Source organism: Microbacterium ureisolvens (assembly GCF_015278315.1).
GTDB lineage: Bacteria > Actinomycetota > Actinomycetes > Actinomycetales > Microbacteriaceae > Microbacterium > Microbacterium ureisolvens.
In genome coordinates, this window is sequence record NZ_JADIJE010000009.1 from 169,600 (window position 1) to 217,337 (window position 47,738).

Annotated in this window: 39 protein-coding genes and 1 pseudogene (1 of these 40 running past the window's edge); 31 read left to right on the forward strand and 9 right to left on the reverse strand. The window is 69.3% G+C overall.

What is annotated here, in order from left to right; genetic code table 11:
• From smc to IM767_RS14700, 3 genes are all read left to right on the forward strand, one after another.
• Window positions 1–1,896, forward strand: partial view of a chromosome segregation protein SMC gene (gene smc / locus IM767_RS14690; RefSeq protein WP_109210624.1) — the 3' portion only. 1,653 nt of this gene lie to the left of the window's left edge; the window shows 1,896 of its 3,549 coding nt (coding positions 1,654–3,549); its start codon lies beyond the left edge, outside the window; its stop codon occupies window positions 1,894–1,896.
• Window positions 1,897–1,905: 9 nt separating this feature from the next.
• Window positions 1,906–2,778, forward strand: a complete 873-nt coding sequence (gene ftsY, locus IM767_RS14695) for a signal recognition particle-docking protein FtsY (RefSeq protein ID WP_109210623.1) — start codon at window positions 1,906–1,908, stop codon at window positions 2,776–2,778.
• Window positions 2,779–2,859: 81 nt separating this feature from the next.
• Complete coding sequence (locus tag IM767_RS14700; protein ID WP_109210622.1) at window positions 2,860–3,360, forward strand: DUF2004 domain-containing protein; 501 nt, start codon at window positions 2,860–2,862, stop codon at window positions 3,358–3,360.
• 33 nt (window positions 3,361–3,393) lie between these two features.
• Here IM767_RS14700 and lipA read toward each other — a convergent pair whose 3' ends face one another.
• Both lipA and lipB read right to left on the reverse strand, forming a co-directional pair.
• A complete protein-coding gene (gene lipA, locus IM767_RS14705) occupies window positions 3,394–4,443 on the reverse strand; it encodes a lipoyl synthase (protein ID WP_109210621.1) in 1,050 nt (349 codons plus the stop codon).
• Entirely contained in the window at window positions 4,440–5,078 is a 639-nt protein-coding gene (gene lipB, locus IM767_RS14710; protein ID WP_239453306.1) for a lipoyl(octanoyl) transferase LipB, read from the reverse strand. The genes lipA and lipB overlap by 4 nt, the downstream gene beginning before the upstream one ends.
• 131 nt (window positions 5,079–5,209) lie before the next feature.
• Between lipB and IM767_RS14715 the strand changes: the two genes are divergently transcribed.
• The 3 genes from IM767_RS14715 (at window position 5,210) to ffh (ending at window position 10,051) form a co-directional block, all read left to right on the forward strand.
• The gene (locus tag IM767_RS14715; protein ID WP_109210766.1) at window positions 5,210–6,205 is read left to right on the forward strand and encodes a TetR family transcriptional regulator; all 996 of its coding nucleotides are present in this window, start codon (window positions 5,210–5,212) and stop codon (window positions 6,203–6,205) included.
• A gap of 86 nt (window positions 6,206–6,291) precedes the next feature.
• Window positions 6,292–8,424 carry an elongation factor G gene (locus IM767_RS14720; RefSeq protein ID WP_339327400.1) on the forward strand — a complete coding sequence of 711 codons (2,133 nt, stop codon included), beginning with the start codon at window positions 6,292–6,294 and terminating at the stop codon, window positions 8,422–8,424.
• 58 nt (window positions 8,425–8,482) lie between these two features.
• The gene (ffh, locus tag IM767_RS14725; protein ID WP_109210619.1) at window positions 8,483–10,051 is read left to right on the forward strand and encodes a signal recognition particle protein; all 1,569 of its coding nucleotides are present in this window, start codon (window positions 8,483–8,485) and stop codon (window positions 10,049–10,051) included.
• A gap of 780 nt (window positions 10,052–10,831) precedes the next feature.
• Here the strand turns inward: ffh and IM767_RS14730 are convergent.
• Window positions 10,832–11,995, reverse strand: coding sequence for a glutamate--cysteine ligase (locus IM767_RS14730; RefSeq protein WP_109210764.1), 1,164 nt, complete (start codon window positions 11,993–11,995; stop codon window positions 10,832–10,834).
• 231 nt (window positions 11,996–12,226) lie between these two features.
• Between IM767_RS14730 and rpsP the strand changes: the two genes are divergently transcribed.
• The 4 genes from rpsP (at window position 12,227) to IM767_RS14750 (ending at window position 17,696) form a co-directional block, all read left to right on the forward strand.
• The gene (gene rpsP, locus IM767_RS14735; RefSeq protein ID WP_109210618.1) at window positions 12,227–12,658 is read left to right on the forward strand and encodes a 30S ribosomal protein S16; all 432 of its coding nucleotides are present in this window, start codon (window positions 12,227–12,229) and stop codon (window positions 12,656–12,658) included.
• Window positions 12,659–12,662: 4 nt separating this feature from the next.
• On the forward strand, window positions 12,663–12,893 hold the full coding sequence (locus IM767_RS14740) for an RNA-binding protein (protein WP_109210617.1): 231 nt from the start codon (window positions 12,663–12,665) through the stop codon (window positions 12,891–12,893).
• Entirely contained in the window at window positions 12,886–13,551 is a 666-nt protein-coding gene (gene rimM / locus IM767_RS14745) for a ribosome maturation factor RimM (RefSeq protein ID WP_109210616.1), read from the forward strand. Before IM767_RS14740 ends, rimM begins: the two co-directional genes overlap by 8 nt.
• A gap of 101 nt (window positions 13,552–13,652) precedes the next feature.
• Window positions 13,653–17,696 (forward strand): bifunctional nitrate reductase/sulfite reductase flavoprotein subunit alpha, encoded by a 4,044-nt coding sequence (locus IM767_RS14750; protein WP_109210615.1) that lies wholly within the window; start codon window positions 13,653–13,655, stop codon window positions 17,694–17,696.
• Between the two features lie 300 nt (window positions 17,697–17,996).
• Here the strand turns inward: IM767_RS14750 and IM767_RS14755 are convergent, their stop codons facing one another.
• Window positions 17,997–19,430, reverse strand: a complete 1,434-nt coding sequence (locus tag IM767_RS14755) for an MFS transporter (RefSeq protein WP_109210614.1) — start codon at window positions 19,428–19,430, stop codon at window positions 17,997–17,999.
• Between the two features lie 197 nt (window positions 19,431–19,627).
• Between IM767_RS14755 and trmD the strand changes: the two genes are divergently transcribed.
• Window positions 19,628–20,341, forward strand: a complete 714-nt coding sequence (gene trmD, locus IM767_RS14760; protein WP_109210613.1) for a tRNA (guanosine(37)-N1)-methyltransferase TrmD — start codon at window positions 19,628–19,630, stop codon at window positions 20,339–20,341.
• 12 nt (window positions 20,342–20,353) lie between these two features.
• Here trmD and IM767_RS14765 read toward each other — a convergent pair whose 3' ends face one another.
• The 4 genes from IM767_RS14765 to nirB are packed head-to-tail and all read right to left on the reverse strand — an operon-like array spanning window position 20,354 to window position 25,231.
• A complete protein-coding gene (locus tag IM767_RS14765) occupies window positions 20,354–21,490 on the reverse strand; it encodes a uroporphyrinogen-III synthase (protein WP_109210612.1) in 1,137 nt (378 codons plus the stop codon).
• Window positions 21,487–22,248 (reverse strand): uroporphyrinogen-III C-methyltransferase, encoded by a 762-nt coding sequence (gene cobA, locus IM767_RS14770; protein WP_109210611.1) that lies wholly within the window; start codon window positions 22,246–22,248, stop codon window positions 21,487–21,489. The genes IM767_RS14765 and cobA overlap by 4 nt, the downstream gene beginning before the upstream one ends.
• A gap of 8 nt (window positions 22,249–22,256) precedes the next feature.
• Window positions 22,257–22,655, reverse strand: a complete 399-nt coding sequence (gene nirD / locus IM767_RS14775) for a nitrite reductase small subunit NirD (RefSeq protein ID WP_109210610.1) — start codon at window positions 22,653–22,655, stop codon at window positions 22,257–22,259.
• Window positions 22,652–25,231, reverse strand: coding sequence for a nitrite reductase large subunit NirB (gene nirB, locus IM767_RS14780; RefSeq protein WP_194398896.1), 2,580 nt, complete (start codon window positions 25,229–25,231; stop codon window positions 22,652–22,654). The genes nirD and nirB overlap by 4 nt, the downstream gene beginning before the upstream one ends.
• Before the next feature lie 310 nt (window positions 25,232–25,541).
• Here nirB and glgX point away from each other — a divergent pair, with 310 nt between their 5' ends.
• From glgX to treZ, 3 genes are read left to right on the forward strand one after another with little or no spacing between them, the layout of a single operon-like run.
• Window positions 25,542–27,755, forward strand: coding sequence for a glycogen debranching protein GlgX (glgX, locus tag IM767_RS14785; RefSeq protein ID WP_109210608.1), 2,214 nt, complete (start codon window positions 25,542–25,544; stop codon window positions 27,753–27,755).
• Window positions 27,756–27,766: 11 nt separating this feature from the next.
• The gene (treY, locus tag IM767_RS14790; RefSeq protein ID WP_109210607.1) at window positions 27,767–30,106 is read left to right on the forward strand and encodes a malto-oligosyltrehalose synthase; all 2,340 of its coding nucleotides are present in this window, start codon (window positions 27,767–27,769) and stop codon (window positions 30,104–30,106) included.
• Window positions 30,103–31,830, forward strand: coding sequence for a malto-oligosyltrehalose trehalohydrolase (gene treZ / locus IM767_RS14795; protein WP_109210606.1), 1,728 nt, complete (start codon window positions 30,103–30,105; stop codon window positions 31,828–31,830). The genes treY and treZ overlap by 4 nt, the downstream gene beginning before the upstream one ends.
• 2 nt (window positions 31,831–31,832) lie before the next feature.
• On the opposite strand, the gene map is transcribed toward treZ, so the two are convergent.
• The gene (gene map / locus IM767_RS14800; protein WP_109210605.1) at window positions 31,833–32,615 is read right to left on the reverse strand and encodes a type I methionyl aminopeptidase; all 783 of its coding nucleotides are present in this window, start codon (window positions 32,613–32,615) and stop codon (window positions 31,833–31,835) included.
• Window positions 32,616–32,733: 118 nt separating this feature from the next.
• Between map and IM767_RS14805 the strand changes: the two genes are divergently transcribed.
• The 17 genes and pseudogenes from IM767_RS14805 to IM767_RS14885 all read left to right on the forward strand — a co-directional run bounded on the left by IM767_RS14805 (window position 32,734) and on the right by IM767_RS14885 (window position 47,576).
• Window positions 32,734–33,231: an MFS transporter permease gene (locus IM767_RS14805; RefSeq protein ID WP_109210604.1), complete on the forward strand. Its 498-nt coding sequence runs from the start codon at window positions 32,734–32,736 to the stop codon at window positions 33,229–33,231.
• A 168-nt stretch (window positions 33,232–33,399) separates the two neighbouring features.
• Window positions 33,400–33,747, forward strand: coding sequence for a 50S ribosomal protein L19 (rplS, locus tag IM767_RS14810; RefSeq protein ID WP_109210763.1), 348 nt, complete (start codon window positions 33,400–33,402; stop codon window positions 33,745–33,747).
• A 134-nt stretch (window positions 33,748–33,881) separates the two neighbouring features.
• A complete protein-coding gene (gene lepB, locus IM767_RS14815) occupies window positions 33,882–34,658 on the forward strand; it encodes a signal peptidase I (protein WP_109210603.1) in 777 nt (258 codons plus the stop codon).
• Window positions 34,655–35,314 carry a ribonuclease HII gene (locus IM767_RS14820; protein WP_109210602.1) on the forward strand — a complete coding sequence of 220 codons (660 nt, stop codon included), beginning with the start codon at window positions 34,655–34,657 and terminating at the stop codon, window positions 35,312–35,314. Before lepB ends, IM767_RS14820 begins: the two co-directional genes overlap by 4 nt.
• Window positions 35,315–35,376: 62 nt before the next feature.
• On the forward strand, window positions 35,377–35,700 hold the full coding sequence (locus IM767_RS14825; RefSeq protein WP_109210601.1) for a DUF2469 family protein: 324 nt from the start codon (window positions 35,377–35,379) through the stop codon (window positions 35,698–35,700).
• Between the two features lie 233 nt (window positions 35,701–35,933).
• Window positions 35,934–36,984 (forward strand): annotated as a pseudogene (locus tag IM767_RS21240) (IS110 family RNA-guided transposase).
• 126 nt (window positions 36,985–37,110) lie between these two features.
• A complete protein-coding gene (locus IM767_RS14835; protein WP_109210600.1) occupies window positions 37,111–37,479 on the forward strand; it encodes a YraN family protein in 369 nt (122 codons plus the stop codon).
• On the forward strand, window positions 37,476–38,477 hold the full coding sequence (locus IM767_RS14840) for a YifB family Mg chelatase-like AAA ATPase (protein ID WP_239453305.1): 1,002 nt from the start codon (window positions 37,476–37,478) through the stop codon (window positions 38,475–38,477). Before IM767_RS14835 ends, IM767_RS14840 begins: the two co-directional genes overlap by 4 nt.
• A 104-nt stretch (window positions 38,478–38,581) precedes the next feature.
• Window positions 38,582–39,742 carry a hypothetical protein gene (locus IM767_RS14845; RefSeq protein ID WP_109210599.1) on the forward strand — a complete coding sequence of 387 codons (1,161 nt, stop codon included), beginning with the start codon at window positions 38,582–38,584 and terminating at the stop codon, window positions 39,740–39,742.
• A gap of 216 nt (window positions 39,743–39,958) precedes the next feature.
• Window positions 39,959–40,507: a hypothetical protein gene (locus tag IM767_RS14850; RefSeq protein WP_109210598.1), complete on the forward strand. Its 549-nt coding sequence runs from the start codon at window positions 39,959–39,961 to the stop codon at window positions 40,505–40,507.
• Between the two features lie 6 nt (window positions 40,508–40,513).
• Entirely contained in the window at window positions 40,514–42,547 is a 2,034-nt protein-coding gene (locus IM767_RS14855; RefSeq protein WP_109210597.1) for a phage tail protein, read from the forward strand.
• A gap of 5 nt (window positions 42,548–42,552) precedes the next feature.
• Window positions 42,553–43,155, forward strand: coding sequence for a hypothetical protein (locus IM767_RS14860; RefSeq protein ID WP_162564294.1), 603 nt, complete (start codon window positions 42,553–42,555; stop codon window positions 43,153–43,155).
• 619 nt (window positions 43,156–43,774) lie between these two features.
• On the forward strand, window positions 43,775–44,107 hold the full coding sequence (locus tag IM767_RS14865; RefSeq protein ID WP_162564293.1) for a helix-turn-helix domain-containing protein: 333 nt from the start codon (window positions 43,775–43,777) through the stop codon (window positions 44,105–44,107).
• Window positions 44,108–44,391: 284 nt separating this feature from the next.
• Window positions 44,392–45,228, forward strand: coding sequence for a bifunctional DNA primase/polymerase (locus IM767_RS14870; RefSeq protein ID WP_109210594.1), 837 nt, complete (start codon window positions 44,392–44,394; stop codon window positions 45,226–45,228).
• A 116-nt stretch (window positions 45,229–45,344) separates the two neighbouring features.
• Window positions 45,345–46,448, forward strand: a complete 1,104-nt coding sequence (locus IM767_RS14875; RefSeq protein WP_162564292.1) for an AAA family ATPase — start codon at window positions 45,345–45,347, stop codon at window positions 46,446–46,448.
• A 175-nt stretch (window positions 46,449–46,623) separates the two neighbouring features.
• Entirely contained in the window at window positions 46,624–47,055 is a 432-nt protein-coding gene (locus IM767_RS14880) for a hypothetical protein (protein WP_109210592.1), read from the forward strand.
• A gap of 269 nt (window positions 47,056–47,324) precedes the next feature.
• Entirely contained in the window at window positions 47,325–47,576 is a 252-nt protein-coding gene (locus tag IM767_RS14885; RefSeq protein WP_109210591.1) for a hypothetical protein, read from the forward strand.
• The last annotated feature ends 162 nt before the right edge of the window (window positions 47,577–47,738 follow it).

A 47,738-nucleotide genomic window follows, 5' to 3' on the forward strand; every position in this document is an offset into this window, starting at 1 on the left:
GCGCGCGAGGCCGAAGCCGGGCTCGTCGACATCGTCATCGCCGACGCCGGCATGATGCGTCCCTCCTTCGCCGAGATGCCGGGCGTCGTGCCGGCCCGCGCGGTCGTGACCGCGCCCGCGGGGGTGCTCGGCCTGCTGTCGTACGTCGTCGTCGCCGACGACCTCGAGACGGCGCGCGCGGCGGGGCCCGCACTCGCGGCCGCCGAGCTCGGCGGTCCGATCACCGTCGTCACGCGGGCGGGCGAGGTCTACACCGAGTATTCGCTGCGTGCGGGCGCCGGCGCGTCCCGCTCGCGGCTGGAGCTCGCCGCCGAACGCGACGCCGCAGCCGTCCGCCGCGACGAGATCGCGGTGGTCGCCGACTCGCTGCGGGAGGCGCTCGGTGACGCGACCCGCGAGCTCGAGTCGGCCAGGCAGCGGACGAAGACCGCGCTCGCCACTCTTCGCGAGCATGACGCCGCGCTGGCAGCGCACGCCGAGCAGGTCAACCGGGCGACCGTGCGGCACGAGGCCGCGGTGGCGGAGTGCGACCGCCTCGCCGCCGGGCTCGCGCAGGCCGCCGCAGCCGTCGAAGAAGCCGAGGCGTCGGCCCGGTCGGCGCAGGACCAGCTCACCGCGGCGCTCGAAGCGCCGCGCCCCATCCTCGACGCCTCGGCCCGCGAGGGCATGCTCGCGGCGCTCGAAGAGGCACGCGACGCCGAGATGCGCTCACGTCTCGAGGTCGAGACGCTGCGCGAACGCATCCGCGCCGGCGAGGCGCGCGTCGTGGCCCTGGAGCGCCAGCGCGAGCGGGAGCGCGAGGCGGCCGCGGAAGCGGCGCGACGGGCCGTCATCCGGCGGGCCCAGCGCGAGATCGCCGCCGGCGTCGCCGGCCAGCTGCCGGCGGTCATCGACTCCGTGGACCGCTCCCTGGCGCAGGCGCGCGCGGGGCTCGCGGCGGCGGAGTCGGAGCGCACGGCGGTGACCGCCGAACTCGGTCAGCTGCGCACTCAGGAGTCGTCGGTGAGGGAACGGCTGGCAGGCCTCACCGAGAGCGTCCACAGCCTGGAGCTGCAGATCCACGAGAAGCGTCTGCATGTGACGGGACTCCTCGAGCGCGTCCAGTCCGAACTGGGGCTCGACGAAGACATTCTCGTTTCGGAATATGGTCCTGATCAGCCGGTCCCGCTCGGACCCCGGTCCGAACCCGCCGACACGGAAGCCGACGGCGAGGATGCGGCATCCGTCCCGTACGACCGCGCGGAGCAGCGCCGACGGCTGCAGGAGGCTGAGCGGAAGCTCTCGCAGCTCGGCCGCGTGAACCCGCTCGCGCTCGAAGAGTTCGAAGCCCTCGAGCAGCGGCACAAGTTCATGACCGAGCAGCTGGCCGACCTCGCCCAGACGCGCAAGGACCTGCTGACGATCATCGAGGAGCTCGACGAGCGGATGCAGTCGATCTTCCTCGCCGCGTTCGAAGACACGAAGGTCGCGTTCGGCGAGGTGTTCCCGATCCTGTTCCCCGGTGGCACGGGCTCGATCGCCCTCACCGATCCCGAGTCGCCCCTGACCACCGGCATCGAGGTCGCGGTGCGGCCCGTCGGGAAGAAGATCGAGCGCCTGTCGCTCCTGTCGGGCGGGGAGCGTTCGCTCGCCGCCGTCGCGCTCCTCACCGCGATCTTCAAGGCGCGGCCGAGCCCGTTCTACATCCTCGACGAGGTGGAGGCTGCGCTCGACGACGCCAACCTCGGCAGGCTGCTCGGCGTCTTCGAACAGCTGCGGGCGTCGAGTCAGCTGATCGTCATCACGCACCAGAAGCGCACGATGGAGATCGCCGACGCCCTGTACGGCGTGTCCATGCGTCAGGACGGCGTCTCGGCCGTCGTGGGTCAGCGCATCGCCGAGCGCGTCGGCGCCTAGGCTGGGGGGATGGCAGAGAGCTCCTGGTCGCTCGGTCGCGCGCTGCGCGGCATGTTCGTCAAACCCACGATCGATGAGAACACCTGGGACGACCTCGAGACGGCGCTGCTGACCGCGGACTTCGGTCCCGACATCACCGAGCGGATCGTCGACGAGCTCCGTGAGAAGGTCGAGCGCTACCGCACCACCGACCCGCGCGATCTCCAGCGCATGCTGAAGGAGACGCTCGAAGAGCACTTCGCCAAGTTCGACACCACGCTGCGACTGACCGAGCGACCGGCGGTGGTGCTGGTCGTGGGCGTGAACGGCGTCGGCAAGACCACGACGATCGGCAAGTTCGCGAAGTTCCTCCAGCGCTACGGGCGCTCCGTCGTCGTCGGCGCGGCCGACACCTTCCGCGCGGCCGCCGTCGACCAGCTCGCGACGTGGGCCGAGCGAGGCGGGGCGACGATCGTTCGGCCTCAGCAGGAGGGCCAGGATCCGGCATCCGTCGCCTTCCAGACGATCGAGTACGCCAAGCAGACGGGCACCGAGATCGTGCTCGTCGATACCGCCGGACGCCTTCATACCAAGGGCGGGCTGATGGACGAGCTGAGCAAGATCCGCCGGGTCGTCGAGAAGCAGGCGCCGATCAGCGAGGTGCTGCTCGTGCTCGATGCCACCACCGGCCAGAACGGCGTGATGCAGGCGCAGGCGTTCCTCGAGCACGCCGGCGTGACCGGCCTCGTGATCACGAAACTCGACGGCTCGGCCAAGGGCGGGTTCGTCCTCGCGGTGCAGGAGCGCACCGGCATCCCGGTGAAGCTGCTGGGCCAGGGCGAGGGCATCGGAGACCTCACGGGCTTCACTCCGCACGTGTTCGCGGCATCGCTCGTCGACTGATCCGGCCCTCGGATCGGACCGAATCCGCGCCATGCCGCGTTCGGGCTATCGCCGACGCGCTCGTTGCGCTTTCATGGGGTCATGGCGATCGAGCACGACTACTTCGGACTCCTCGAATCGGGGCCTGACGGATCGATCTTCTGGTCGGAGAACGTGGAATTGGGTGACCAGTCCGTCACGGTGGACCTCACGGCGCCCGACCAGGACGACGTCTCGGAGGCGGCCCTCGACGTGGCCGCCGCGCTCATCTCCTCGATCGAGGACATCGACCGCAGCGCGCGCAACGCCATGGTGAACGAGTTGAGCGACCGCACCAGCGAGGTGACGGAGTACATCCTGCAGCAGCAGGAGGCGCTCGGCGAGGCGCTCGAGGACGTGCTCGTCGACATCTCGGGCGACGTCCACATCGATGTCATCCGCTCGCTGCAGCTTATGAGCATGACGATCCTCGCCGACGAGCACGGCGGGGCCGACCCGTTCGCCGTGCTCGAGTACGCGCTCGACCCCGACGCCACCGACGACGTGCTGCTGGTCAACCTCGACTCGGACGGCGGCGTGCTGTCCGTGACGAGCGCGGACTGAACCCGCGCCCGGATCGGGGCGGGATCGGCCGGATCAGACCGCCTGCGCGAACCCGCGCTCGACGTGGACGTCCTCGGCGATGTGCGCGAGGTGGGCCGGGATGGTGCGGCCCTTCGAGAGCATCGACTGCGCCCACAGGCGACCGGCGCGGTAGGAGGAGCGCACGAGCGGGCCGGCCAGCACGCCGAGGAATCCGATGCGCTCCGCCTCCTCCTTGAACTCCACGAACTCCTGCGGCTTGACCCAGCGCGCGACCGGGAGGTGGCGCGGCGTTGGCCGCAGGTACTGCGTGATCGTGATGATGTCGGTGCCCGCGGCGTGCAGGTCTTCGAGCGCCTGCACGACCTCTTCGGGCTCCTCGCCCATGCCGAGGATGAGGTTCGATTTGGTGATGAGGCCCGCATCGCGCGCCTGCGTCAGGACGTCCAGCGACCGCTCGTACCGGAAGGCGGGCCGGATGCGCTTGAAGATGCGCGGCACCGTCTCGACGTTGTGGGCGAACACCTCGGGCCGGCTGTCGAAGACCTCGCCGAGCAGCGCCGGGTCGCCGTTGAAGTCCGTCGCCAGGATCTCGACCCCGGTGTTCGGGTTCATCGCGTGGATCTGCCGCACCGTCTCGGCGTGCAGCCACGCCCCGCCGTCGGCGAGGTCGTCACGGGCGACGCCCGTCACGGTCGCGTACCGCAGGTTCATGCGCACGACGCTCTCCGCCACGCGGCGCGGCTCGTCGGTGTCGTAGTCCGCGGGCTTGCCGGTGTCGATCTGGCAGAAGTCGCACCGCCTGGTGCACTGCGAGCCGCCGATGAGGAACGTCGCCTCGCGGTCCTCCCAGCACTCGTAGATGTTGGGGCAGCCGGCCTCCTGGCAGACGGTGTGCAGCTCTTCGGTCTTCACGAGCGAGTGCAGCGCCTGATACTCCGGCCCCATCTTCGCCCGGGTCTTGATCCACTCGGGCTTGCGTTCGATGGGCGTCTGCGCATTGCGGACCTCCAGGCGCAGCAGCTTGCGACCGTCGGGGGCGGCAGAGGGGGCGGATGCCGCAGCCGCGGTACCCGTCGACGCGCCGGTGCCGCACGCGCTCATGCCGGCACCCCCGCGAAGTCGGCCGCGAACACGCGGCTCACGGTGTCGACCACGTCAGCGGGGGCGATGTCGGCGCCGGCGATCTCGCTGAGGGTCGTGACCCCGGCGTCCGTGATCCCGCACGGGATGATGCCGCGGAAGCCTGCGAGGGAGTTGTCGCAGTTGAGGGCGAAGCCGTGCATCGTGACGCCGCGCTGCACGCGCACCCCGATGGCGGCCACCTTGTCCTCGCCGAGTGGGCGGCGCACCCAGACGCCGCTGCGGCCCTCGACGCGGTATCCGTCCACGTCGAACTCGCCGAGCGCCTCGATCAGCAGCTGTTCCAGCCGGCGCACATGCGCGACGACGTCGACCGGCTCGGCCAGCCGGACGATCGGGTAGCCGACGAGCTGTCCGGGCCCGTGCCAGGTGATCTTGCCGCCGCGGTCCACGTCGACGACGGGCGTGCCGTCGGTCGGGCGCTCATGGCGGGCCGTGCGCGCACCCGCCGTGTAAACCGGCTCGTGCTCCAGCAGGAGGAGCGTGTCCGGACGCGTTCCCGCGACCACCTCCGCGTGCACCTCGCGCTGGAGACCCCAGCCGTCGAGGTACGGGACGTAGTCGGGGGAGAGGCCGACGGTCTGGATGTCGAGCATCGTGCTCCTTCGCTTGTGGCGATTGCTGGATCGCGTCCAACAATACATCCGCAGGCGGGCTGTCAAGCCGTGCGGGGTCCGCCGTCAGGGAATCCGCGCGTCGCCGCGCGGCGACCCCTAGGGTGGGCTTCATGTCCACGGAGTCGCGCGCGGGAAGGCCGAAGGCGTCCTCCCGCGAGACGATCGCCGAGGCGGCGTGCGAGCTGTTCCTCGAGCAGGGCTACGAACAGACCTCCATCGTCGACATCTCGCGGCGCGCGGGCGTCAGCCGCTCCAGCTTCTTCAACTACTTCTCCTCGAAGTCCGACGTGCTCTGGGCCGGCCTCGACGAGCGGCTCGGCGTCCTGGAGGCGCGCCTCGCCGAGGATGAGGGGACGGATGCCGCAGCCGCCGTCCGCAGCGCGACGCTGGCGATCGCCGACTCGTTCGTCCCCGACAGCCTCGCCCTCGGGATCGTCAACGTGATCGCGATGGGCCTCGAGGCGGAGTACGAGCGCGACGCCGCGCTGCGCCGTGCCCGCGTCGCCCGAGCCGTGTCGACGCGTCTGGTCCGCGCCGGCGCCGACCGTGTGCGCGCCGATGTCGCCGGCGCGGCGTGGGGCGGTGCGGTCCTCGCCGCCATCGAGGCCTGGGCTCACGATGGCGCGGGGCGCACGTCGCTCGTCCGCTTCCTCTCGCTCGCCGCCGACGCGGCTGCGCCGGTGTCGTCGCCGGTGCCGGTGGGAGAGGTCGCCCAGCTTCGCGTGGTCGTGCAGGCCGCGGCGTTCGAGCAGACGCTCGCGTTCTACCGCGACGTGGTCGGGATGCCGCAGGCCGAGGCCTACGAGGCCGAAGGCGGCGCGCGCGTGGCCATCCTGGCCGCGGGGCGTGCGACGCTCGAGATCGCCAACCCTGCCCAGGTCGAGTTCATCGACCGGGTCGAGACCGACGGCGACGCCCCGAGCGACCGCATCCGTCTGGCGCTCGAGGTGGCCGACACCGACGCCGCCGTCACCCGGCTGGATCACGGCGGCGCCGAGGTCGAGGCATCCGCCCGCGTCACGCCGTGGAACTCGCGGAACGCGCGCCTGCGCGGCCCCGCCGGTCTGCAGCTCACGCTCTTCCAGGAGCTCCGCACCGCGGAGTGAGCCCGAACGGGCGGAGTCGGCGCGGCCTCGTGCGCACACCGTGACACGTCGTTCCGCCCGGTCCTCTGGCAGCCGCCTCCGAGACGGTGCACGATGGTCCCCAGACCACATCGTCGTGGGAGGTCACCGTGGAAGCGGCATCCGAGCTCGCCAGACATTGCTCCGTCGCTCTCATCGGCGCGACGGGATCGGGCAAGACGATGCTGGCGGAGGCGCTGCTGCACCGCGCAGGTGCGGTTTCCCGGCGAGGCTCGATCGAGCAGGGCACGACCGTGTGCGATCACGAACCCGAGGAGATCGCGCGCCACGCGACGCTCGGCCTGACGCCGGCCTGGCTCCCGTGGCGCCTGGACGACGCGGACTACGGCATCACGCTGATGGACACGCCTGGGCACCCTGACTTCGTGGGCGCCCTGGACGCGGCTCTCGCGGTGGCCGATGTGGCGGTGCTCGTCGTGAGCGCCATCGACGGCGTGACGGCCGGCGCCCGCGCCGCGTGGTCCGCTGCCGAGTCCGCCGGCGTCCCGCGGGTCGTCGTCGTGACACAGGAGGATCGTGCGCGTGCCTCGTTCCGGGCTGTGCTCGATCAGCTGCGCGGCGAGTTCGGCGACCGCGTCTGGGCGCTCGAACTGCCGCTCGGAGAGGCGCAGTCCTTCCAGGGAGTCGCCGACGTGCTGACCGAGCGGGCCGTTCTCTACGACGCCGACGGAAGTCACCATGAGGCGCCGCTGCCCGCCGACCTCGTGGAGGAGGAGCACCACCTGCACCAGGAGGTCACTGAGGAGATCGTTTCGCGGGACGACGAGCAGCTCGAGGCGTACCTGGAGGGACACGAGCCGCCGGCAGCCGAACTGGGGCGCACACTGGCCCGCACCGTCGCCGCGGGCGACGGCATCCCCGTCGTCGTGTGCTCTTCCACGACCGGCACCGGCATCGACCGGGTCCTCGATCTCGTGTGCGAGCTCGCGCCCGCCGTGGCCGGCCGTGACAGCCGGATCGTGCTGGGAGTGGACGAGCAAGGCGCAGGAGGCAGCGAGCACGAGGTGGCCACCGATCCGTCGGGCGACAAGCTCGTCCACGTGTTCCGCACCGTGGCCGACCCGTTCGTGGGCCAGATCGCGATGCTGAAGATCCTCTCCGGGGTCCTGCGTCCCGGCGATCGCCTGCGCAACGCGACCACCGGTGTCGAAGAGCGGATGCCGGCACTGTTCCGGCTGCGTGGAGCCGAGCATCTGCCGGTGGACGCCCTGCGTGCGGGCGAGATCGGCGCGGTCGCCAAGCTCGCCGGCACTCCTTCGGGCTCGCTCCTGTGGAGTCGGGCGCAGACGAACGCTCGTCCCGCGCGGCTCCCGTCCCGACCACCCGTCTTCGCCATGAGCCTGCGGCCGGTGTCGCAGTCCGACGACACGAAGCTGACCACCGCGCTCGGCCGCCTCCTCGCAGAGGACCCGACGCTCGTCCTGGATCGCTCGGGCCCGGACACGATTCTGCGCGGCCTCGGCGACACGCACATCGCGGTCGCCGTCGAGAGGCTCGCTCGGGTGCTCGGCGTGCACGTCACGACGGGGCCCGCGCCGGTCGCATACCGCGAGACCATCGCGCACGGCGCGGCGGCCGAGGGGAAGCTCAAGAAGCAGTCGGGCGGACACGGGCAGTTCGCCGTCGTCATGCTGCGGGTCGCTCCGCTTCCGCCCGGCGGCGGCTTCGAGTTCGTCGACTCCGTCGTCGGCGGCGCCGTACCCCGCTCGTACATCCCGGCCGTCGAGAAGGGCGTGCGCGACGCCCTCGCCGCCGGGGGCACGCTCGGGCATCCCGTCGTCGACGTCCGCGTCGAGCTCTTCGACGGCAAGTCGCACTCCGTCGACTCGTCGGAGATGGCGTTCCGCACCGCAGCGGCGATGGGGGTCAAGACGGCGCTCGCGCAGGCCGGCGCGGTGCTGCTCGAACCGGTCTCCACCGCCGTGGTGACCGTGCCGGCTGCAGGGCAGGGGCTGGTGCTCACGGACCTGTCCGGAAGGCGCGGCCGGGTGGTCGGTACGGAGACGGACGCCGACGGACGCACCCGCGTCATCGCGACCGTGCCTGACGCGGAGCTGGCCCGGTACGTGCTCGATCTGCGCGCGCTCACCGGCGGTCAGGCGGAGCTGACGCTCACGCCCGCCGGCTACGAGCGGGCGCCCGAGGGGCACGAGCGCACGTCCGAGGGCTCCCGGGGGTGACATCGAGGCGACGGTGCACGGCGAAGCACGCGGCTCGCTCCCGTAGAATCGGGGCATCATGGCGACTTTCGGCACCCTCTCCGACCGGCTCACCGAGACCTTCCGCAACCTCCGCACCAAGGGCAAGCTCACGCCCGCGGACGTCGACGGCACGGTCCGCGAGATCCGGCGCGCGCTGCTCGACGCCGACGTGGCGCTGCCCGTCGTCAAGGAGTTCACCGCCAAGGTGCGCGAGCGCGCGCTCGGCGACGAGGTCAACCGAGCGCTGAACCCGGCGCAGCAGGTGGTGCAGATCGTCAACGAGGAACTCGTCGCGATCCTCGGCGGCGAGCAGCGCCGCCTGCAGTTCGCGAAGAACCCCCCGACGGTGATCATGCTCGCCGGTCTCCAGGGCTCGGGCAAGACGACGTTCGCCGGCAAGCTCGCCCGTCAGCTCGAGAAGGACGGGCACACGCCCCTCCTCATCGCGGCCGACCTCCAGCGCCCGAACGCCGTCAACCAGCTGCAGGTCGTCGCGCAGCGTGCCGGCGCCGCGATCTACGCGCCAGAGCCCGGCAACGGCGTCGGCGACCCGGTCAAGGTCGCCAAGGACGGCGTCGAGGTCGCCCGCCGCCAGCAGCACGATGTCGTCATCATCGACACGGCCGGCCGTCTCGGCGTCGATGCCGAGCTGATGAAGCAGGCCGCCGACATCCGCAAGGCGACCGATCCCGACGAGGTGCTGTTCGTCATCGACGCGATGATCGGACAGGACGCCGTCAACACGGCGAAGGCTTTCCAGGACGGTGTCGACTTCACCGGCGTCGTGCTCTCCAAGCTCGACGGCGACGCCCGCGGTGGCGCCGCACTCTCGGTGGCGTCGGTGACCGGACGCCCCATCATCTTCGCGTCGACCGGTGAAGGCCTCGAAGACCTCGAGGCGTTCCACCCCGACCGCATGGCGTCGCGCATCCTCGACCTCGGCGACATCCTCACCCTCATCGAGCAGGCCCAGCAGGCCTTCGACGAGGCCGAGGCGCTCAAGGTCGCCGAGAAGCTGGCGACCGAGCAGTTCACGCTCGAGGACTTCCTCGAGCAGATGCAGCAGATGCGCAAGATGGGCTCGATGAAGAAGATGCTCGGGATGCTCCCGGGCATGGGCTCGATGAAACAGCAGCTCGAGGACTTCGACGAGCGTGAGATCGACCGCACCGAGGCCATCATCCGTTCGATGACGCCTGCCGAGCGCCGCAACACCAAGCTGCTCAACGGCTCCCGTCGCCTGCGCATCGCCCGAGGCTCGGGCATGACGGTCACCGACGTCAACCAGCTCGTGCAGCGCTTCGATCAGGCCGCCAAGATGATGAAGACCGTCGCCCGTGGCGGCGTGCCGAACATCCCCGGCATGGGCCCGGTTCCCGGCGCCGGGCGCCCGGGTGCCTCGTCGAAGCGCGGCAAGCAGCAGAAGGCGAAGGGCTCTCGTTCGGGCAACCCCGCCAAGCGCGCAGCCGAGAACGCCGGCATCGCCGCACAGGCCGCCGAGGCTCCGACCGGATCGGGCTTCGGTCTGGGCGCCGGCGCCGGAGCAAAGGGCATGCCCAGCGAGGCCGACCTCGCCGAGCTGCAGAAGATGCTCGGACGCGGCTGACGCCGGGCCGCACCCCGGTCGGCTGACCGGGGCGGGGCCGTTCGCCCAGTGCAGCCGTACCCCTGCCACGCGGTTGCGGGACCCCGTGGACTGAACTGCGACGTGCACCTCGCTGTGGTTGGGCGTCCACAGTCCGAGCAGTCCTGCCGCGCTGAGGCACGTCACGCGGCCGCCGGCCAGCGCGGCCGCTGCACGGCGTGGATCCGCATCCGGACGGACCAGCCACGACCGGCGGACCCGTCGGACTGCGGACCGCGCGACGGCGTCCGCGATCTGCCGCTGCGTGAAGCCCGCCGCCAGGATCAGAGAGCTGTGAGCGACGCCCTGGCGTGCATCGAGCCACGCATCGAGGCGTGGAAGAGAAGAGCGCAGAATGATCTGTTCGTGTCTCACACGCCCCACCTTCACGGGCGCCGCGAGGCTGAATCCTGTCGGGTCGCGAGAGAGGGGACAGCTCGCCTTCGACAGTCATTGGGGAGGAGCCGGCACCGCTTCAGGTGAGATCGCGCCGGTAGGAGAATCGGCGCGATGACGTCCTGCGCCGGTGACATCACCTGATCCCGTGACGGGGCCCGCACGACCCGCAGGCGAATGGGCGGGCCGCGCATGCGTGGGGACGAATCCGTCGAGCGTGAACGGATGCCGCGGCCCGCGGCATCCGCTCTCCTCGACCTGGACGGTATGCAACTGCGTCGTGTTCAGGTGATCCCACCGGGGTAGGAGGATCGGCGCGGAATCGTCCTGCGCTCGTGAGATCACCTGAGGCGGTGGCGCCGGCGGTCAGTGGCCGAGTGCGGCGAGGTGCTCGCGCAGCGTGGGGCCGGAGCGGAACTCGCCGACCAGGTGACGCACGACCTCGCGCAGGTCGCCGTCCGCGGCGTCGGCGATCGCGAGCTGCCGCGCATAGCTCGCGCCGTCCGTGAGGATGGTCTCGATCCCCGACAGCTCGCGCGCGCACTTCAGCTCGACGGCGATGTCGGTGACCTCGGCCAGGGTCTCACGCAGGTGATCGGTGACCGGGCGCTGGGTTCCCTCGTGGTCGACGATCACACGCGCGTCGAGGCCGTAGCGGGCCGCCCGCCACTTGTTCTCGCGGATGAACCACGGCTGGATCGTCTCCAGCGGCAGTCCCTCGTCGAGCCGGCGCGAGAAGTGCTCCACGAGCACCTGCACCAGCGCGGCCACCGCGGCGAGCTCGGGCAGGGTCGACATGCCGTCGCAGGCGCGCACCTCGATGGTGCCCCAGCGCGGTGCCGGGCGGATGTCCCATCGCACCTCGGTGGCATCCTCCATGACGCCGGTGCGCACCATGTCGTCGAGGTACCGCTCGAACTGCCGCCAGTCCTGCAGCGGCCAGGGGAGGCCCGCCGTCGGCAGCTGCTGGAACACCAGGGCGCGGTTGGACGCATACCCGGTGCGCTCTCCGGCCCAGAACGGGCTCGACGCCGAGAGCGCCTGCAGGTGCGGCAGGTAGACGGCGAGGGCGTTGATGATCGGGAAGACCTTGTTCACGTCGTCGACCCCGACGTGGATGTGGATGCCCCAGATCATCATGTTGCGTCCCCACCACTGGGTGCGCTCGATGAGCTTGTGATAGCGGGTCTTGTCGGTGACGCTCTGGTCGTACCACTGCGCGAAGGGGTGGCTGCCCGCGCACAGCAGGTCGATGCCGTGCCGGTCGGTGTACGTGCGGACTGCGGCGATCGCATCGGCGATGTCGTCGACGGCGGCTTCCACCATGTCGCCGATGCCGCTGGTCACCTCGACGGTGTTCGTGAGCAGCTCTCCGGTGACGGTGTAGCGCTCGAGGCTGGAGTCATCCTCGAGGGCGGCCAGCAGGCCCGGAGCGCGGGGGATGAGGTCGCCGGTCGCGGTGTCGGCGAGCATCAGCTCCCATTCGAGACCGACGGAGGAGCGGGAGGATGTCGCGAAGGGCACCGTCATGGGGCACAGTCTGACACGGTGGCTCGCCGAGCCCACCTGGTTGACGGCACGGTGCGTCATGTGGTGGGCGGGGTGTTCGCGGGAGCTCCTGCGGTATGAAATAATTGTGGGCTGGATCACCCGCTCGACCCTCTATCCAGCGCGGAGATCCTCCCTTCAGAGCTTCCGCCGGGTGTGCACCCCACGCTCCAGGCGATCGGTTCAATCACTTTCCACACATTCAGGAGAATCGTGGCTGTCAAGATCCGTCTCAAGCGCCTCGGCAAGATCCGTGCGCCCTACTACCGCATCGTCGTGGCCGACTCGCGCACCAAGCGCGACGGCCGTGTCATCGAGGAGATCGGCAAGTACCACCCCACCGAGGAGCCCTCGTTCATCGAGGTCGACTCGGAGCGCGCGCAGTACTGGCTGTCCGTCGGTGCGCAGCCGACCGAGCAGGTGCTCGCCATCCTCAAGCTGACCGGCGACTGGGGCCAGTTCAAGGGTGACAAGAACGCGGTCTCGACCGTGAAGACCCGCGAGGACAAGGCCGCCTTCGAGGTGGACTCCTCGAAGAAGTCGGTCATCAAGCCGAAGGCTGAGAAGAAGGCCGAGGAGCCCGCCGAGGCTCCCGCCGACGAGGCGACCGACGCGGCCGACGGGGCCGCCGAGTCCGCCGAGTAATCCGTTGCTCGCCGCCGCGCTCGAACACGTCGTCAAGGGGATCGTCGATCACCCCGACGACGTCCGCATCGACTCGTCCACGTCGCCTCGAGGCGACGTGCTCGAGGTGCACGTCCACCCCGAAGACCGGGGTCGCGTGATCGGGCGCGGCGGCCGCACGGCCAAAGCCCTGCGCACTCTCATCACCGCCCTCGCCGACGGACGCCGTGTGCGCGTCGACGTGGCGGATGACTGAGGTGTCAGGCGAGGACACCGCGGGATCGGGCGCTGACGCCCGCAAGCCCGTGAATGCCGTACCCCCCACCGGAAAGACCCAGCTCCGCGTCGGCCGCCTCGTGAAGGCGCATGGCCTCAAGGGCGCGATCAAGCTCGAGCTGTACACCGACGATCCCGAGGGCCGCTTCGTGCCCGGCGCGACGTTCACCCTGCAGGTGCCCGAGTCCTCGCCCTGGCACGGCAAACCCCTCACCGTGCGCGAGTTCAAGTTCATGAACAGCCACCCCGTCGCCTTCTTCGAAGGGGTCGACGACCGGTCCGCAGCCGAAGAGCTCATCCGCGCGATCCTCTGGGTCGATGAGGACGCGCAGCCCTCGCCGACGGAGGAGGACGCCTGGTTCGACCACCAGCTGGTCGGACTCGACGTCGTCCGCGACGGCCAGGTCGTCGGCAAGGTCGCGCGCGTCGACCACCTCCCCGCGCAGGACCTGCTCATCGTGAAGGTCCGTGACGAAGAGGTGCTCGTGCCGTTCGTCAAGGCGATCGTGCCAGAGGTCGACATCGCGGCCGGACGCCTCATCGTGACGCCCCCCGCCGGGCTCTTCGAGGAGCTCCCCGACGACGGCGACGACACACCCGCCGAGCCGATCGAGGACGACACCGAGCCCTCGGCCTGAGCGACTCTCACGACGCCTCTCGGGGAACCGTGCGGCAGATGTGATCTGCGGGAAACACGGCGGGAAACGCCCCGGAACCTCCGTCCGGGACCATCGGAGGCATGGGCGAAGTACGCACCGTGTGCTCCTACTGCGGCGTCGGCTGCGGTATCTCGGTGACGACCTCGGACGCCGGGGCGGGGCATCCGCTCGCCATCGCGAAGGTCTCCGGTGACCGCGCCCACCCGACGAACGCCGGACGCCTCTGCACCAAGGGCGCGACCCATGGGGAGCTGATGCAGGCTCCCGGTCGCATGACCTCGGCGCACGTTCGGCCCGGCCGTGGCGAGCCGGCGGTTCCCGTCGCGCTGGAGGATGCGGTGACGGATGCCGCAGCGCGCCTCCGTGCGATCCTCGATGAGCACGGGCCCGATGCCATCGCGCTCTACGTCTCGGGGCAGATGAGCATGGAGGCGCAGTACCTCTCCAACAAGCTGGTGAAGGGGTATCTGCGGGGGATCCACATCGAGTCGAACTCGCGACTGTGCATGGCATCGGCCGGAACCGGCTACAAGCAGTCACTCGGCGCCGACGGGCCGCCCGGATCGTACGAGGACTTCGACAAGGCCGACCTGTTCTTCGTGATCGGGTCGAACACCGCCGACTGCCACCCGATCCTCTTCCTGCGCATGGCCGACCGGCTCAAGCAGGGCGCGAGGCTCATCGTCGTCGACCCCCGCCGCACCACGACCGCCGACCGCGCCGACCTCTTCCTGCAGATCCGGCCCGGAACCGATCTCGCGCTTCTCAACGGACTCCTGCACCTGCTCGTGGAAGCCGGCGACATCGACGAGGACTTCATCGCCGCGTACACCGAGGGCTGGGAGCACATGGCCGAGCTCCTCGCCGAGTACCCGCCCGCGCGAGTCGCCGAGGTGACGGGCCTCGCCGAGGACGACATCCGCACCGCCGCGCGCTGGATCGGCGAGGCCGGCGAGTGGATGACGCTGTGGACGATGGGACTCAACCAGTCCACGCACGGCACGTGGTCGACGAACGCGATCTGCAACCTGCACCTGGCGACCGGTGCGATCTGCCGGCCCGGCAGCGGCCCGTTCTCCCTCACCGGTCAGCCGAACGCCATGGGCGGGCGGGAGATGGGCTACATGGGCCCGGGCCTGCCCGGTCAGCGCGCCGTGTTCAGCGCCCCCGACCGCGCCTTCGTCGAGGACGTCTGGGACCTCGCACCCGGCACGATCCGCGCTGAATCCGGGTCCGGCACGATCGACATGTTCCGCCGCGCGGCGGACGGCGAGATCAAGGCCGTGTGGATCATCTGCAGCAACCCCGTCGCCTCGGTCGCGAACCGCAAGACCGTGATCGAGGCGCTCGAGACCGCCGAGCTGGTCATCGCCCAGGACGTCTACACCGAGACCGCCACGACCGCGTACGCCGACATCCTGCTGCCGGCGACGCTGTGGGTCGAAGCGGACGGCGTCACCGTGAACAGCGATCGCACGCTCACCCTCGTCCGCGACGTCGTCCCGGCGCCGGGGGAGGCGCAGCCGGACTGGCTCACCATCTGCCAGGTCGCCCGTGCGATGGGCTTCGAGGGGTTCGATTTCGCCTCGAGCGCCGAGGTGTTCGACGAGATCCGTCGCTTCTGGAACCCGCAGACCGGCTGGGATCTGCGCGGGGTGAGCTACGAGCGCCTGCGCGAGACGCCTGTGCAGTGGCCGGCGCCCCCGGACGACTCCGCAACGCGGCATCCGATCCGCTATCTCAACGACGGCGTGAGCCAGTCGCTCCACGTCGAGGAGGACGGCACGGTCCCTCGACTGGCCTTCGCGACCCCCTCGCGACGGGCGCAGTTCCTGGCGCGGCCGCACCTCGCGCCGGCCGAACTGCCCGACGACGACTATCCGTGGGTGCTCAACACGGGGCGCCTGCCGCACCACTGGCACACCCTCACGAAGACCGGTCGCGTCGCGAAGCTCGCCAAGCTCCACCCCGGGCCCTTCGTCGAAGTGCACCCCGACGACGCGGCGAGCCATGGCATCGCCGAGGGGGACCAGGTCGAGGTCGCCTCGCGCCGGGGCCGGTTCGTGGTCCCGGCCGTCGTGACCGACCGCGTGCAGCGCGGCGGCCTCTTCGCGCCGTTCCACTGGAACGACGAGCACGGCGAGTACGTCACCGTCAACGCGGTGACCAGCGACGCCGTCGACCCGCTGTCGTCGCAGCCCGAGTTCAAGTTCGCGGCGGTCTCGCTGCGGCGGGTCGGCCCCGGCCCCGGAGCCCCGGAGATGCCGTCGGCTTCGGCGGACGCGGCCCTCGCGGCGGCGGGCGTAGACCTCGCCCCGCCCGCGCTCAGCGACCTGGAGGGCGCCTACCTCGCCGGGTTCCTCTCGACGGTCCGCTCGGTCTCCCTCGCACCGGGCGAGGTGCCGGTGCTGCCGGCGGAGGCGCCGCTCGGCGCCCTCGCCCGCGCATGGTTCGATGGCGTGCTCGCGGGTGCGTTCTCGCGCGCTGCGGCGGCTGACCCGACCACGGGCACCGCCGACGAGGTCGTGGTGCTGTGGGGCTCGCAGACCGGCAACGCCGAGGAGTTCGCCACGGCCGCGACGGCGGCCCTCGCGGCGCGCGGCATCCCCGCGCGGGCGCGGAGCATGGCGGAGCTGCGGGCCACCGACCTCACCGACGTGCGGCGGCTGCTCGTGGTCACCTCCACGTTCGGCGACGGCGGCCCGCCCGACAACGCCGCGGCGCTGTGGCACGAGCTGAACGCCGACGGCGCGCCCGAGCTGTCCGGGCTGCACTACGCCGTCCTCGCTCTGGGCGACTCCAACTACGACGACTTCTGCGGGCACGGGCGGCGCCTCGACGCGCGGCTCGGGGAACTGGGCGCGACCGCGCTGCTGGAGCGCGTCGACCTCGAGCCCGACGCGGACCAGCCCCGCGAAGCCTGGCTCGCCCAGATCCTCGACACGCTCGCGGCCGAGGGACCGGCGGTGGCGGCATCCGTCTCCGCGCCGGCGGCGCCCGCCCGGCGACTCTTCACCCGCGGCAATCCCGTGCACGCCCCGCTCGTGCGCAACGAGCTGCTGAGCGGACCGGGGTCGCAGAAGGAGGTGCGGCGGTTCGCGTTCGACCTGTCGGCGTCGGGCGCGACGTACGAAGCCGGCGACTCCCTCGGAGTGGTGTGCGCCAACTCACCCGCCGTCGTCGCGGAGTGGCTCGAGGCCACCGGCATCGCGCCGCATGCGATCGTCGAGCTCGACGGCGAGGAGCGCACGTTCGCCGACGCCCTGCGCACGCGCCTGGACATCACGAAGACGCCCGTCGACCTGGTGCGCTTCATCGCCGAGCGCAGCGGCGACAGCATGCTCGGCGCGCTGCTGCGGCGCGAGAACAAGGGGCGCCTGGAGCAGTTCCTGTGGAGCCAGCAGGCCGTCGACCTCGTCCGCGACTTCCCGGTGCAGGCGACGGCGGCCGACTGGGCCGGCGTCCTCAAGCGCCTGCAGCCGCGCCAGTACTCGATCTCGTCGAGCCCGAAGACCGACCCCGGCGCTGTCGAGCTGACGGTCTCGGTCGTGCGCTTCGAGACCGAATCCGGTCGGGCGCGCGGGGGCGTGTGCTCGACGTTCCTCGCCGACAACGAGGCGCTCGTGGCGCCGGTGTATCTGCAGCGGTCGCCCGCGTTCCGCCCGCCCGCGGCCGGTGACACCCCGATGATCATGATCGGTCCCGGCACCGGCGTCGCGCCGTTCCGGGGGTTCCTGCACGACCGTCGCGCCGACGGCCACGCCGGCCGCAACTGGCTGTTCTTCGGCGAGCAGCACGCGGCCAGCGACTTCTATTACCGCGACGAGCTCGCCGAGATGCACGAGGACGGCTTCCTCACGCGGCTCGACGTCGCCTTCTCCCGCGACCAGCGGCAGAAGATCTACGTGCAGGACCGCATGGTCGAGCACGGCGCGCAGCTGTGGCGGTGGCTGGAGGACGGAGCCCACGTCTACGTGTGCGGTGACGCCCTGCGCATGGCGAAGGACGTCGATGCGACGCTGGTCGCGATCGCGCAGCAGCACGGCAAGCTCTCGGAAGAGGCTGCCGCGGAGTACGTGCGCGACCTGGCGGCCGACGAGCGCTACGCCCGCGACGTCTACTGAGCTCCGGGATCCGGTGCTCTAGCGCCCTCAGTTGAGGAGTTCGACTCACGATGCGCCCCAGGTGAGGCGTCCGAGACTTGGTCCTCAGCTGAGGAGCATCGCCGAGATGAGGACCCTGCCTGGCGCGACAATCCGCATTCAGGGAACAGTCCTCAGCTGAGGAGCAGGCCGGCGGCGCAATGCGGACGGGCGGGTTGCGAGGCGCGCCGGACCGGTGGGCTGGCGGCGCCCGCCTCGTGGGCAGATGAGAAGAGCGGATGCCTCGGGGCGAGGCATCCGCTCATCTCGACCGACTGCGGGTCAGATGCGCTGCTTCGCGAGCGACGCGCGCGGGATGACGTAGACGAACACGGTGAGCAGCAGGAGTGCGACGTACGCGGCGACGAAGCCGTAGAACGCCGCCGCATAGCCGCCGGTGGCGAGCTGCGAGGCGTTGAGCACCTGCGGCACGAGGAACCCGCCGTAGGCGCCGATCGCGGAGATGAGTCCGAGAGCGGCCGCAGACTTGCGGAGCATCTTCGTCGCCTCGGGCGTGCCCGGCTCGTAGCCCTTCGCCGCCGAGCGCGCCGCGAAGATGTTCGGGATCATGCGGTAGGTCGAGCCGTTGCCCATGCCCGTGGCCGCGAACAGCACGAGGAAGCACCCGAGGAAGACGAAGAAGTTGCGAAGCGGCAGCGTCCAGACGAGCGCCAGCGCGCCGAGCGCCATGACGGAGAACGCGCCGACGGTCACCCGGGCACCGCCGAAGCGGTCGGCGAGGCGGCCGCCGTACGGGCGGGCGAGCGAGCCGACGAGGGCGCCGAGGAACGCGAGGGTGATTGCCGCCTGGCCCACCTGGATCGTCGAGAACTCGGGGAACTGATCGGCGATGAGCTTGGGGAACACGCTGGCGAAACCGATGAACGAGCCGAACGTGCCGATGTAGAGCACCGCCATGATCCACAGGTGCGGCTCGCGCAGGGCCGCCGCGGAGCCCGCGAAGTCCGCCTTGGCGGAGGACAGGTTGTCCATGTACCGCCACGCGCCGAACATGGCCAGCAGGATGAGCGGGATCCACATCCAGCCTGCGAGAGCGATGTTGAGCGTCGCACCGGCGCCGATGGTCACGGCGATCGGAACGGCGAACTGCGCCACCGAGGTGCCGAGGTTGCCGCCCGCCGCGTTGAGACCGAGCGCCCAGCCCTTCTCCTTCTGCGGGAAGAAGTAGGTGATGTTGGCCATCGAGCTTGCGAAGTTGCCGCCGCCGACTCCGCCGAGCGCGGCCACCAGCAGCAGCACGCCGAACGGCGTCTCGGGGTTGGACACCACGATGCCCAAGAGCACGGCGGGGATGAGGAGAAGCCCGGCGGACACGATCGTCCAGTTGCGGCCGCCGAAGATCGCCACCATGAAGGTGTACGGGAAGCGCAGGGTCGCGCCGACGAGGCTCGGCAGCGAGATGAGCCAGAACGATTCGGAGCTCGTGAGCTGGAAGCCGGCGGCCGGCAGCATCACGACGACGATGCTCCACAGCTGCCAGATGATAAAGCCGAGGAATTCGGCGAAGATCGACCAGCCGAGGTTGCGGCGGGCGATCGCCCGGCCCTGGGCCTGCCAGAAGGTCGGGTTCTCCGCGTTCCAGCCGTCGATCCAGCGGCCGGGACGATGGGTGAGGGTGACCGGCGCGTCGACCGGCGAGATGGTGCGGGGCGGAGCAGCGGTATCCGTCATCGACGGCGTATCGGTCGTTGTCATGGCGCCTCCCTGATATGCAGACACTGGGGGTGAGTGTGTCTCCCACGCTAGGAACGGGGTGTTTCGGCCCCTCTGCCCGCGCGGTTACTTCTCCGTCACTTCCGCATCACCGCCGGGGCGCGCGGGAGGTGGGCGGCCCGTCACACGTCGGAAACACGCGGCTCGGGCGCAGAACCCGGGACGGTAATCTCGAAGGCATGCGCGTCGACATCGTCACGATCTTCCCGACGTTCTTCGACGTGCTCGGGGTCTCACTGATCGGCAAGGCGCGGGATCGGGGCATCCTCGACATGCACGTCCACGATCTGCGGGACTGGACCCACGATCGCCACCGCACCGTCGACGACACCCCTTACGGCGGCGGCGCCGGAATGGTGATGAAGCCGGAGCCGTGGGGCGAAGCGCTCGACGCGATGCTGACCGAGGAATCGGTGCTCCTCGTGCCGTCGCCTGCGGGCGAGCTGTTCTCGCAGCCGATGGCGCGCGAACTGGCCGAGGAGAAGCACCTCGTCTTCGCCTGCGGGCGCTACGAGGGGATCGACCAGCGCGTCGTCGACCATTACGCCGAGCGCGGCCGCGTGCGGCTCGTGAGCCTCGGCGATTACGTGCTCAACGGCGGAGAGGTCGCCGCGATGGCCGTGATCGAGGCGGTGTCGCGCCTCATCCCCGGCGTCGTCGGCAACCCCGAGAGCCTCGTCGAGGAGTCGCACGAGCTCGGACTGCTCGAATACCCCAGCTACACCAAGCCGGCGCAGTGGCGCGGCCTCGAGGTGCCGGCGGTGCTCCTCAGCGGCAACCACGGTGCGATCGCGGCATGGCGGCACGAGCAGAGCCTGGAACGCACGCGTGCGCACCGGCCCGATCTGCTGCCGCAGGCGGACCCGGTCTCACGGGCAGACCCGGCGCCATGACCAGGACGGGCGTCAGGCGGGTTCGATGACGTTCAGGCGGTAGCCGCGCTTGACGACGGTCTTGACGAGGTCGGGCACGCCGAGCGACTCGCGCAGTCGCGCGACGGCCATCTCGACGGCATGCGTGTTCTCACCCGAGCGGGGGAGCGCCGCCTGAAGGCGCGGGCGGGAGACGACCCCGCCGTGCGCGTCGAAGAGCGCAGCGACGATGTCGGTGGCGCTGCGTGAGAGGGCGATGTGCCGGCCGTCCAGCACGATCCCGTTGCTGCGCAGCTCGAGACGGCCGGCCGAGGTCGGCAGGGAGGCGGCGCCGCCGCCGCCGAAGTGCGTCACGACGGCCCTCACGAGCGACCCGAGACGGCCGCGCTCCGCGATGAGCGGCTGGAGGCCCGCGTCTTGCAGGGGTCCTGCGGTGATCGGTCCGACCGCCGCCATGAGCAGCCGGCCCTCCGACGCGCGATCGACGATCGCCTCGAGCACGGCCTCGCCGCGGGCGGCCGCGATCCACTCTGCCGCTCCGGGCGCCGACGTGAACAGCACCGCGTCCACCTCGCCCTGCGCCGCGGCGACGACCGAGCGCGAGACGGCGGCCGGGTCGGGCGGCGGACCCCAGCGGTACACCGTGAGGCTCACGACGTCGGCGCCGGCCTGCTCGAACAGCTCGTCGAGGCCGTCCGCACCGGAGCCGTGGTGCTGGACCGCGACGCGGCGACCGGAGACGCCTTCGGCCAGCAGGTACTCGCCGAGCTCGGCCGAGGTCTCCGACTCGGCGACCCAGTCGGCGGTGAGCCCGGCCTGCTGAATCGCGCCGCGCGCCTTCGGGCCGCGCGCGACGATCTGCGCGCGGCTGAGCGCGGCGTGGAGGTCGTCGAGCAACCCCGCTTCGTCGGCGGCCTCCATCCATCCGCGGAAACCGACCCCCGTCGTGGCGACCACCACATCCGGAGCCTGCGCGATGAGCTCGCGCGTGGCGGCGATGAGCGCGTCGTCGTCGATGTGAGGGACGATCGTGAGCGCCGGGGCGTGACGCACCTGGGCGCCGTGCCGCTCCAGCGCGGCGGCCAGCTCCGACGAGCGACGGTCGACGGCGATGACGATCGTGCAGCCGTCGAGGGCGGCCGAGAGGGTGGGACGGGTGGTGGAGCTCAACGGACGATGTCACCTGCCAGCTGGTGTTCGGGGAGCAGCAGCCCGGCGCGGGCGACCTCGCCGACCACGATGACCGCGGGGTTGCGCACGCCGGCGACGCCGGCATCCAGCACCACCGTACCCAGTGTGGTGTGCGTCGTGCGCTGGTCGCGATGGTGGCCGCGCTCGACGATCGCCACCGGGCGCTCGGCGGGAACGCCGGCCTGCAGCGCGTCGGCGACGATGCGCGGCAGCGCCCCGACGCCCATCAGGATGACCGTCGTGACGCTGTCGTCGCGGAGGGCCGCCAACGTCGCCTCGGTCATCTCGGAGGGGCCGTTCACGATGTGGACGGACCCCGCGACCCCGCGGTGGGTGATGGGGATGCCGGCGGCCTGCGGGACGGCGACCGCGCTGGAGATCCCCGGCACCACGTCGACCGGGATGCCGGCCGCCAGGCACGCGGCGACCTCTTCGCCCCCGCGACCGAACACGAACGGGTCGCCGCCCTTGAGGCGCACGACGCGCTTGCCACGGCGTGCGCGGTCGACGAGCAGCCCATTGATCTCCTCCTGCGGCACCGGGTGATGCCCGGGGTGCTTGCCGACGTCGATGATCTCGACCTCCGGACCGAGGTGGTCGCGGATGTCGGTGGGACCCAGGCGGTCCATGACCACCACCTCGGCGCGCATCAGCAGCCGCCACGCGCGCAGCGTGAGCAGGTCGATCGGCCCCGGGCCGCCGCCGACGAGGTCGACGCGCCCGGCCGTGTCCGGCATCCGCCCGTTCATCGGTCGCCGTCCCAGCGGACCAGCACGTGTCCGTCGTCCACGGCCACCGGCCAGACGTGCAGGCTCTTGGGCTCCTTGCCCTGTGTGTCCAGGCATACGCCGGTGCGGAGGTCGAACACCTGCTTGTACATCGGCGAGGCCACTGTGGGAACGTCCTGCCGGGTGCCCACGATGCCGCGCGAGATGACGTGCGCGTGGCTGTAGGGATCCAGGTTCGACACGGCGTGCACGCGGCCCGCCGTGCCGTCCGGCCCGTGCAGCAGGAAGAGGGCGATCTGGGTTCCGCCCAGGAGGGCGGCCCGGCCGCGCTCGACCTCGAGGTCGTCGAGGGCGCACACGCGCACCCAGCCGTCGGGGGCGGTGTACTCGGCCGTCTGCGGGTCGACGAGGGTCATCGGTGCACCTCCAGGGTCGTGCCGGCGATGAGCACGCGCGAGTCGGCGCGCTCGTCGTCGGTGGCGGGTCGGGGCTGTCCGCGCTCGGCGGTGTAGGCGAGGGAGGGGTCGGGCGTCGTCGGCGCGTTGACGAACGAGGCGAAGCGGCGGAGCTTCTCGGGGTCTTCGAGGGTCGCCTTCCACTCGTCCTCGTAGGAGTCGAGGTGTGCCGCCATCGCAGCGTCCAGGTCGTCGCAGATGCCGAGGCTGTCCTCGAAGATCACCTCCCGCAGACCTTCGATCCCGCCGTCCAGGTCTTCGAACCACGGCGCCGTGCGCTGCAGGCGGTCGGCCGTGAAGATGTAGTACATCAGGAAGCGGTCGATCGCGGTGAGCAGTTCGTCGTCGCTCAGCCCCTCGGCCAGCAGCACCGCGTGACGCGGCGTGAAGCCGCCGTTGCCGCCGACGTACATGTTCCAGCCGGCCTCGGTCGCGATCACGCCGACATCCTTGCCGCGGGCCTCCGCGCACTCCCGCGCGCAGCCCGAGACGCCGAGCTTGATCTTGTGCGGCGAGCGCAGCCCGCGGTAGCGCAGCTCGAGCTGCACCGCCATGCCGACCGAGTCCTGCACGCCGTAGCGGCACCAGGTCGAGCCGACGCAGGACTTCACCGTGCGCAGCGACTTGCCGTAGGCGTGGCCGGACTCGAACCCGGCGTCCACCAGGCGCTTCCAGATGTCGGGGAGCTGCTCGAGCCGCGCGCCGAACATGTCGATGCGCTGTCCGCCGGTGATCTTCGTGTAGAGGCCGAAATCCTTGGCGACCTGGCCGATGACGAGGAGCCCTTCCGGGGTCACCTCGCCGCCGGGGATGCGGGGGACCACCGAGTAACTGCCGTCCTTCTGGAGGTTCGCCATCACGTGGTCGTTGGTGTCCTGCAGCGTCGCGTTCTCGCCCTCCAGGACGTGGCCGCGCACGAGGGTCGACAGGATGCTGGCCAGCGCGGGCTTGCAGATGTCGCAGCCGCGGCCCGATCCGAAGCGCTCGATGACGGCGCTGAACGTCGTGAGACCCGATACCCGCACGGCGTCGAACAGCTGGCGGCGGGACATGTCGAAGTGCTCGCAGATGGCGTTGCTGAGCGCGGCGCCCGACCCCGCCAGCTCGGTCCCGATGATCTTCTTGACCATCATCACGCACGAGCCGCAGGCTGCCCCGGCCTTCGTGCACGACTTGATGGCCGCGACATCGGTGCAGCCGTCCTCGTGCACGGCGTGGCGGATCGCGCCCGCCGTGACGCTGTTGCACGAGCACACCAGCGCCTCGTCGGGAAGATCGCCCGTCGGTGCGGCCACGCCGCCCTCGGGCATGAGGTACGCGGCGGGGTCGCCGCCGAGCGCGCCGCCGACGAGCGGACGCAGCGACCCGTATGCCGACGCGTCGCCGACGAGGATGCCGCCCAGGAGCGTCTTGGCGTCATCCGAGAGCACGAGCTTCTTGTACACGCCCGCGACGGGATCCGCGTAGGTCACGTCGAGCGCCCCCGGCGTCTCGGCGAACGCGTCGCCGAAGCTCGCGACGTCCACGCCCGAGAGCTTGAGCTTGGTCGACAGGTCGTATCCGGGGAAGGATGCCTCGCCGCCCAGCAGTCGCGTCGCAGCGACCTCGGCCATCGCGTAGCCGGGGGCCACGAGCCCCACGCACATGCCGTCGTAGTTGACGACCTCGCCGATCGCGAGCACCCGCGGGTCCGAGGTCTGGCAGCCGGCGTCGATCAGCACGCCGCCGCGCTCGTGGACCTCGAGCCCCGCGCCGCGCGCGAGCTCGTCACGCGGCCGCACGCCGACGGTGAAGACGACCACGTCGGTGCGGGCGTACGTTCCGTCACGGAACTCCAGCCCGGTCACCTGACCCGAGCGGTCGGGGTCGAGGCGAGTGGTGACCGCCTCGGTCTTGACGGCGATGCCGCGAGACTCGATGAGGCGGCGCAGCGCGTTGCCGGCCGGCAGGTCGAGCTGAGCCGACATGAGGCGGTCGGACGACTGCACCACCGTGCAGTCCACGTCGAGCCCCTGCAGCGCTCCGGCGGCCTCGAGGCCGAGGAGGCCCCCGCCGATCACCGTGCCGACGAGCGGGCGACCGAGCTCGGCCGAGCGCCGCTGCACGAAGGCCTCCAGCTTCTCGACGTCGTCGAGCGTGCGGTAGACGAAGCACCCCTCCAGCCCGAAGCCGTCGACCGCGAGGCGTGCGGCGTACGAACCCGTCGCCAGGACTAGCCGGTCGTAGGCGACGCTGGTGCCGCTGCGGGTCGTGACGCGCCGCGCCGCTCGATCGATGCGCGTGACGGCGTCGCCGCGGAGGAAGCGCACACGGTCGTCCTCGAGCACGGCGCGCTCGAGCTCCAGGTCGTCCGCGGAGGCCCCGGCGAAGAAGCCGGTCAGTCCGACGCGGTCGTAGGGGTGTCGCTGCTCCTCGCCGATGAGCGTGATCCGCCATTCCTCGCCTGCGCGGCTGAGCAGGCTCTCGACGAAGCGGTGGGCGACCATCCCCGCGCCCACGACCACCACATGGGTGCCGAGGGCAGGGCTGGTGCTCATGCCGTCACCGTACGCGGGTGATGTTGCAGAGGCGTCAGCGTCATGTTTCCGGCTGTTGACACGGTCGCGGTGGGCCATGGCTTCTCCTCGTGGCGAAGGTCTCGGTGATCACAGACGCTACGAGCGCGGTGTTTCACCGCCCGGTCGGCGGGGGTTACCCCGAGCGAACGTTTCTCTCACACGGCACCCCGTGAGGATGTGAGAACCGATGCCTCGCCCGGCGCCTACCGTGTCGACGGCGTTCGCGCCAGTCCGAGGCTCCGGTCCGGCAGGGCCGCTATGGTGAAGGCCCCGCCGAATTGGAGGTTGCATGCAGATCTGGCCCGGTTCCCCGTATCCCTTGGGCGCCACTTTCGACGGGAGCGGCACCAACTTCGCGCTCTACAGCGAAGGCGCCGAGCGCATCGAGCTGTGTCTGTTCGATGACGACGGTGCGGAGACGCGCGTCGAGCTGCAGGACGTGGACGCGTTCGTCCACCACGGCTACCTCCCGTCGGTGCAGCCCGGCCAGCGCTACGGATACCGCGTCCACGGCGAGTACGACCCGGCCAGCGGCAAGCGGTTCAACCCCAACAAGCTGGTGCTGGACCCGTACGCGAAGGCCGTCGAGGGCCAGGTGCAGTGGGGTCAGGCGGTCTTCGGCTACGAGTTCGGCGATCCCGACTCGCGCAACGACGAGGATTCGGCCGCCCATCAGATGATGGGCGTGGTGGTCAATCCGTACTTCGACTGGAGCGGCGACCGCCTCCCGAAGACCCCGTACGCCGAGTCGTTCATCTACGAGGCGCACGTGCGCGGCCTCACGCAGCTGCACCCGGGGATCCCCGAGGAGATCCGCGGCACCTACAGCGCGATCGCCCACCCGGCGATCATCGAGCACCTGCAGAAGCTCGGGGTGACGGCCATCGAGCTGATGCCGGTGCATCAGTTCGTCAACGACTCCGTGCTGGAGGAGAAGGGCCTCTCGAACTACTGGGGCTACAACACCATCGCCTTCCTCGCGCCGCAGAACACCTACTCCTCCAGCGGCCAGCGCGGCCAGCAGGTGCAGGAGTTCAAGGCGATGGTGAAGGCGCTGCACGCAGCCGGCATCGAGGTCATCCTCGATGTCGTCTACAACCACACCGCGGAGGGCAATCACCTGGGCCCCACGTTGTCGATGCGCGGCATCGACAACGAGGCCTACTACCGGCTCGAAGAAGACGACAAGCGCTACTACACCGACTACACGGGCACCGGCAACAGCCTCAACGTCGGCAATCCGCACACGCTGCAGCTGATCATGGACTCGCTGCGCTACTGGGTGCTGGAGATGCACGTCGACGGCTTCCGCTTCGATCTCGCCTCGACGCTCGCGCGCGAGTTCTACGAGGTGGACCGTCTGGCGGCGTTCTTCGAGCTCGTGCAGCAGGATCCGGTGGTGTCGCAGGTGAAGCTCATCGCCGAGCCGTGGGACGTCGGTCCCGGGGGCTACCAGGTGGGCAACTTCCCGCCGCAGTGGACGGAGTGGAACGGGAAGTACCGCGACACGGTGCGGGATTTCTGGCGCGGCGAACCCGCGACCCTCGGCGAGTTCGCCTCGCGGCTCACCGGCTCGGCAGACCTGTACGAGCACTCCGGACGCCGGCCCGTGGCATCCATCAATTTCGTCACCGCTCACGACGGCTTCACGCTGCGCGACCTCGTCTCGTACAACGACAAGCACAACGAGGCCAACGGCGAGGACGGCCGTGACGGCGCCGACGACAACCGCTCCTGGAACGGCGGCGTCGAGGGCCCCACGGACGACCCCGAGATCCTCGCACTCCGCGCGCGTCAGCAGCGCAACTTCATCGCGACGCTGCTGCTGTCGCAGGGGGTGCCGATGCTGCTGCACGGCGACGAGCTCGGTCGCACGCAGCGCGGCAACAACAACGGCTACGCGCAGGACAACGAGCTGACGTGGGTCGACTGGTCGTCGCCGGACCAGCCGCTGGTGGAGTTCACGGCGGCCCTCGCGCGGCTGCGCCGCGAGCACCCGACCTTCCGCCGCCGCCGGTTCTTCGACGGCCGGCCGGTGCGGCGCGAGGAGGGGGCGCCTCTTCCCGACATCGTGTGGGCGCGCCCGGACGGCTCGCAGATGCAGCCGGAGGACTGGGGCTCCGGTTTCGGCCGCGCCGTCGCGGTGTTCCTCAACGGCGACGGCATCCGGGAGCGTGATCGCCGGGGCGAGCCGATCTCGGACGACCACTTCGTCGTTCTCTTCAACGCCGGAGACGAGCATGTCGACTTCCTGATCCCCGAGGTCGACTTCAGTCCCGAATGGGATGTGATCGTCGACACCGCGGGCGTATACGCCGACACGGAGCCGGTGGTGCCCGGCTCGACCCTGTCGGTGGAGGGGCGCTCACTCATGGTGCTCCGCGAGCACGAGCTGCCCGAGCCCGAGGTCGACCATTCGGTGGCCGCATCCCTCGCTGTCACCACGGTGGCCGGTGCCGATGAGGTGCCGGGCGCCGCACCGCGCCCCGAACTCAGCCGCTGAGAGGAGCCGCCGTGCCCACGCGCCGCCCGGCCTCGACGTACCGCCTCCAGATCCGGCCGTCGTTCACGCTCGACGACGCCGCTGCGCTCGAGGGCTACCTGAGCGACCTCGGGGTCGACTGGGTGTACTTCTCGCCGCTGCTCACCGCGTCGGAGGGCTCCGATCACGGCTACGACGTCGTCGACCCCTCCCGCGTCGACCCGGCGCGGGGCGGGGCGGCGGCGCTCGAGCGCGCATCGCGCGTCTTCCACGAGGCCGGCCGCGGAGTGCTCGTCGACATCGTGCCGAACCACGTCGGCGTCGCCCGTCCCGCCGAGAACCCGTGGTGGTGGGACGTGCTCGCGCACGGCCGCTCGTCGCGATACGCGACCGCCTTCGACATCGACTGGGAGTTCGGGGGCGGGAAGGTGCGGCTGCCGGTGCTCGGAGAGGAGCTCTCCGCGGCGGCCGGGTCGGGAGCTCTCCGCGTCGAGGCGGGGGAGTTGCGGTACTACGAGCACCGCTTCCCGCTCGCCCCCGGCACCGCGTCGGAAGACGACGTGCTCACCGTGCACGCCCGGCAGCATTACGAGCTCATGCCGTGGCGGCGTGAGGCGGACGACCTGAACTACCGCCGGTTCTTCGGCGTCTCGAGCCTCGCCGCGGTCCGCGTCGAGGACCCGGAGGTGTTCGACGAGACCCACGCCGAGATCCGCCGGTGGTTCGAGGAGGATCTCGTCGACGGTCTGCGCGTCGATCACCCCGACGGGCTGCGCGCGCCGGTCGAGTATCTCGAGCGCCTCGATGCGCTGACCGGCGGGGCGTACCTCCTCGTCGAGAAGATCCTCGAGCACGGCGAAGTCCTGCCCCAGTTCTTCGCCGCGGACGGCACGACGGGGTACGACGCGCTCGCCGACATCGACCGCGTGCTCGTCGATCCGCGCGGCGAAGCGGCCCTCGACGCACTGGACGCACGGTTGCGCGAGCGATCGGGCCTGCCCGCCGCGCAGCCCTGGGCGGACGTCATCGCGGGGACCAAGCGCGCGATCGGCGAGGGCATCCTGCGCTCCGAGGTCCGCAGGCTCGCGCGCGACCTGGATGCCGCGGACGACGCCGGCACCGAGGACGCGCTCGCGGAGCTCTTGGCACGATTCCCCGTCTACCGCTCCTACCTCCCCGCCGGCGCCGAGCACCTCGAGCAGGCGGCCACGCAGGCGCGCGCGCACCGGCCCGACCTCTCCGGTGCGATCGACGCCGTCCTGCCGCTCCTCCTCGAGCCGGGGCATCCCGCCGCCCTCCGCTTCCAGCAGACGAGCGGCATGGTGATGGCCAAGGGCGTGGAAGACACCGCCTTCTACCGCGCGACCCGTCTGGGCACGCTCACCGAGGTGGGCGCCGACCCGTCGGTCTTCGCACTCTCGGTGACCGGGTTCCACTCGGCGCAGGCGGCGCGCCACGCGGCGTGGCCCCACTCGATGACCACGCTCTCGACTCACGACACCAAGCGGGGCGAGGATGTGCGCGCTCGTCTCGCGGTGCTCTCCGAGATCCCCGAGCGCTGGGCGGAGGTGCTGGAAGAGCTGACGGATGCCGCGACCACCGGCCACGGTCCCTTCGACGTTCTGCTGTGGCAGGCGATCGTGGGTGCGTGGCCGGCCTCGCGCGAGCGGCTCCACGCGTACGCCGAGAAGGCGGCACGCGAGGCCGGGGAGGCGACGACGTGGCTCGCACCGGTCGCGGCGTTCGAGGAGCGGATGCACGCCCTGGTGGACGCCGCCTTCGACGACCCGGAGGTTTCCGCCCGTGTCGAGTCCTTCGTGTCGGAGATCGAGGGGGCCGGCTGGTCGAACTCGCTCTCGGCCAAGCTCCTCCAGCTCACCGGTCCAGGTGTGCCGGATGTGTATCAGGGCAGCGAGCTGTGGGAGCAGAGCCTCGTCGACCCCGACAACCGGCGCGCCGTCGACTTCGACGAGAGGCGGCGCCTGCTCGCGCGGATCGATGCGGGCGAGCAGCCTGTGGTGGACCGAACCGGGGCCGCGAAGCTCCTCGTCACCTCGCGTGCGCTCCGGCTGCGGCGCGCGCGGCCGGACCTGTTCACGCGCTACACGCCCATGACCGTGGTGGGTGCGGCGGCGGATCACGCGATCGCCGTCGACCGCGGCGGCGCGGTCGCCGTCGCCACGCGGCTGCCTGTCGCCCTCGCCGCCCGCGGGTCGGCCGGAGGCTCACCCTGGGAGGACACCATGCTGCTGCGTCACAGCGGCCCCACGACCGACCTGCTCACCGGACGCACCTTCGACGGCGGCATCCGTCTTGCAGAGCTCCTCGACCTCTATCCGGTCGCCCTGCTGGTGGCGGGAGACGCCTCGTGATCCCCGAGGTCTGGGCGCCGCGGGCCGCCTCGGTGGCGTTGCGCGCCCCGAGCCGCGGCGACGACGTGCCCATGGTGCGTCGCGACGGCGACTGGTGGCGTGCCGACCTCGAGCTCGAACCGGGGGAGGAGTACGGCTTCGTGATCGACGGTGCAGACGCCGCGCGACCCGATCCCCTCTCGCGCAGGCAGCCTCGCGGGGTCCACGACCTCAGCGCGGTCTTCGACGCCGGTGCCCATGAGTGGCGGGACGCCGCCTGGAAGGGCCGGCAGCTCGCCGGCGGACTCGTCTACGAGCTGCATATCGGCACGTTCACCCCGGAAGGCACGCTGGACGCCGCGGCTGAGCGGCTCGACCACCTCGTCGATCTCGGCGTGGACTTCGTGGAGCTGCTGCCGGTGAACGGCTTCAACGGCGTTCACAACTGGGGCTACGACGGAGTGCTCTGGTACACCGTCCACGAGGCCTACGGCGGACCCGCCGCGTATCAGCGCTTCGTCGACGCCTGCCACGCGGCCGGGCTCGGCGTCATCCAGGACGTGGTCTACAACCACCTGGGGCCGAGCGGCAACTACCTGCCCGAATTCGGCCCGTACCTCCGCGACGCGGAGGCGAATACATGGGGCTCGTCGATCGACCTCGACGAGCCCGAGGTCCGCCGCTACATCGTCGACAACGCGCTGATGTGGCTGCGGGACCACCACGTCGACGGGCTGCGTCTGGACGCCGTGCACGCCCTCAAAGACAACCAGCCTCTGCACATCCTCCAGGAGCTGGCGGAGTCGGCGGACGCCCTGAGCGCGCATCTCGGCCGGCCCCTCACCCTGATCGCCGAGTCCGACATGAACGACGCGCGGCTCATCGCGGCGAGGGAGGCCGACGGGTACGGCCTCACGGCGCAGTGGAGCGACGACTACCACCACGCGCTGCACGTCGCCCTCACCGGCGAGACGACCGGCTACTACGCGGACTTCACCCCGTTGGGCGCTCTCGTGAAGGCATCGACCCGCGGCTTCTTCCACGACGGGACGTGGTCTACGTTCCGCGGCCGAAACCACGGGCATCCGATCGATCCGCGCATTCCCGCCTGGCGACTGGTGACCTTCTCGCAGGACCACGATCAGATCGGCAACCGCGCGGCCGGCGACCGCCTCTCGCAGTCGCTCGACGAAGGTGGCCTCGCGATAGCCGCGGTGCTCACCGTGCTCTCACCGTTCACGCCGATGCTCTTCATGGGCGAGGAGTGGGCCGCATCCACCCCGTGGCAGTTCTTCACCTCGCATCCCGAGCCCGAGCTCGGCGAGGCGACCGCGCGCGGACGCAAGGCCGAATTCGCACGGATGGGGTGGGACGAGTCGATCGTGCCCGACCCGCAGGATCCCGAGACGTTCCAGCGTTCCAAGCTGCGCTGGGAAGAGAAGGATGCCGGGGTCCACGGCCGCATCCTCGCGCTCTACCGCGAGCTCATCGCACTGCGCCAAGCACGCCCGGAGTTCGCCGACCCGGATCTCCGCAGACTCGAGGCGACAGCCGACGAGGACCAGCGGTGGTTCCGGCTGCGAAGGGGAAGGTCAGAGGTCGTGGTCAACTTCGCGGCCGAGGGCGTGCGCCTTCCCGCCCTCGGAGGGGCCCAGGTGCTGCTGGCGACCGACGCCCACGCGATGCTTCAGGACGACGCGCTCTCGCTGCCGCCGCGGTCGGCGGCCGTCGTCACCCGGGGCTGAGCTCAGCGGACACCGAGCCACGAGCGATCGGTGAGGACGACCGGACCGTCCTCGGTGATCGCCACGGTGTGCTCGGAGTGGGCGCCGCGGGAGCCGTCGACGGAGCGGAGAGTCCATCCGTCGGGGTCGGTCACCAGCTGGTCGGTCGTCTGCAGGAACCAGGGCTCGAGGGCGAGCACCAGGCCCGCGCGCAGCGGGTAGCCGCGGCCTGCCTTGCCGTCGTTGGCGACATGCGGGTCGCCGTGCATCTCGCGGCCGACGCCGTGCCCGCCGAAGTCGGTGTTGATCGAATACCCGTCGCCGTGCGCCACCGCCGCGATCGCCGCGGAGATGTCGCCGATGCGGTTGCCGACGGTCGCTGCGGCGATCGCGGCCTCGAGCGCCCGCTCGGTGGTGTCGATGATGGCCAGATCCTCGTCGCGCGGCGTCCCCACCACGAACGAGACGGCCGAGTCGGCGACCCATCCGTCGATCGAGACCGCGAAGTCCAGCGACACCAGGTCGCCGTCGCGGAGCGTGTAGTCGAACGGGAGTCCGTGGAGCACCGCGTCGTTGACCGACGTGCAGATGACCTTGCCGAACGGGCTCGCGCCGAACGACGGGTGGTAGTCGATGTAGCAGGACTCTGCCCCGGCTCGGCGGATCAGCTCGTGCGCGCGGCGGTCGATGGCCAGCAGGTTGGTGCCCACCTTGGTCTCGTCGCGCAGCGTCGCGAGCGTCTCGGCGACGAATCGCCCGGCGGGCTTCATCGCCTCGATCTCGGCAGGGGTGCGCAGCTCGATCATGTGGATTCCTCTCGTTCCCGCTCCATTCTGTCGGACCGGTCGGCGCGGGGCTGGGAGGATGCTCCGCGGCGCGCGGGAGCTGACCACGGCCGGGCATCTCAGGCGTAGCATCAGACACATGTGGCTGCGTCGTGCGTTCTTCGGCTGGCTCATCCCGGCGGCCTTCCTGCTGCCGCTGTGGCTGCTGGTCGGCTGGGCCGTCTTCAGCGCCGGAGGGTGGGAGTTCCTCTGGGTGCTGTTCCTCGCCATCCCGGGTGTGTTCCTCTGGCAGCTGCTGCTCACGCTGCTGGTGCGGGCGCGCGGCACGGTCCGTGCGCATCGTGCGGTCTCGTGGTGGGACGTGCTGGGCTTCACGGTGTGGCACGGCCTGGTGATCTCCCTGGGCTTCTTCGCCGAAGACTGGTGGGCCCCCGTGATGGCGGTCGCGATCCTTGCGGGTGTGGGCCTGTTCTGGCTCGAGCTCTGGCAGCTGTGGAGCGAGGCGCGGCCCTCCCGGTTCGTCCTGCGCACCTCCGAGGGCGTCGCGTACATCCCGGCGCGGGCCGATGCGCCGCAGCAGCCGGACGAACGCGAGGTCATCATCATCAACGAGAAGCAGGTACCGCCCGCCGGCTGACGCGGTTTGGCCGGGTGCGGCATCCATGGCAGAATGGATGTTTGTGCCCTGACCGGTTCTGCCTCAGGGGAACCAGCTGTACGGCGTCAAGCCGGAGGCCTGCGGCACACGAATCCTTTCACCTTCCTTCCCGTGGTCGACCTGTGGCGGCCGCAGAGAGAGACGATCATGCAGATCCTCGACGCCGTCGACGCGGCTTCGCTCCGCTCCGACATCCCCGCCTTCGCCCCCGGCGACACCGTCAAGGTGCACGTCAACATCACCGAGGGCAACCGCTCCCGCATCCAGGTCTTCCAGGGCGTCGTCATCGGCCGCTCGGGCGACGGCGTCCGCGAGACGTTCACCGTCCGCAAGATCAGCTTCCAGGTCGGCGTCGAGCGCACCTTCCCGGTGCACTCCCCGGTCATCGACCACATCGAGGTCGTGACCCGCGGTGACGTGCGTCGCGCCAAGCTCTACTACCTGCGCAACCTCCGTGGCAAGAAGGCCAAGATCAAGGAGAAGCGCGAGAACTGACGGCCGCTGCCGCAGCGCTCTTCAGAAGCCCCGGACGATCACGTCCGGGGCTTCTTCCGTTCTCCGGCGGAGGCCGGAGTGTGCGACCCTTGAAGGCGGGCCGCCGCGACCGCCGGCACCCGCGAAGGAACTGCATGACGACCGAGAAGTCGGCTCCGGCCGAGCCGGCGCCCGGGCACGAGGCCGCCGCCACCCTCCAGCCGCGTCGTCGGGGCTGGGTGGCGTTCCTGCGCGACGTCGTGATCATCATCGTGATCGCGGTGCTCGTATCGCTCGTCGTCAAGACGTTCATCGTCCGCTCCTTCTACATCCCCTCCGGATCGATGGAGGACACGCTCCACGTCCAGGACCGGATCCTCGTCGACGAGATCACCCCGCGCTTCGGCGGCTACGACCGCGGCGACATCGTCGTCTTCCAGGATCCCGGGGGCTGGCTTCCCCCGAGCACCGCCCCCGCGCGCCCTCCCGTGGTCGAGGCCGTCGAGTGGGTCCTCTCGCTCGTGGGTCTGGCCGCGCCCGACAGCGACGATCACCTCGTCAAGCGCATCATCGGGCTTCCCGGCGACCACGTGGTGTGCTGCAACGCGATCGGCCAGATCACCGTAAACGACGTGCCCATCGACGAGAGCGGCTACATCAAGCTGCCGGCGGGGGAGACCGCCGCGTCCGGCGACGCCTTCGACGTCACCGTGCCGGACGGCAGCCTGTGGGTGCTGGGGGACAACCGCTATCGCTCCAAGGACTCGCGCTACAACACCGACCAGCCCGGCAAGGGCTTCGTGCCGATGGACAACCTCGTCGGCCGCGCGTTCCTCGTGACCTGGCCGCTGGACCGCTTCGGCATGCTCGACTTCCACCACGACGTCTTCTCCGGCGTGCCTGCGCCGGATCCGGAGGGCGACGCGCAGTGACCGTCGCGGAGCCCCGTCTCACCCTCGAGCGCAAGCTGCTCCGGGAGCATGCGCTCATCATCGCGTGCGACGAGGTGGGAAGGGGAGCCCTCGCCGGCCCGGTCGCCGTCGGAGCGGCGGTGGTCGATGCGCCGAGGTCCCGCAAGCGGATCCCGCAGGGCCTGCGCGACTCCAAGCTCGTGCCCGAACCGAAGCGTGCCGACGTCGCCGCCCGCGCGGCGACGTGGGTGGCCGCGAGCGCCGTCGGCTGGGCCAGCTCCGAGGAGATCGACGAGATCGGGATCATGCGGGCACTCGGACTCGCATCGATCCGAGCACTCGCCGATCTCCGCGCCCACGGCGTGATCCCGGAGGAGGCGATCGTCATCCTCGACGGCAACTACGACTACATCACCCCGGCGGGCGCGTGGGGACTCACGGTGCGTCCCGTCATCAAGGCCGACCGCGACTGCGCGTCGGCCGCCGCCGCCTCGGTGATCGCGAAGGTCGCGCGCGACCGGCTGATGACGGACCTGCACGACGAGCTCCCCGCCTACAACTGGGCCCGCAACAAGGGCTACGCCAGCCCCGACCATCGCGACGCGATCCGCGCGTACGGCATCAGCCGGCACCATCGTGCGTCATGGTCGATCGCCGAGGCGCCCACGCTGTTCTGAGCGTTCGCCGGCCGCGGACCGCGGGTCGCGGCATCCGTCCGCGCCCATAGGATGGAACCACCATGGATGACGAGGTCTTCGAAGACTACGACCGAGAACTCGAACTCGCGCTGTACCGCGAATATCGGGATGTCGTCTCGCAGTTCCAATACGTGATCGAGACGGAGCGTCGCTTCTACCTCGCCAACGAGGTCAACGTCGTGCGGCGCGACACCGAGCACGACTTCTACTTCGAAATCTCCATGTCCGACGTCTGGGTCTGGGACATCTATCGTGCCGACCGCTTCGTCAAGGCGGTGCGGGTGCTGACCTTCAAGGACGTCAACGTCGAGGAGCTCTCGCGTCGCGACTTCCATCTCCCCGAAGAGCTGTCGCTCGACAACTGACAGTGATGATGGGGTGGTGGGAGCCCCGCAGCGGTTCTTCCTGACTCAGCTACTGACTGACTGAGGGTCTTCAACGCGATCTGTCGGTTGATTCGCTGCGGGGCTGCCGTGCACTCACCGTGCGAGGGTTGTGACCTCATAGGAGCCTGTGCCAGCAGGCACCCATCACTGTCTTGTCCGCTCGCTCTCGGCGGTGCGTGCCGTTCATTCCCGGTTGAGTGAGAGGAACGGCGATGACCACCATCGCACGAGAAGTTGAACAGGTCGAGGTCGCGGTCGGGGTTGATACACATGGCGATACCCATACCGCCGCGGTCATCGACACCACGGGACGGTTGCTGGGGTGCGCCCAGTTCTCCGCGGACGCGAAGGGCTACGCGGCGCTGTTGACATGGGCGATGGCGTTCGGGATGCTGCTCGTCGCGGCGATCGAAGGCACCGGCGCGTATGGCGCTGGTCTTGCCCGATACCTCCGCGGCGCGGGTGTTGAGCTGCTGGAGATCGACCGCCCTGACCGCAAGACCCGCCGATTCGCGGGCAAGTCGGACCCGCTGGACGCGGAAGCGGCAGCACGCGCGGGCCTGTCCAGGGCACGAACCGGCGTCCCGAAGGACCGGTCCGGGAAGGTCGAGGCGCTGCGGAACCTGCGGGTCGCCCGGCGCAGCGCCGTCGATCAGCGCGCCGACTGCATGCGGCGGATCAAGACGCTGCTGGTAACCGCTCCCGACGGACTGCGGGAGCGGCTGCGCCGGCTATCCGACAGGGAACTCCTGCACGCCTGCGCGGGCCTACGCCCCGACACCACACAGGTCGGTGAGCCCGAGCAGGCCGCGAAGGTTGCCTTGCGGTCTCTCGCCCGCCGCCATGCCGCGCTGGTAGCCGAGATCGACGACCTCGACGAGCTGATCGGACCGCTCGTCGCCCGCGATCAACCCGGCCCTGCTCGAACTCAACGGCGTCGGCACGGACGTTGCGGGACAACTGCTCGTCACCGCAGGGGAGAACACCGACCGGCTTCACTCCGAAGCAGCGTTCGCGATGCTCTGCGGCGTCGCGCCCATCCCCGCATCCTCCGGGAAGATCCGCCGACACCGACTCAACCGCGGCGGCGACAGACAAGCCAACGCCGCCCTCTACCGCATCGTCCTCTGCCGACTCCGATGGGACCCCAGAACCCAGGCCTACATGCGACGACGCACCAAACAAGGTCTCTCCAAGAAGGACATCATCCGCTGCCTCAAACGCCTCATCGCCCGCGAGATCTACAGCGCCCTCACCGCTTGACATCCATAGGAGCATCGACCCCGCCGGCTCCTCCCCACCCCGGCGTCTGCGGCGCGTTTCGCTGCTTCTGAACGGATGCCGCACCCCGGCGTCCGCGCGCATGCACGCCCGCGCGACGATGCTGCCATGGCAGACAAAGACGACCTCGGACGCGCGGGCGAGGATCGCGCCGTCCGGTATTTCGAGGAGCGGGGATTCACCGTCCTCGCCCGGAACTGGCGGTGCCGCGACGGTGAGATCGACCTGGTGGTCGCCGACCGCACGATCGTGGCGGTCGTCGAGGTCAAGACGCGCCGAAGTGAGGGCTTCGGGCACCCGTTCGAGGCGATCGACGGCCGCAAGCGCGCGCGGCTGTGGCGACTGGCGGTCGCGTGGGCGAGCGCGCATCGCGACCTCGTGCAGGGCCGGCGGCTGCGTATCGACGCCGTCGGGCTGACCGGCCCGACTGTCGACGCCGCGCGGCTCGAGCACCTCGTCGACGTCGAGGTGCCGTGAGCGTCGCGCGCACCTGGGCGGTGGCCCTCGTCGGAGCCGAGGGGGAGTGCGTTGAGGTCGAAGCCGACCTGTCGCAGCAGACGCCCGAGTTCCGCATCATCGGCCTGCCCGACAAGGCCCTCGGCGAAGCTGTGCAGCGGGTGCACAACGCGTGCGCGAACAGCGCCACCCCGCTGCCGCGGCGGCGGCTGACGGTGAACCTGTCTCCCGCGAGCCTGCCCAAACAAGGATCCGGATTCGATGTCGCGATCGCCATCGCCTCGCTCGCGACCGAGTCGACCATGGACGCCGCCTCGGTCGCCAGCGCCGTGCACATCGGCGAACTCGGACTCGACGGTCGGCTGCGGCCGGTGCCGGGTGTGCTTCCGGCGGTGGTCGCCGCGCGCCGAGCGGGACATCGCCGCGTGGTCGTGCCGTTCGCGAACGGTCCCGAGGCCGAGCTCGTCGAAGGGGTCGACGTGCTGGCCGCCCTGAACCTGGCGCAGGTGGTCGCCTGGCACGGCGGCGACGTGGAGGTGCCCGACGACCAGCCTGTGTTCCTCGCCGACGAGGAGGAGCCGCCCCGGGCGGCCCTCGACCTCGCCGAGGTGATCGGCCAGCGCGACGCCGTCGACGCGCTCATCGTGGCGGCGGCCGGCGGACACCACCTGCTGATGTGCGGACCGCCCGGCGCCGGCAAGACGATGCTGGCTCGACGGCTTCCGGGCATCCTCCCCGAGCTCGACGATCGGGCGGCCCTCGCGAGTGCGTCGATCCGCAGCCTGGCGGGTGCTCGCGTGGTCGAGCTGTCGCGCACGCCGCCATTCGAGGCCCCGCATCACAGTGCGAGCATCGCCGCCCTCGTCGGCGGAGGGACGCGCGTCGTGCGGCCCGGTGCCATCGCCCGGGCGAGCGAGGGCGTCCTGTTCCTCGACGAGTCGAAAGATCCGAAAATAACCCGAATGTGCATGAGTATCGACGTCGATATACAATCCGATTATCGACCTCGCCCAGAGTAAGTCGGTCGCCTAGTTTCGGCGTAGAGGTTGAGTTCGCTCCCTCAGGAAACAGCCACCGTCAGAGGCGGGGTATCGCTACCCATCTCTGACGAAGGAGGGTCGGCATGGAAAGCCGCCTCAACATCGCGTGCCTCGCTCGCGACATCGTCGGCGCAGACCGCGGCTTCAACGTCGCCGCCGACATCCTCACCCACACCGCAGACGGTGTGCAGCTCAACACCCTGTGGAACGAGTTCTCGTCCCAGCTCATCGAGTGGAACCAGACGCGAAACGCCATCGCTGCCCTGTTCACTCGCAACACCACCGAGTCGTTCGCCCAGGTGATCGCCGGTTCGGACTCGGTGGAGTTCGAAAAGCAGTCCGAGTTCGGCGTGCCGCAGGCCGTTCGCGTGCAGCCGGGGTACACCCGCATGGGCTTCCCGCTCGACTGGTTCGACGTCGGGATTCGCTACACCCGCAAGTTCCTGCGCGACGCGACCGCCGAGCAGGTCCGCGCACAGCACCAGGCGGTCCTCGAGGCCGACAACCGCGCCACGTTCCGAGACACCATGCGAGCGCTGACGAGCAAGGCGCAGGCCGGCTCGCGCCCGGTCAACGAGAACGGCGTCGAGATCTTCGACCTCTGGGACGGCTCGGCTGGCGAGGCGCCGCCCGCGTACGCCGGTCGCACCTTCTCGTCCACGCACGATCACTACCTCGTGTCGGGTGCCGCGGCCATCGACTCCGGCGACGTGGAGGCACTCATCGCCACGATCCAGGAACACGGTCACGGACTTCGCACGTCGAACGAGCAGCTGATCATCATGGTCAACCCGGCTCAGGCCGACGCGATCTGGACCTGGCGCAAGAACGAGGTGAACGCGAACGGCGCGGTCGCGAAGTACGACTTCATCCCCGCCGCGTCGGCTCCCGCGTACCTCACGGACCTCAGCATCGTGGGTGACCGTGCGCCCGCGCAGTTCTCGGGTCTGGCGCTCGATGGTTCCTACGGTGACGCCTGGATCACCAAGAACCACTTCGTTCCGGCGGGCTACGTGATCGCCGTCGCGACGGGCGGCCCCGGCTCGCTTCGCAACCCGCTGTGGTTCCGCGAGCACCCGGTCGCCGCCAACCGCGGTCTGCGCCTGCTCCCGCAGTACGAGCGCTACCCGCTGGTCGAGGCGACCTACGAGCACGGCTACGGCCTCGGCGTGCGCTACCGCTCCGCCGCCGCCGTCATGCAGATCAAGGCCTCGGGTTCGTACGACAACCCGACCTGGCCGTAAGACCGAGCGCCACCGAGCCACGGGATTGTCCACTCCAGCGGACCGCTCGCGTGGACGGTGGCGCTCTCAAACCCCCGACTCGGCTAGCTACCGAGACGGCGAGACGACCGCTCAGGGCATGGGCTCACCTCGTCTCACCACCGGGGCGTCGCTCTTCCTCTTTCGCGCGACGCCCCGGTTCACCCACCGCGAGAGAGGAAGCGAAAGGGAAACAACATGGACATCAACACCATCGATGCAGAGAACGCCGCAATGATCGAGGCGCTCGTGTTCTGCAAGACCGCTGGCGACAACCGCTGGCTGGTCGACCTGGACCCGTGGATCGCTCAGTCGATGATCACGGCGACCACCGACCTCGGGTTCAGCCCGGTCCCCGATCCCTCCCGCGCCATCGCGGTTGAGAGCAACAGCACCAGCACGACCGACCCTGACGCGGGTGACTCCCTGATCCTCGGTCGCAAGTGGCGCTACGCATCGGAGCTCAACGGCAAGCCGGTCGCCGGTCTCGACTCGACGGACAACCTCCCGATGGCCAGCTGCCACCGATGCGACTCGCTCGACGTGTTCGAGCGCAAGCGTGCACAGGCCACCTTCTACATTCCGCGAGGCCGGTTCGTGGTCGAGTTCGCGCTGTGCCGCGACTGCATGATCCACCTTGCCTCGCTCGCAAGCCACGTCACCGAGCGCTCCCGGGTCGAGTCCGGTGACACCTACGTCGAGTTCGAGCGCTCCGCTCGCGTCGGCGAGGACGACACGGAGGTGTAGCGCGACATGGCTGACTACAATCTCGGGACCGCCCAGGGCAAGGTGGTCATCGACACCGACGTCAAGGGAGTCAAGGACGCTGAGGAAGCGCTCGACGACCTTGAGAAGAAGGGCGATGACGCCGCCAAAGCGCCGCAGAAGATCAGCGCGGGCTGGGTCGCCGGAATGGCGATTGTCGGGACTGTAGTCAGCCAGGCCGCTATGGCCGTCAGCCAGGCAGTCGGGGACTGGATAGCCGATGCCGTGGCCGCGTCGGATGCGAACGACAAGTTCCGCAAGTCGATGGAGTTCGCCGGTCTCGATACGTCGGCCATCGACACTGCCGCCGCGCGAGCGCAGGCCTACGCCGACAGCACGGTCTACAGCCTCGACACGATCCTGAACGCGGTCGCTTCGTTCACTGCGAACGGGGTGACGAACGCGAACGATCTGGTCGAGTCCATCGGTAACTTCAACGCCGTTGCCGGTGGCACCGAAGAGACCTTCCAGAGACTTCTCCTCGCATCGACCCAGACGGCGAGTGCAGGCAAGCTGACCGCCGAGAACTGGAACCAGCTTGCCGATGCCGTGCCTGGCGGCGCTGGCACGCTCATGAAGGCCCTCGAGGAGGCAGGCGCGTACACCGGCAACTTCCGCGAGGCGATGTCGGCAGGCGAGATCACCGCCGAAGAGTTCAACGCCGCCCTGCTGACGCTCGGCTCAAAGCCGGTCGCCGTCGAAGCCGCCCAGTCGGTGAGCACGATGGAGGGCGCTGTTGGCAACCTCAACGCCATCATCGTCGGCGGACTCGCGAAGGCCATCGACTTCATCAAGCCCGCACTGACCGGCCTCCTTGCCGCGCTCGGTGAGACGATCACCGCTGTCTTCGCTGGCATCGCGGAGGTCGTCAACTTCGTCCGCGACAACTTCGATTGGGTCGCCCCGCTTGCCGTCGCAATCGCGGCGGCAACCGCTGTCTGGGTCGCCTGGAACGCCGCCATCACCGCGTGGCAGACGATCACCAAGATCGGCACCGCAGTTCAAGCCGCCTTCAACGCTGTCATGGCGGCGAACCCGATCATGCTGATCGTGATGGCCATCGCCGCACTGGTGGCCGGCCTGGTCTACTTCTTCACTCAGACCGAGCTGGGCCGGGAGGTCTGGGCCAACTTCACTCGCTTCCTCGGTGAGGCCTGGGCGAACGTCTCTCAGTTCCTCACCGAGACCTTCACCAACGTCGCCAACTTCTTCAACGAGACATGGGTGGCCATCGCTGGGTTCTTCGAGGACACGTGGAACAACATCCAGTCGTTTGTGACCTCCGTCGTCCTCGCGATCTACAGCTTCTTCGTCGGATTCGGCAACGACGTTCGATCCTGGTGGGAAGGCCTCTGGGACACGGTGTTCTCGATCTTCGAGTTCATCTGGAAGGCCATCGAGACCTACATCATGACCATCGTCGGGGTCATCATCGGGATCTTCACCGGCGACTTCTCCAAGGTGCCCAACATCATCCAGGACATCTGGAACCGCGTGATGCAGTTCACCCAGGACGTCTGGAACAACGTCCTTAACTGGCTCGGAAGCGTCCCCGGCTGGATCATGGACGTCTTCAACGGCGCGGGTGAATGGCTGTACAACATCGGCAAGGACATTCTCAACGGCCTCTGGGAGGGCCTGCAGGACATCTGGAACGGACTCGTCGGCTGGATCGAAGACATCGGCAGCACCATTGCCGACACGTTCGCGAACGTGATGGGCATTCACTCGCCCTCGCGCGTCATGGCCGCCCTCGGTGAGGACACCATGCGCGGCCTGCTCATCGGTATGGAGGGTATGGAACCCGCGCTCAACAAGCAGATCAACGCTCTCGGTGCAGGACTCGCAGGCGGGCTGTCAGCAAGCATGCAGGCCGCTATCGAAGCCGTGCCCGTCGACAGCCAGCAGCCGACTGACGGAGCGCGAACCTTCATCTACAACAGCAACGGCCCAGGCTTCGACGCCGAAGACGAGTTCTTCGCCGCTATCAAGCGAGCCAAAGTCGTCGTACCGGGATGGTGATCTGAATGCCTAAGGGAGTCCTCGATCCGGCCACGCCTCGATGCACCGCGCACAAGCGCGGCTCGGGCGAGCGGTGCAAGCTGCCCGCGATCAAGGGCGGCACAGTCTGCCGCCGCCACGGAGGTTCCGCGCCGCAGGTGATCAAGTCCGCCCGTGAGCGTTTCAACGATGCCGTCGACCCGGCGATCAACCTCATGCACAAGCAACTGGAGCGAGCCGAGAAGGGCGAACTCACCGTTGCCGAGGAACAGAACCTCATGAAGATGATCTTCGACCGCACCGGATTCGTCCCCGGCAAGACGGTGAACATCGACGGTAAGGCCAAGTGGGAACTCATGCTCATCCCGGGCGAGGCAGGGATCATCCGTGAGGTTCCCGCCGAGCTCGCGGCTGGCGATGTGATCGACGCTGATGTCATCGAAGACGATGACGATCCGCTCGAACGTCATGAGCGCGAGGAAGCCGCGAAGCACCGTGCAGCCTACGAGGCCGACGCGCGCGACCGTGCACGCGCCGAGCTTCCGCAGATCAGCGAACGACGCGATGCGCAGCGCGTCGGCTCAGCGGAACCACCACAGCGCCAGTCAATGAGAAGCCCTTGGGGGTAGTGATGAAACGACTCGACGGAAGAGTGCCAGGAGCGCAGGAGAGTGAGTTCTCCGCTCCACCCGTGAAGAATCCCGACCCCGGCGACCCGATGGGACCGGCCTCGCAGAAGTGGGTCGATGTCGTCGCCGGTCGTCGGTCGAACGTCGAGCTGGGCTATGACTGACCCGAACGCGCCCGCCAAGGTCTGGCGGATACGTCTGCATCAGAACGGCGGATGGAACGGCGGACCCACGAAGTACCTCGCCATCCAGCCCGGATGCCCCTTCCACGCCCATGCCCAGCGTCACTGCAAGTGTCGAACGTTCATCGGCCGTGCGGCTGCACAGCGCTACATCGATGAACAGATCGCGACAGCGCGGGACGGATCGGCTGACGAGAGGCCCTAGACGACCATCTGAGGCCCGAACCCCGCGAGGTCGAATCGAATATCGACCGCGCCTCGCCGGAGGCTCCTAGGCGAATTCCCGTACGGGTTCGCCAACAGCGACCTGAAGTGATATCTGTTGATTTATCGACAACGCGATAGCGTCCATCTCCGATCAGCGTGAGCGAGTGGACGAGGTTCGGACCTCCGGCTAGTACCTAGCGGACAGAGCCTCTGTTGAGACACACCGATAGGTGGTGTTTCCAGTGGCGCTCCCACATCGCCCCCAGCGGCTCCGCCGCTTCATCAGGTACTACGAGCTCACCTACGCCGAGGTCGCTGAGAAGCTGGGCACCAACGTGCCGAGGATCGCGAACCTCATCAAGGGTCACGTCTACCCGACTCCGGAAGAATGCGACGCGCTCGAAGCGCTGTTCTTCCCGCTCCCGGCTCACAACTTCTTCGAAGAGTCGATGCTGGAGTACCGGTACAACTGGCCTCCGCTGCGAGGCGTCGCCCTCGTGAAGGCCGAACTCGAACGCGCCCAGGCCCAGCTCGACACCGACCGCCACGAAGCGGGTGAGTGATCGTGGCCCGCTCGACGACACCCGAGCAGGTGTCACCGGCCATCGTTGATCGCGTCGTGGCTTTCCTTGACGACATCGCCGCCTCGCAGGACGAGGAGGTCCGAGATGTCGCGTAGACATGGAGAAGGGGCCGCCCCGGCTACGGACAGCCCCCAACAGAACACTCAGCTCCAAGTCGATTTTACACCTGACCGGCGCTTTTGCGAACCCGAAGACGGCTGGGAGTTCGTTCTCGCTTCGACCCTCTGCCTCGGTCTGTCGAAGCTGAAGGCGGCGATGCCGGTATGACCGATCTTCGCGTGCTGCCGCTTCGCCCCGGGACGAACATCCCGGCCGTCAAGAACTGGCAGAACATCGCAACGAGCGATTCGACCCAGATCGCTGAATGGCGCCAGATGATCCCAGGATGCAACTGGGGCATCCGAACGGGCGAGGGTGTGGGTGTACTCGACCTCGACACGAAGAACGCCCCAGAGGGCGACCCAGGAGGGTTCGGCTCGCTGATCGACATCGAGGAACTGCTGGGCATCGACCTCAGCAACCTCCCGCTGGTGACGACCGCCCATGGCATGCATCTGTACTTCCGCTATGACGGTCATCTCGCCTCGAAGGTCCCGTGGGTGCCGTTCCTTGATGTGAAGGCCGACGGAGGGCATCAGGTCGCCGGGCCGGGGACTATCCGAGAGGACCAGGAGGGCATCGAGAGGGTCTACACCCTCGTTCGCGGCAACCTCCGAGCGATTCCCCGCGCGCCCGACGCCTTGCTGTCGGCGATTCGTGGGTGGCGCGTGGGGCGACCGGGCAATGGAGGCGGCTCGACCTCGCCCGGCGACGACCTTCCCTCGACCGAGGAAGCCATCAAGCACGGCCTGCCGCTCCGGCGTCGCAACGACTTCATGCATCGGCTCGCGTGCCGGTGGTACTCGAAGCTCGGGCTCGACGCACACAGCGAGGTTTGGGCCCTCGCCCGCGCTGTATGGGACGTGACACCGGGGCACGACACGTTCCCGTGGTCGGAGGTCGAGACCGCCGTTGCGAGTGCCCTCAAGCATGTGACCGAAGACGAGTACAAGTACCGCCAGAAGCTCACCGCCTGGCTCTACGGAAGGGCCGCCGCATGAGCGCCGAACAGATCCCGCCTCTGCCACCCGCCGAAATCTGGAAGCTCGCGCAGCGGATCGGGGACAGCAAGCCGGAGGCGACCAACAGACGGACACGAAGAAGGAAGGCATCGGATATGAAGCCGAAGAAGACATGGTGGGCGTGGCGGAACTACGTCCCGATGGGCACAGTGACGATCATCGCCGGAACGGCCGGCGTGGGTAAGTCCACGATCCTGACCCGCATGGCGGCGGACTGGTCGAACGGCACGATGGCAGGCGACCTCGAGGGCCAGAAGGTCACGGTTCTGATGGCCGCTGGTGAGGACGACTTCGAGCGGCAGGTGACGCCGAAGCTGATCGCGGCAGGCGCGGACACCGACCTCATCGAAGAGTTCTACGTCGAGATGGACACCAACACGACCAAGGGCGTCGCGACGATGTTCCAGCTGGGCGATGACCTTGACGACCTCCGGGCCGACATCATCGACAGCGGGGCGAAGGTGGTCATCCTTGATCCGATCATCTCGTTCATGGAGGGAAGCCCCGACCGTCCCAAGGAGGTCCGGGCCGCCCTCGATCCTGTCGCGAAGCTCGCGCAGGAACTCAACGTCGCCATCGTGTGCGTGATGCACTGGCGCAAGGGCCACGGCTCCATCGCTGAGAAGCTGTCAGGTGCCCACGCGTGGCGAGACATCTGCCGCTCGTACATCGCCGTGGCGAAGGACAAGCAGACCGGGTACACCGTCGCCCAGCAGGACAAGAACAACTACGGGCCGGACGGTGACTGCTGGGCGTACGCGATGACCCAGGCACCGGTCGAAGTGGAGACCGGCGACGAGGACCAGTGGGGAAACCCGCTCACCGAAAGCCAGGAGTTCGGGGTGGCGATCTACCTCGGTCCGAGCGATGTGAGCGTGGACGACCTCCTGGCACGCGAGAAGCGAGCGAACGACGGGCGCAGCAACAGCGACCCTGTCCGCAAGCTCGTCAAGGAGTTCCTGCAGGCTGCAACGGAACCGCAGAGCTCCGAGGACATCCGTAAGTACGTCAACAACATCGACGGCGACGGCATCGGGCACAACCAGTCCGTCTCGAACATGACCAACAAGCTCTCCCGGATGGTCGAACAGGGCGAGATCCAGCGTGTCGGTCGAGGACTGTACAGCGTGCCGATCCTCGCCTCGCCGTTCGGACCCAGCGGCACGGGTCACCGCCATGAATGGGAACCGGCCGACTGACCTATACACCCGTCCCTCGCGTATATCGAAATCGGGTGATCGGGTGTATAAGTCGCCCAGAAAGCGACTTATACACCCTATTTACCCCAGTTTGTATATACGCGCGAGGGAACCCCTCGGAGGGGTCTGAGACCTCGCGTACACTCCTCTTCGCCCATCCAGAAAGGAAATCACCTTGCCCGACCTCACCGCCCCTCGCTGCCCGAAGTGCAGCACCGCCTGGACGCACGGCACCAACCACGGAGACAACGGTCAGTGCGCCGGATGCGGAACCTGGCTCGTGGCCTTCCAGCCGAGCCGGATGGGACGCGCCCGCAAGGAAAGCGTGATCGTCCGTCCCTACAAGATGCGCAACGAGTACGGACGCACTCCGGGCCTGCGCTGGGGAGGCGGCGTCCTCTCGGTCGATGTGGAGTGCCCGTTCTGCGGGATCGTCCACTCGCACGGCTGGCCTGACGGCGAGGACGCTACAGGCCCTGAGCATCGGGTCGCCCACTGCAACGGATTCAGCGTGCCGCACTGGGGATTCGTCCCCGACAACATCAGCGGGTCCTACACGATCAACATCGTGGACGGCGTGCCGGTCGCGTCTCCGATCTCGCGCTGACGGATCGAGGAAGCATCCCAAGCCACCCATGAGAAAGCCGACCTTATGGACGAAGGAAAAGAGGTCATTGGGGTGGTGAAAATCTCGCGCTCGCTCGGATAAGGATGTCGATCGCGAAGAGGCTCAGGCACAAGCCTGGGCCTCTTCTCGTTGGCAAGAAAGCCCAGGTCATCGCGGCATTCGGTGGTTGCATTCGAAGATAAGTTCGATAAAATGGGTATCGACCCTAACCGAACGGTTTGGGTATCTAACACCACTCAGGAGACACCATGACCACCTCAACCGACACCGACCGCGTACTACTCGCGGTGGAGAGCAACCGCGGATACGCACCCGACCAGATCACGGACAGCATGACCCTCCGCGACTTGCTCAACGCCGTGGAGCAGGCCATCGAGGAGTACGGCGAGGACGCGATGGTCGTCACCCACGACGGTGGCAACCGCTACGGGGCCAACTACGGGGCCATCAGCATCTATGCGGACACCTTCACTGCTGTCGAGACGGACGAGGACGAGTGACCGTGCCCAACCTCGATGCCTACTGGGCGCAGTACGACCGCACGGGACTGCTGCACGAGTAGGTGACATCTGATCTGGCTTGCCCGAGGGGTAGGCCTGGAAGGATGTTGCTGTGCCCAAGCCGTACCCGAGCGAGTTCCGTGACGACGTGGTCCGCGTCGC

Bases quoted from the DNA above. Each gene is read 5' to 3' on its own strand.
- cobA (WP_109210611.1), bottom strand. From the start codon at position 22,248: ATGCCGGACACGGCCGGGCGCGTCGACCTCGTCGGCGGCGGCCCGGGG.
- IM767_RS14715 (WP_109210766.1), top strand. From the start codon at position 5,210: ATGTCCACGGAGTCGCGCGCGGGAAGGCCGAAGGCGTCCTCCCGCGAG.
- trmD (WP_109210613.1), top strand. From the start codon at position 19,628: ATGCGCGTCGACATCGTCACGATCTTCCCGACGTTCTTCGACGTGCTC.
- nirD (WP_109210610.1), bottom strand. From the start codon at position 22,655: ATGACCCTCGTCGACCCGCAGACGGCCGAGTACACCGCCCCCGACGGC.
- IM767_RS14755 (WP_109210614.1), bottom strand. From the start codon at position 19,430: ATGACAACGACCGATACGCCGTCGATGACGGATACCGCTGCTCCGCCC.
- IM767_RS14825 (WP_109210601.1), top strand. From the start codon at position 35,377: ATGGATGACGAGGTCTTCGAAGACTACGACCGAGAACTCGAACTCGCG.
- lipA (WP_109210621.1), bottom strand. From the start codon at position 4,443: ATGAGCGCGTGCGGCACCGGCGCGTCGACGGGTACCGCGGCTGCGGCA.
- IM767_RS14860 (WP_162564294.1), top strand. From the start codon at position 42,553: ATGCCTAAGGGAGTCCTCGATCCGGCCACGCCTCGATGCACCGCGCAC.
- nirB (WP_194398896.1), bottom strand. From the start codon at position 25,231: ATGAGCACCAGCCCTGCCCTCGGCACCCATGTGGTGGTCGTGGGCGCG.
- IM767_RS14885 (WP_109210591.1), top strand. From the start codon at position 47,325: ATGACCACCTCAACCGACACCGACCGCGTACTACTCGCGGTGGAGAGC.
- ffh (WP_109210619.1), top strand. From the start codon at position 8,483: ATGGCGACTTTCGGCACCCTCTCCGACCGGCTCACCGAGACCTTCCGC.
- IM767_RS14855 (WP_109210597.1), top strand. From the start codon at position 40,514: ATGGCTGACTACAATCTCGGGACCGCCCAGGGCAAGGTGGTCATCGAC.
- IM767_RS14870 (WP_109210594.1), top strand. From the start codon at position 44,392: ATGACCGATCTTCGCGTGCTGCCGCTTCGCCCCGGGACGAACATCCCG.
- IM767_RS14845 (WP_109210599.1), top strand. From the start codon at position 38,582: ATGGAAAGCCGCCTCAACATCGCGTGCCTCGCTCGCGACATCGTCGGC.
- IM767_RS14750 (WP_109210615.1), top strand. From the start codon at position 13,653: ATGGGCGAAGTACGCACCGTGTGCTCCTACTGCGGCGTCGGCTGCGGT.
- map (WP_109210605.1), bottom strand. From the start codon at position 32,615: ATGATCGAGCTGCGCACCCCTGCCGAGATCGAGGCGATGAAGCCCGCC.
- IM767_RS14700 (WP_109210622.1), top strand. From the start codon at position 2,860: ATGGCGATCGAGCACGACTACTTCGGACTCCTCGAATCGGGGCCTGAC.
- IM767_RS14730 (WP_109210764.1), bottom strand. From the start codon at position 11,995: ATGACGGTGCCCTTCGCGACATCCTCCCGCTCCTCCGTCGGTCTCGAA.
- rimM (WP_109210616.1), top strand. From the start codon at position 12,886: ATGACTGAGGTGTCAGGCGAGGACACCGCGGGATCGGGCGCTGACGCC.
- IM767_RS14835 (WP_109210600.1), top strand. From the start codon at position 37,111: ATGGCAGACAAAGACGACCTCGGACGCGCGGGCGAGGATCGCGCCGTC.
- glgX (WP_109210608.1), top strand. From the start codon at position 25,542: ATGCAGATCTGGCCCGGTTCCCCGTATCCCTTGGGCGCCACTTTCGAC.
- IM767_RS14875 (WP_162564292.1), top strand. From the start codon at position 45,345: ATGAAGCCGAAGAAGACATGGTGGGCGTGGCGGAACTACGTCCCGATG.
- IM767_RS14850 (WP_109210598.1), top strand. From the start codon at position 39,959: ATGGACATCAACACCATCGATGCAGAGAACGCCGCAATGATCGAGGCG.
- rplS (WP_109210763.1), top strand. From the start codon at position 33,400: ATGCAGATCCTCGACGCCGTCGACGCGGCTTCGCTCCGCTCCGACATC.
- ftsY (WP_109210623.1), top strand. From the start codon at position 1,906: ATGGCAGAGAGCTCCTGGTCGCTCGGTCGCGCGCTGCGCGGCATGTTC.
- lepB (WP_109210603.1), top strand. From the start codon at position 33,882: ATGACGACCGAGAAGTCGGCTCCGGCCGAGCCGGCGCCCGGGCACGAG.
- lipB (WP_239453306.1), bottom strand. From the start codon at position 5,078: ATGCTCGACATCCAGACCGTCGGCCTCTCCCCCGACTACGTCCCGTAC.
- IM767_RS14805 (WP_109210604.1), top strand. From the start codon at position 32,734: ATGTGGCTGCGTCGTGCGTTCTTCGGCTGGCTCATCCCGGCGGCCTTC.